Here is a 57671-nt window from a genome sequence, read left to right on the forward strand (position 1 = left end):
GGACTTTCTAACTCGAGGTCATATGCTAGCAGATGCAACAGCTATTTTGGGTTCAATTGATATTGTTTTTGGGGAGATTGATCGTTAATGTCTGTACGTCGTCTTGCCGATGCTATCCATCAACCAGCAGAATTTTCTTTTACAAAAGAGAATCAAGTATGGGTGCAAAATACCATAAAGAAATATCCTGTAGGGCGTGAACAATCTGCTGTTATTCCCTTATTGATGCGTGCTCAAGAGCAGGAAGGTTGGGTAACGCGTGCTGCAATTGAACATATTGCTGAAATACTTTCTATGGCTTATATTCGAGTTTTAGAGGTTGCAACTTTTTATACTCAATTTCAACTAAAACCAGTTGGAACAAAGGCGCATATTCAGGTTTGTGGTACCACTCCTTGTATGCTACGTGGTTCTGGAGAATTGATCAAAGTTTGTCAAAAAAAGATTCATGATAAGCCTTTTGTTACTAATCAAAGTGGTACATTGTCATGGGAAGAAGTTGAGTGTCTTGGTGCTTGTGTTAATGCTCCGATGGTTATGATTTTCAAAGATACTTATGAAGATCTTACAGCTGAACGTCTTGAAGAAATTATTGATGCATTTGAAGCAGGTAAAGGTTCTAATATAGCTGTGGGACCACAAAATAATCGTAAATCATCAGAGCCTATTAGTGGTTTAACATCTTTAGTTGATGAAAATAAAAATAAAATGAAATCATTTAAATCTTCAAAGAAAAAGAGAAATGAAGGTGTGGAAGTTGAATGAATATTTCTTTGAGTTGAATAAAACATCTTAATATGAAAGAGAAGTTTTAGGAAAAATATTAAAAAATTGAATTAGGAAAATGCTAAAAATGCATTCAGTTATAGAAAAAAAGGTGGGGTATGCTGGCTGATAAGGATCGCATTTTCACCAATATTTATGGTTTTAAAGATAAATCATTGAAAGCTGCGGTATTGCGTGGACATTGGGATGGTACCAAAGCGATTATTGAAAAAGGCCGTGATTGGATTATTGATGAAATGAAAGCTTCAGGCTTACGTGGCCGTGGGGGTGCTGGCTTTCCTACTGGTATGAAATGGTCCTTTATGCCAAAACAAAGCGATGGTCGGCCTCATTATTTGGTTGTAAATGCAGATGAGTCGGAACCAGGAACATGCAAAGACCGTGATATTTTAAGACATGATCCTCATACTTTAATTGAAGGATGTGTTATTGCCACTTTTGCAATGGAAGCAAATATTGCTTTTATTTATGTTCGTGGTGAATATATTCGTGAGCGTGAAGCGCTTCAAGCTGCAATTGATGAGTGCTATGAGGCAGGGTTGCTTGGTAAAAAGACTAAATATGGTCATGCTTGTGATATTATTGTTCACCATGGTGCTGGGGCTTACATTTGCGGTGAAGAGACAGCTCTTCTTGAGAGCCTTGAGGGAAAAAAAGGTCAACCTCGATTAAAACCTCCATTCCCTGCAAATATGGGTGTTTATGGTTGTCCAACAACCGTTAACAATGTGGAATCTATTGCAGTTGTTCCTACGATTTTACGTCGAGGTGCTTCGTGGTTTTCATCGATTGGTCGGGCAAACAATGTTGGGACAAAATTGTTTATGGTTTCTGGACATGTTAATGCGCCTTGTACATTTGAAGATGCTCTAGGTGTTTCTTTTCGTGAATTGATTGAAAAACATACAGGTGGTATTCGCGGTGGATGGAATAATCTTTTAGCCGTTATTCCAGGGGGAGCTTCTTGTCCGATTGTTCGTGGAGAAGATATGATAAATGCCATTATGGATTTCGATGGGATGCGAGATGTTGGCTCTTCTTTTGGGACGGGTGGTATGATTGTTATGGATAAATCAACCGATATCATTAAGGCAATTTGGCGTATAGCAGCTTTTTTTAAACATGAAAGTTGTGGTCAATGTACGCCGTGTCGTGAAGGGACTGGGTGGATGATGCGTCTTTTGGGTCGTATGGTTGAAGGAAGGGCACAAAAACGCGAAATTGATCTTCTATTTGAAGTTTCTAAACAAGTTGAAGGGCATACTATTTGTGCACTTGGAGATGCTGCGGCATGGCCTATACAAGGATTAATCCGTAATTTTCGTTCAGAGATTGAACGAAGAATTGATGATTATACGCGAAGTGCAGTTCAAAGTAAAAATATTGCTTTGGAAACAATAAAATAAAGAGTTTTGTTTTTAAAAATAATGAAATACAAATGAGAAGTAGGTTATTCGCGAGCTGGATTGGTGATGATAAGTATTAAAGTTGATGGTAAAGAAATTGAAGTTCCTGACTATTACACATTGCTTCAAGCTGCTGAGGCTGCGGGTGCTGAGGTTCCACGTTTTTGTTTTCACGAAGCTTTATCAATTGCTGGGAATTGTCGTATGTGTTTGGTAGAGGTCAAAGGTGGGCCTCCAAAACCACAAGCTTCTTGTGCTATGGGAGTACGTGATTTACGATCAGGGCCAAATGGTGAAATGCCTGAAATATTTGTCAATACGGAAATGGTCAAAAAAGCCCGTGAAGGCGTTATGGAGTTTCTCCTCATTAACCATCCATTAGATTGTCCTGTATGTGATCAAGGCGGTGAATGTGATCTTCAAGATCAAGCAATTTTTTATGGGCGTGATTGTTCTCGTTATACAGAAGATAAACGTGCTGTTGAAGATAAGTATATTGGACCTCTTGTAAAAACTGTGATGACACGGTGTATTCATTGCACACGTTGTGTTCGTTTTACAACAGAGATTGCAGGTGTTTCAGATCTTGGTTTAATTGGCCGTGGTGAAGATGCTGAAATCACGACATATCTTGAAAGAGCAATGACATCTGAATTGCAAGGCAATGTTATTGATCTCTGTCCAGTAGGTGCTTTAACTTCAAGACCTTATGCGTTTTGTGCGCGTCCATGGGAATTAATTAAAACAGAGTCGATTGATGTGATGGATGCTCTTGGTAGTGCTATTCGCATTGACAGCCGAGGGCGCGAAGTTATGCGAATTGTACCACGCGTTAATAAAGATATAAATGAGGAATGGATTTCAGATAAGACACGTTTTATTTGGGATGGATTGCGTACTCAAAGACTTAATAAACCGTATGTTCGAAAAGATGGAAAACTTCAGCCTGTAAGTTGGTCGGAAGCTTTTGAAAAAATTAAAACAGTTATATCTGAAACTTCAGCAAAAAAAATTGGAGCAATTGCTGGAGATCTTGTTTCTATTGAGGAAATGTACGCTCTTAAATTATTATTGCTTTCATTGGGCTCAAAGGCATTTGACTGTCGTCAAAGGGGTATGGTTCTATCTCCTGAATTAGGCCGTTCGAGTTATATTTTTAATCCTACTATTGCAGGTATCGAACGTGCTGATGCAATATTAATTGTAGGATCTAATCCGCGTGTTGAGGCTGCTGTTTTAAATGCACGTATTTTAAAACATCAACGAGTAGGAAGAATTCCAATTGCATTAATTGGAGAACAGGTCGATTTGCGTTATCCGTATTCTTATCTTGGGGCTGGTACTGATTCATTAAATAAACTTATTAGTGGAGAGAATGCATTTTTTGATGTACTAAAAAAAGCTGAGAGACCGCTTATTCTTATTGGAGAAGGTGCTATTTCAGGTAAGGAAGGTTTATCTGTTTTAAAGAGTCTTGCAAAATTAGCGGACCTTGTTGGAGCTCTTAATGAAGAATGGAATGGATTTGGCATCCTTCATACTGCTGCATCAACTGTTGGAGGACTAGATATTGGTTTTACCTATAAATTGGGAGTTGAAAATATTGTAAAAACCTGTGAGGTTCTATTTTTGCTGAGCGCTGATGAAGTAGAATTAACCAATAACAAAGCCTTCGTAATTTATATTGGAAGCCACGGTGATAATGGTGCGCATGCTGCTGATGTGATTCTACCGGCATCTACTTATACTGAAAAATCAGGGCTTTATGTTAATACAGAAGGTCGTGTTCAGATGACAAATCGAGCTGGTTTTGCTCCAGGTGAAGCAAAAGAAGATTGGGCTATTTTACGTGCTTTATCCGATGTTTTAAATAAAAAGCTTCCTTTTGATTCATTATCTCAATTGAGACAAAGTTTATTTAATGATTTTCCACATCTTTGTGCCATTGATAATATAACGCCTTCATGTATTAGTGATCTTAAAACTCTGAGTTCACAAGTAATTGTTCTGAAGCCACACAAATTTACTTCTATGATTAAAGACTTTTATTTAACAAATCCAATAGCGCGTGCTTCTGCAGTTATGGCAGAATGTTCGTCTCTTGCAAAAAGTTATGCTGCAGAAGCTATGAAGTAAGAACAAAGGGGAAAAGGAACAGTTATGTACGATTTCTTTATGGCTTGGCTATTGCCATTATTAATTATAGTGGGTAAAACACTTATTCTGTTAGTTGTTCTTTTGGTTTTAATTGCTTATTTGCTTTATGCAGACAGGAAAATTTGGGCAGCTGTCCAATTACGTCGTGGACCGAATGTTGTTGGTCCATGGGGGTTGTTACAGTCTTTTGCAGACTTGATAAAATTTGCTGTTAAAGAACCGATTATCCCTGCTGGAGCTAATAAAGGTGTTTTTCTTCTTGCTCCTTTTGTTTCAGCGGCACTTGCATTATCGGCATGGGCAGTTGTTCCAGTTAATGAAGGCTGGGAAATTGCAAGTATTAATGTTGGTTTGCTATATATACTGGCTATTTCATCTCTTGAAGTTTATGGTGTTATCATGGGAGGATGGGCCTCAAACTCGAAATATCCTTTTTTAGGAGCTCTTCGTTCAGCGGCACAAATGGTTTCTTATGAGGTTTCAATTGGTCTTGTTCTTGTTACAGTTGTTTTAGTAAGTGGTTCACTAGATCTTACAGCAATTGTTCTTAAACAGAATAGTGGTTTTGGAAAGAATATTGGCTTGCCATTCAGTAGTTTTCTTGATTGGAATTGGTTAGTTCTTTTTCCAATGTTTATTATATTTTTTATTTCTGCGCTTGCAGAGACAAATCGTCCTCCTTTTGATTTGGTAGAGGCAGAATCTGAGCTTGTTGCTGGACATATGGTTGAATATTCTTCAACTCCTTATATGCTTTTTTTTCTTGGTGAATACGTTGCAATTGTTTTAATGTGTGCATTAACAACTATTTTGTTTTTGGGTGGCTGGTTGCCTCCTTTTGATGTATGGTGGCTTAATTGGATTCCTGGTGTCATTTGGTTTGTTCTGAAGGTTTGTTTTGTATTTTTTGGATTTGCTATGGTTAAAGCATTTGTACCCCGATATCGCTATGATCAGTTAATGCGCCTTGGTTGGAAGGTATTTCTTCCTATTTCATTGGCAATGGTTGTAATGACCGCTGCTGTTCTGCAATACACTGGTTTAGCTTAAGAGGAAAGCTTATATGTCAAGTCTTATTCAAGCAGCAAAATCACTTCTTTTATTAGAATTTATAAGTGCCTTTTTTTTAGCAATGCGTCAGTTTTTTTCTCCAAAACCTACAATTAATTATCCCTATGAAAAAGGTTGTGTTTCTCCACGTTTTCGTGGTGAACATGCTTTGCGTCGCTATCCAAATGGAGAAGAACGGTGTATCGCATGTAAATTATGTGAAGCAATTTGTCCCGCACAGGCTATTACGATTGAAGCTGGGCCTCGACGTAATGATGGTACACGTAGAACTATTCGCTATGATATTGATATGGTGAAGTGTATCTATTGTGGTTTTTGTCAAGAGGCTTGTCCAGTTGATGCTATTGTGGAAGGTCCGAATTTTGAGTTTGCAACAGAAATGCGTGAAGAACTCTATTATGATAAAGAAAAGCTTTTAAATAATGGAGATCGTTGGGAGCGGGAAATTGCTCGTAATATATTAATAGATTCACCTTATCGTTAGGTGTATTATTAAATGGAAAGTAGTTGGATAATGTATCCGATAAGGATAGTCTGGTATGAAAATTCATACCTATTGATTGAGGGGAAGTCTATGCTAACAGGTCTAGCAGCGGCATTTTTCTATATTTTTGCTTTCATTATGCTTATAAGTGCGGTCATTGTTGTTGTCGCACGTAATCCTGTTCATTCAGTCTTATTTTTAATACTGGCATTTTTTAATGCCGCGGCTTTGTTTTTGCTTGCAGGAGCAGAATTTTTAGGACTTATCTTATTGATTGTCTATGTTGGTGCTGTAGCAGTTTTATTTTTATTTGTAGTTATGATGCTTGATGTTGACTTTGCTGAATTAAAAAGTGGTACACTCAAATATGCTCCTATTGGTGCTTTTATTGGTATTATAATCGCTATAGAGCTTATTTTTGTTTTTATTAGCAACAGTTTTTTTCCAGTTTCAGGAGTTCATGCTACACAACCAACGCCAGATTTAACACAGCGAACAAATACTCAAGCACTAGGAGACATTCTCTATACAGATTATGTTTTCTACTTTCAAATCTCAGGATTAATTTTATTAGTTGCAATGATTGGCGCTATTGTTCTGACACTCCGTCACAGATCAGGAGTTAAACGACAGTCGATTGCAGTTCAAGTTGCGAGAACACCAGAAAGTGCAATTGAAATTAAAAAAGTTGAATCAGGTAAAGGTATTTAGCGGAAAGATTATTATGTACATTGATATTGTTCATTATCTCACTGTTTCTGTATTGATATTTACAATTGGCATTCTTGGTATTTTTTTAAATAGAAAGAATGTAATTGTCATTCTTATGTCAATTGAGCTTATATTGCTCTCGGTCAATCTTAATTTTGTTGCGTTTTCAGCTTTTCTTCATGATTTAGTTGGGCAAGTATTTTCTTTATTTATCTTGACAGTAGCAGCTGCTGAAGCAGCAATTGGTCTAGCAATTCTTGTTGTGTTTTTTCGTAATCGTGGTTCTATTGCGGTTGAAGATGTTAATGTGATGAAGGGCTGATACGTGATGTATTATATGATCGTTTTTCTTCCGCTTTTAGGTTTTTTAATTGCTGCAATAGGTGGAAAGACTATAGCTCCTCGTGCTAGTGAGCTGGTAACATCTAGCTTTATGATGATTGTTGCTGGGTTATCATGGATATCTTTTTTAAGTATGGCTTTTAATAATGCTTCAACAGTTGATATACCGCTATTGCAATGGGTAGTTATTGATAAATTAGTGTTTAATTGGTCTTTGCATGTTGATACATTGACAGCTGTTATGCTTGTTGTAGTGAATAGTGTCTCGGCATTAGTTCATATTTATTCAATTGGTTATATGCATCATGATCCTTCAAGGCCTCGTTTTTTTGCTTATCTTTCTTTATTCACATTTATGATGTTGATGTTGGTGACAGCCAATAATCTAATTCAAATGTTTTTTGGATGGGAAGGTGTTGGCCTTGTATCTTATTTGTTGATTGGTTTTTGGTTTCAGCGGGATTCTGCTAATAAGGCAGCAATGAAAGCTTTTGTAGTTAATCGTGTTGGGGATTTTGGTTTTCTATTAGGAATATTCAATATTTTTGTTTTATTTCAGTCAGTTAATTTTGTAGATATTTTTACAAAAGCTGCAGATAATAATTTTATAAAGGGTATGACGTTTTTAGGTGGTCATTTTGGGGGACAAACAGTAATTACTATTACATGTCTTCTTTTATTTGTTGGCGCTATGGGTAAATCAGCACAATTTCTTTTACATACGTGGCTTCCTGATGCGATGGAAGGACCAACTCCAGTATCTGCGCTCATTCATGCAGCTACAATGGTAACGGCTGGTGTTTTTATGATTGCGCGTATGTCACCGATTTTTGAACTTTCTCCGAATGCTTTAACAGTAATCATTATTATTGGGGCAACGACAGCATTTTTTGCTGCAACTGTGGGAGTCGTACAAAATGATATCAAGCGCGTTATTGCTTATTCTACTTGTTCACAGCTTGGTTATATGTTTGTTGGGTTAGGGGTTGGAGCATATGGAGCAGCCATTTTCCATCTTTTTACGCACGCTTTTTTTAAAGCCTTATTATTTCTCGGAGCAGGGTCTGTAATTCATGCTGTTTCTGATGAACAAGATATGCGAAAAATGGGTGGATTATATAAACATATAAAAACAACTTATTGGATGATGTTTATAGGGACTATTGCCTTAACAGGCTTTGGAATTCCTGGAACTTTTTTTGGCACTGCAGGATTTTTTTCAAAAGATGCTATTATAGAATCTGCCTTTGCATCGCATAATATTGCGTCAGAATATGCTTTTTGGCTTCTTATTTTATCTGCTTTATTAACGAGTTTTTATTCTTGGCGGCTCATATTTATGACATTTCATGGCAAGACACGTGCAACCGTTGATGTTATGCATCATGTGCATGAATCAGCTCCAGTGATGTTAGTTCCATTATTTATTTTATCTATCGGAGCATTGTTTGCTGGTGTAATTTTCCAGCCTTATTTTTTTGGTGACTTTTATGATGCTTTTTGGAAAGGTGCATTATTTACGGGAAGTCATAATCATATTCTTCATGAAGCACACAATGTACCTGACTGGGTAAAATGGTCGCCATTTACAGCGATGATTCTTGGTTTTACCTTAGCATATTTATTTTATATTCTAGTTCCTTCAATTCCTAAAAGAATTGCTGAATTTTTACCTATATTACACCGATTTCTTTATAATAAATGGTATTTTGATGAAGTTTATAATATTTTATTTGTTCGTTCTGCCTTGGGAATTGGTAACTTTTTTTGGAAAATAGGTGACAATAAGGTTATTGATGGTTTAGGCCCAAATGGCATTGCAGCACGTATTATTAACATCACAAATAAAGTTATCCGCATGCAAACAGGATATCTTTATCATTATGCATTTGCAATGCTGATTGGCGTGGCAACACTCATCACATGGATGATGATTAGGAGCTTAAATTGATGACCGACTGGCCTATTCTTTCTACTGTTACTTTTTTGCCGCTTGTTGGTGTGTTCCTGATTTTATTAATCAAGGATGATAGTGAAGCAGCAAAACGCAATATACGTAATGTAGCGTTTTTTACGACTGTGTTTGTTTTTATTATTTCTTTAGTTATTTGGGCAGGATTTGATACTACAAACTCTGATTTTCAGATGGTTGAGAAATTCCACTGGTTAGGTAGTGATATTAGTTATCATGTAGGTATCGATGGTATTTCTGTTCTTTTTGTTGTTCTTTCAGCTTTTCTTTTACCTTTCTGTATTTTAGCAAGTTGGAATACTATTCAAGATAGATTAAAAGATTACATGATTGCTTTTCTTCTTCTCGAAGTTGCAATTATTGGAGTTTTTTGTGCTCTTGATGCAATCTTATTCTATATCTTTTTTGAAGGTAGCCTTATTCCAATGTTTATTATTATTGGTGTTTGGGGTGGGGCGCGTCGTATTTATGCAAGTATGAAATTTTTCTTATATACTTTGCTTGGCTCAGTGCTCATGCTGGTTGCTATCATGGTTATGTATTGGGAAGCAGGAACACTTGATATACCAACTTTGTTAACCTACCAGTTTAATACACATATGCAGACGTGGTTGTGGCTTGCATTTTTTGCTTCTTTTGCTGTTAAAATGCCAATGTGGCCAGTTCACACATGGTTGCCTGATGCTCATGTGGAAGCACCAACAGCAGGCTCTGTTATTTTAGCTGGCATATTACTTAAATTAGGCGGTTATGGTTTTATTCGTTTTTCATTACCAATGTTTCCTATTGCTTCAGCTGATTTTTCTTCTTTAGTTTTCACATTATCGCTAGTTGCGATTATTTACACATCTTTAGTTGCACTTGTTCAAAGTGATATAAAGAAACTGATTGCTTATTCATCGGTGGCGCATATGGGATATGTAACGATGGGTATTTTTTCTGCTAATGAACAAGGCATTCAAGGTGCTATTTATCAGATGCTATCGCATGGAATTGTTTCAGCGGCTTTATTTCTTTGTGTTGGAGTGATCTATAACCGCTTACATACACGTGAAATTTCAGCGTTTGGCGGTTTAGTAAATAACATGCCTAAATATGCTGTTGTTTTCTTGATTTTTACTATGGCAAATATTGGGTTACCTGGAAGTTCAGGATTTATCGGCGAGTTTTTAACTCTAATAGGTGTTTTCCAAGTTAATAAATTGGTTGCTGTTTTTGCTACAACTGGCGTTATTTTATCAGCAGCTTATGCACTTTATCTTTATCGGCGCATTGTTTTTGGCTCTTTAGAAAAAGAAAACTTGAAAGTTCTTCTTGATCTATCACCAATAGAGAAATTCACCCTTTATCCAATGGTTATTCTCACAATATTTTTTGGTGTTTATCCAACACCAATTTTTAAAACAACAATGTCTGCGGTAGAATCTTTGATCAACCAGCTGCACTAAATAAAAGATGAACGCTCATGCAAACTGAAATAATAACTCAATTAGTGTTAATTCTTCCTGAGATTTTAATTGCCTTGGGAGGAATAGCACTGCTCTTAATCGGCGTTTATTCTAGAGCGCATTCATATTTAACTGTTACAGGTTTAGCGATTGCTCTTCTTATTGCAACTATTATTATCATGATGATCTTTCCAAAAAGCGGTTTTTTTTGCACAGATGCGCTCATCATTGATTCTTTTAGCCGCTATATGAAAATTTTAACGCTTATTGGCGCATTATTTGCTCTCATTATGTCTGTTTCTTTTACCTGTGCTCAAAAATTTGATATATTTGAATTTCCAGTATTGGTTCTGTTTGCAACCCTTGGTATGATGTTCATGATTTCAGCAGGTAATATGCTGTCTCTTTATATGGGGTTAGAGCTACAATCTTTATCTTTATATGTTTTAGCTGCTATTAATCGTAATAATGTTAAATCTTCTGAAGCAGGATTAAAATATTTTGTTTTAGGTGCATTGTCTTCAGGATTACTTCTTTATGGTATTTCATTACTTTATGGTTTTACTGGCCAAATTAGCTTTCATGAAATTGCATTGGCTTTAAAAGGTGAGGTTTTGCAGTTAGGTGTTATTTTTGGAATTGTGTTTATTTTAGCTGGTTTGGCTTTCAAAATTTCTGCAGTTCCATTTCATATGTGGACACCTGATGTTTACGAAGGCGCGCCAACACCTATTACAGCGTTTTTTGCTGGTGCCCCTAAAATTGCAGCAATGGCGTTAATTATTCGTATAATTGTTGTTGCTTTTATTCCACTTGATAACGCTGATAACCTTATGCCTGCATGGCAGCAAATTATAGTATTTATAGCGATTGCATCAATGATATTAGGTGCATTTGCTGCAATTGGTCAAAGTAATATTAAGCGTCTAATGGCTTATTCATCGATTAGTCATATGGGATATGCTCTTGTTGGGTTAGCTGCAGGAAATGTACTTGGGGTAAAAGGTGTTATCATTTATATAACCATTTATCTTGTTATGACACTTGGTTCGTTTTCTTTCATTCTTAGTATGCGGTCGCATGATGGAAATGTTGAAAATATTTATGATCTTGCAGGATTGGCAAAAACAAATCCGTTTATGGCTATTATTATGACAATACATCTTTTTTCGTTAGCAAGTATACCACCTATGGCAGGTTTTTTTGGAAAGTGGTATACATTTTCTGCAGCTGTTCATGCAGGTCTTATTCCGCTTGCTGTCGTTGGTGTATTAGCTTCTGTGGTTAGTGCTTTTTATTATTTGCGTGTCATCAAAATTATGTGGTTTGATGATGCAAAAGCTGGCTTTATTTCTTTATCAAGCGAACTTAAGTTTTGTCTTACTTTTTCTGCATTGTTCATTTTATTTTATGTGTTTTTTGGAATTGTATTTTCTGAATTGGCAGAACAAGCAGCTGCAGCATTGTTTTAGTGAATATGGTTTATGTGTTGTCAGACTTTGCAAAAAAACAAGGGTATGATATTGAATCATATGAAAGTGTTAACTCAACAAATCTTGTTGCACAGCAAAAGGCACATTCTGGACATCACGGGTATCTTTGGATTGTTGCGAATGAACAAACACAAGGAAGAGCTAGAAGAGGAAGAATATGGAGTAGTCCAAAAGGAAATCTTTATTCTAGCCTTTTATTAATTGATGATATTATCCATCAGACTGCTGCTCAACTTAGTTTTGTTGCTGGAGTAAGTATGTTAGAGGCTGTCAAACGATTTATAAAGAATGAAAAGCAAGCTAACGACATTATTAGTTTAAAATGGCCGAATGATATTTTACTTAAAGGAGCTAAAAGCTGTGGGATTTTACTTGAACTTTTCAAACTAACTCCGCAAAAATATGCATTAGTTATTGGTATTGGTATGAATGTAGAATACCATTATGAAGATGCGCCGTATCCAACCTCAAGTATAAAGAATATTGGTTTAAATATTGATAAAGAACAATTGTTTACCGCTCTGACGCAATATTTTGCTGAAAATTATCTTCTTTGGAAACAACCCTATGGATGTGATACAATTCGTAAAAAATGGCTTTTATATTGTTCTCATCTTGGACAACACATTACAGTAAATAGCGATGAAAGGATCATTGAAGGTATTTTTGATAGTCTTGATTGTGATTTTAACTGTATTGTAAAACAAAAAAATGGTCAGCGGGCAATCATAACATCTGGAGATGTTCATTTCGGTTTAGCTGCTTCTGCTGATGTAGATTGTAATTGACTTATAAAGTTTTATTTCAGCATGAGTTATCTTAATAATTTAGGAGACATTTATGACTGTTGCCAATAAGAATGAATTGGTTTTTTTACCTTTAGGAGGAGTTGGAGAAATAGGAATGAATCTAGCTGCCTATGGATTCGGTCCTAAAGATTGTCGTGAATGGTTACTTGTTGATATGGGAGTTAGTTTTGCAGGTCCTGAATTACCTGGAGTAGATCTTATTTTGCCAGATATTCGTTTTTTAGAAAATGAAAAACATAATGTCTGTGGTCTTATTTTAACACATGCTCATGAAGATCATTATGGTGCTGTTCTTGATTTATGGCCAAAGCTTAAAATTCCAATTTATTGCACTTGTTTTACAGCTGGATTATTAGAGAGTAAAAGACAGTCAGATTTTGAATTTCATGAAATTCCAGTTAATATTTTTCAATCTGGCGATTGCTTTCAGGTTGGACCATTTTCAATCGAAGCTATTTCTGTTAATCATTCGATTCCAGAAGCAGTTTCTTTAGCTATTACAACATCTTTAGGAAATGTGATTCATACTGGGGATTGGAAAGTTGATCATACGCCTTCACTTGGGCCTATAACAGATGAAGAACGGTTTCGGACTTTGGGGAATAAAGGTGTATTAGCCTTATTATGTGATTCCACTAATGCACTTCAAAATGGTATATCACCATCGGAACAACAAGTTCAGGAAAGTATTTCTGAAATTATTTTGAAAGTTAAAGGTCGAATTGCTATTACAACTTTTGCCTCTAATATTGGCCGTATACGCTCAATTGCTCTTGCTGCAGAATCTGTTGGACGTCAAGTTCTTTTGGTAGGACGTTCTTTAAAGCGTAGTGTTATGGTCGCACAAGAGCTTGGTTATATGGATGATATAGCACCATTTATAACAGAAGAAGATTATAGCCATATTCCACCCCAAAATATTGTTTTGGTAGTAACTGGTAGTCAAGGTGAACCACGTGCTGCATTAGCAAAACTCTCACGAAATGAAATGAAAAATATCGCTCTCTCTCCTGGTGATACAATTATTTATTCATCACGTAATATTCCAGGTAATGAAAAAGCTATTATTGATATACAAAATCGTTTTATTGATCAGGGTATTAACATTATTACCAATCGAGATGCTCTTGTACATGTTTCAGGTCATCCCCGTCGTTCAGAACTTTTACAAATGTATGATTGGACAAAACCACAGATCCTTATTCCTGTACATGGTGAAGCGATACATCTTACAGCTCAAGAAACTTTAGCACAACAAGTTGGCATAAAAACTGTTGCTAGAATTAGAAATGGTGATATATTTCGTCTTGCACCAGAACCAGTAGAAATTATTGATCAAGTCGCTGTTGGTCGTATTTATAAAGATGGTTTTCTGCTTGGTAATGAAGATGAATTAGGAATTCGTGAGCGTTGCAAGTTAAGTTATGTTGGTCATGTTTCTGTTTCTCTTCACATGAATAGTAAGCATGATTTAATTGATGATATTGGTCTTATAATGTTTGGTCTTCCTAAAAGCGATAGGGCAGGGGAATTATTAGAAGATATTCTTCTAAATGTTATTGAAAATGCCATTAATAATATTCCGCGTGCAAAAAGAAAAGATAATGAACTTATCCGAGAAGCTGCGAGGCGTGCAGTAAGAGCAGCTGTTAATAAGATTTGGGGGAAAAAGCCTATTTGTGTAGTTTTTTTACATCGTTCAAAATAAAAGTATTTTAATATTCGATTATTTTTTATAAAAAGAAGATAAAACTATTTCAATTAGCTCATTGTACAAATACAGACTTCACACTTTTTATGTAAGTGCAGTTAAAGAAAAGATAGAAGATAATATTTCAATATTATTATCATATTTGCAAGCCTTCAGAATATAGCTATAAATGCCACTTGTAAATTGCTGTAATTTGATAAGTCTAATTAGGAGTAATAGTTTTAATGCGTCTTTCTCAATATTTTCTGCCTATTTTAAAAGAGAGTCCTAAGGAAGCAGAAGTTATTTCACATCGATTTATGTTGCGAGCTGGTATGGTACGTCAACAAACATCAGGAATTTATTCTTGGTTACCATTAGGTAAAAAAGTTCTTGACAAGATTTGTAAGATTATTCGTGAAGAACAAGAACGAGCTGGAGCTTTAGAAATATTGATGCCAACGATTCAATCTGCTGATCTTTGGCGTGAAAGTGAGCGTTATAATGATTATGGTCTTGAAATGTTACGCATTAGAGATCGTCAAGATCGTGATTTACTCTATGGTCCGACTAATGAAGAGATGGTAACAGATATTTTCCGTTCATACGTTCGTTCTTATAAAGATCTTCCACTAAATCTCTATCATATTCAATGGAAATTTCGTGATGAAATTCGTCCACGTTTTGGTGTGATGCGCGCACGCGAATTCTTGATGAAAGATGCTTATTCTTTTGACCTTGATTATGCGAGTGCAAAAATATCCTATAATCGTATGTTTGTTGCTTATTTACGCACTTTTTCTCGTGTTGGCTTAAAAGCAATTCCTATGCGTGCTGATACAGGTCCAATTGGCGGTGAGCTTAGTCATGAATTTATTATTTTAGCCAAAACAGGTGAAAGTTCTATATTTTGTGACAAAAGATTTCTTGAATTTACAGTTCCATCTGTTTCAATTGATTTTACCGATAAGGATGTTTTAGCTGATATTGTTAGACAATGGACATCTTTATATGCTGCAACAGAAGAAATGCATAATGAAGAAGAGTGGAGTAAAGTCTCTGACAGTAATAAGCTCTCAGCGCGTGGTATTGAGGTAGGACATATTTTTCATTTTGGTACAAAATACTCTGCTCCAATGGGGGCAAAAGTTATGGGACAAGATGGAAAAGAGCACTTTGTTTCTATGGGATCTTATGGGATTGGACCTTCGCGTCTTGTAGCGGCAGTCATTGAGTCTTCTCATGATGAACATGGTATTATTTGGCCAAAATCAATCGCACCATTTGATTTTGGTATCATCAATATGAAACCAGATGATGAAAAATGTAGTTATATATGTGAAACTCTTTATCAGGGGCTTATACGTAGTGGTTTTGATCCACTGTTAGATGATACGAGTGAGCGTCCTGGATCGAAATTTGCAACAATGGATTTGATTGGTTTGCCGGTACAAATGATTATTGGTCCTAAAAAGGCTACACAAAATGAAGTTGAAATTAAAGATCGAAAAACAGGTCTTAGAGAAGTTTTAACGGTTGAAGCTGTGCTAAACCGATTTTCGGTAATTTGATGGGCAATATCATGACTGTTTTGAGGAATAAAAGATTTTCATCTTATGAATGGATGATTGCTTTCCGTTATATGATTCCTAATAAAAAACATATGTTTACATCTATTATTTCAATTATTTCTTTAATTGGAATTATGTTAGGAGTTTTTGCTTTAGTTGTTGTTATGGCAGTTATGAATGGTTTTCGGACAGAACTCCTCAATCGTATTTTAGGAATGAATGGGCATCTTATTGTACAAACCATTGATTCCAATTTTACTGATTATAATACTCTTATTTCTTCTCTGGAATCTATCAAGGATATAAAATTAGTTCTTCCGATTATTGAAGGACAAGCTCTTGTCCAGGGTAATGTCGAAAGAGGAACTGGTGCTTTAGTTCGTGGTGTACGTCAAAAAGATTTGATGAAACTGAAAACAGTCGCTCAAAATATTATCTCAGGTACACTCGCTCAATTTGATAAAGAAGAAGGCATTGCAATTGGAAGTGGTTTGGCAGAAAAATTGGGTCTTACAGTTGGAAGTCATCTGCGCATCATTACACCAGATGGTGATGATACGCCCTTTGGAGTTACGCCACGTGTCAAAGCTTATAAAGTCGTTGCTATCTTTGAAGTTGGCATGTCAGAATATGATTCAATATTTGTTTTTATGCCTCTTCATGAAGCACAAATTTTCTTTAATTTAGAGGAAAAAATTCAATCTTTAGAGTTATTTCTTAATGATCCTGATGCTATTGATCAAGTAAAACCGGTGATAGAAAAAACAGTTAATCAACAAATTCATTTAATTGATTGGCGTACGCAAAATCAGTCTTTTTTTTCAGCATTACAAGTTGAACGAAATGTTATGTTTTTTATTCTCTCTCTTATTATTCTCGTTGCGGCTTTGAATATTATTTCAGGCTTAATAATGCTTGTAAAAGATAAAAGCCATGATATTGCAATTCTGCGTACAATGGGAGCGGATCAAAGTGCGATTATGCATATATTTATTACCACTGGCATGGCAATTGGACTTATTGGAACGATACTGGGTTTAATTTTAGGAATTATAGTTACTATAAATATTAATCATATTCAGGACTTTATATCTTGGCTGTTTAATGTCGATGTTTTTAATCCTCAGCTTTATTTTTTAGCAAAGTTGCCCGCTCGAATTGAGTGGGGACAGATTGCTATGGTAGTTATGATGTCTTTGTTTTTATCTTTTCTTGCGACTCTTATTCCAGCATGGCGTGCTGCTAAATTAGATCCTATACAAGCGTTAAGGTATGAATGATGTCTACTGTTTTAGAACTTGTTGAGATTGAGAAACATTTTGTTGATAATAACAAACCTTTAGTTATTTTGAATAAAGCCAATTTTGTTCTAAAACGTGGAGAAATTGTAGCACTTGTAGCACCATCTGGTTCTGGAAAATCAACATTTCTTCATATCGCAGGATTATTAGAAAGACCAACAGCTGGCGATATTTTGTTACGAGGTATTTCTTGTGCAAAACGTTCTGATGGTGAACGCACAGCAATCAGACGAAATGATATTGGTTTTGTCTATCAATTTCATCATTTACTACCAGAATTTACAGCTTTAGAAAATGTTATGATTCCTCAAATGATTGCAGGATTGAAAAAATCTATTGCAGAAGATCGTGCCTTTAAATTATTAAGCTATCTTCGCGTTGCTCACCGCGCTAAACACCGTCCATCAGAACTATCGGGGGGGAGCAACAACGTGTTGCAATTGCGCGTGCTATAGCAAATGCGCCTTCTGTACTTTTAGCTGATGAGCCTACAGGAAACCTTGATCCTACAACTTCAGCATATGTATTTCAAGCTCTATCAGTACTTGTGCGCCAATCTGGTCTTGCTGCCCTTGTTGCCACACACAATTATGGTTTAGCCAAACAGATGCATCGTCGAATTACAATTAAAGAAAAAAAAATTATTGAACTTCCTTAATATTGAGATACAAATTTATTCTAAAAAAATAACAGTGTAGTGTATGTTTATTTTTGTCTGTTAGGAGATTTTTATGACAAATTTAGCCATTGATGAAAATCGATTGGATTCACGTCGTCGCCGATTGATTTTTCGTGCATGGCACCGAGGTATTCGTGAAGTAGACTTGATTTTGGGCCAATATGTTGATGCACATATTGCCAAGATGAGTGATCAAACAGTTTCTGAACTTGAATATATTATGTCTTTTGAAGATCGTGATTTATTAGGGTGGATTACAAGAGAAGTTTCTATACCACCTGAGGTAGATAGTGCACTTTTTCGCGATATTATAAATTATTGCTCTCGTATAAATTTTAATTAAATCAAAATGGCTATATTAAAAAAAATTGTTATTCCTCCAAATACGCCTAGTGGTATGATTTTTGATGGTGTTGTTGATGGATTTGAAGCTTTTGCACTTGCTAAATTAAGTGCAGAAATTGCTCAAGATAAACTACTTGTTTATGTTGTTCGTGATGGAACAAAAATGGCTTATTTACAGCAAGCTTTAAATTTCATTGAACCTAATTTATCTGTTTTTCAGTTTCCGGCATGGGATTGTTTACCTTATGATCGCGTATCACCTGGGATAGCTATTACTGCACGTCGTCTTTCAGCTTTGGCTCATATGTCAGATCTGCGTAAAAATCCACGGTTTTCAATCATATTAACAACAGCTAATACAGTTATTCAAAAACTACCACCTTGTGCAATGATTGATGATCAAATTATCCATGTGCGTATTGGTCAATGTATGGATATGACATATTTAATTCATTATTTAGAACATAATGGTTTTGAACGTGTTGCAACTGTACGTGATATTGGTGAATTTGCTGTAAGGGGAGGAATTATTGATATTTTTTCTTCTAGTTATACGGAACCTTTTCGTCTTGATTTTTTTGGCCAAACTTTAGAAACCATTCGCGTATTTGATCCAGAGACGCAACGAACAATAGCGAATAAAACAGAATTATTTTTACAGCCGATGAGTGAAATTACTCTCACTCCTGAGTTTATTAGCCGATTTAAAAGCAATTATATTCGTTTTTTTGGGGTACCCAAAAAAAGTGACATGCTTTATGAGGCTATTTCTCAAGGGAAGCGTTTTTCAGGTATGGAGCATTGGCTCCCATTATTTTATGAAAATCTCAATAGTTTTTTTGATCACTGTGGTAATCTACCTGTTGTTTTTGAGCATCTCATAGAAGAAGCTCTCATTGAACGATATCGTCTTATTGTAGATTATTATAATGCGCGCAAAGAACGCGAAAATAATCAAGAGAATGATGTTTCTTATCATCCAATAGAGCCTAATCTTCTTTATTGGACACCCGAACAAGTTTTAACATGTGTAGAGCAGTGTGGTTTGCGTATTGATTTTACACCTTTTAATATTTCACGAACACTGAAACAGACAGTTATTCATACAAATGCTACACAGGGCTATGATTTTATAAAAGAACGTAATGCTCCAGATAAAAATGTTTTTTCAAGTGTAGTTGATCACATTACTTCATTGCGATCTTCTGGTAAGAAAGTACTTTTGGCTTTTTGGAGTGAAGGATCTATGGATCGTTTACTGCAAGTTCTTGATGAACACGGTTTACAAAAAGTAGAAATTGCAAAATCATTACAAACCGTAAAAGCAACACCGCGTGATCGGATTTTAGCTGCTGTTTTAATGATAGAGCATGGCTTTGAAATTGAAGATTTTGTTGTCATAGCGGAACAAGATATCCTTGGTGATCGATTAGTAAGATCACCAAAAAAGCGTAAAAGTAATGCGCATTTTATTTCTGAAATTGCTTCCTTAAATTCTGGTGATATCGTTGTACATGTTGATCATGGTATTGGACAGTTTATTGGTCTCAAAACTATCATGACAACAGGGATTTTACGTGATTGTTTAGAAATCAATTATGCTGGAGGCGATCGGCTATTTTTACCCATTGAGAATATTGAACTTTTATCTCGTTATGGATCAGAAAGTACAAATGTCACGTTGGATAAATTAGGAAGTGTTGGATGGCAAACACGTAAAGCACGCCTTAAAAAACATTTATTAAAAATTGCTGGTCAATTGATCTGTATAGCTGCAGAACGTGCGACGCGTTCAGCACCTACTCTAACTCCACCAGTAGGGCTCTTTGATGAATTTGTTGCATGCTTTCCTTATGAGGAAACAGATGATCAAATGGATGCCATTAATGCTGTTTTAGATGACTTAGCATCAGGAAAACCAATGGATCGTTTAATCTGTGGTGATGTAGGTTTTGGCAAAACAGAAGTTGCTATTCGCAGTGCTTTTGTTGCAGCATTAAATGGTTATCAAGTTGCTGTTGTTGTGCCTACAACTTTACTTTCACGACAACATTACAAAACTTTTCTTGCTCGTTTTCAAGGGCTACCGGTTAAGATTGCTCATTTGTCAAGGCTTGTAAAAGCGAGAGAATTGGCGCAAATTAAAAAAGGTATTTCAGAGGGTACGATCGACATTGTTATTGGAACACATGCATTACTCAATGATTCAGTGAGTTTTTCACGATTAGGACTTCTTATCATTGATGAAGAACAGCACTTTGGAGTAAAACATAAAGAGCGTCTAAAAGAATTAAAAAGTGATATTCATGTTCTTACACTTTCAGCGACTCCTATACCAAGAACATTAAGTCTTGCTTTATCGGGGCTACGTGAACTTTCATTAATTACAACTCCACCTATCGATAGAATGGCTGTACGTACTTTTATTTCACCTTTTGATTTGATGGTTATACGCGAAACATTATTACGTGAATATTATCGAGGTGGACAGAGTTTTTATGTGTGCCCGCGTATTTCTGATCTTTCTTATGTAGAAGAATATCTCAAAACGCATGTGCCTGAAATTAAATTTGTTATAGCACATGGACAAATGCCAGCTGGACAACTTGATGATATTATGAATGCGTTTTATGATGGGCAATATGATGTATTACTTTCAACTACCATCATTGAATCAGGTCTCGATATTCCAACAGCCAATACATTAATTGTACATCGTGCTGAAATGTTTGGTCTTTCTGCACTCTATCAGTTGCGTGGTAGAGTAGGGCGTTCAAAACAACGTGCTTATGCACTTTTTACTTTCCCTTCTGGTAAAGTTTTACTTCCTGCAGCAGATCGTCGTCTTAAAGTTTTGCAGTCCCTTGATACATTAGGTGCAGGTTTTCAACTGGCTAGTCATGATATGGACATTCGAGGTTCAGGTAATTTATTAGGTGAAGAACAATCAGGACACATCAAAGAAGTTGGGTTTGAACTCTACCAAAAAATGCTTGAAGAAGCCGTTGCTGAATTAAAAGATGGCCAACATGAGAGAGATAATCAGTGGTCACCTCAAATTTCTCTTGGTACAGCAGTGATCATACCAGAAAATTTTGTACCTGATTTATCATTGCGTATGAGGCTTTATCGTCGTTTAACAGAACTTGATAATATAGAACAAATTGATGAATTTGGAGCTGAATTAATTGATCGCTTTGGTCCTTTGCCACTTGAGGTTCAACACCTACTTAAAGTTTTTTACATCAAAATATTATGTCGAAAAGCACATGTGGAAAAAATAGATGCTGGACCAAAGGGGATTGTTATACAATTTCGCAATAATTACTTTGAAAATGGTATTGCTCTTGTTCAATGGGTTGAGAAACAAGGATCAATGGCAAAAATTCGACCAGATCAAAGCATTGTTTTTATTCGTGATTGGACTAAAGTAAATGAAAGACTTGTTGGTGTAGCAAATATTATGACACAGCTTGCAGAAATGGCAACAAAATGTTCTGCTTAATTTAAATTAAAAATTTTTTTATACTCATTTTACTTTACATATTATTCTAATAATATATTTATTATTTATATTGATGCGTATAATATTGTAATAATTTCCTTAAATAATTTAAAAAGAAATAAATATAATATGATTATTACAAAAAAATTATTAATTATAGCTCTTTTGTTACTCAGTATAATATTTAGAGTAAAGTATGCTTATGCTGAGGCTATTTTAAGTGAAGAATCGCTAAAACAATCCCTAAAGCAATCCCTTTCTGGTTTAACTCTTGATGAGAGATTCAAATATCTTATAGAGCAACAGAAAATTATTCAGAATGAAAATGATTCTCTTCAAAAAGAAAATGACTTTTTTACGAATATAATTCGTGAAAAGAGAGCTAAAAATTCTCCTATACCTGAACATATTTTTGATGACAAAAATAAAGTTTTAAATAAAATAACTAACCTTTTATCAGAAAGTATGGTGATTTTTCATGAAATAGAGATTGTGCACTCACTGTTAGAAAAGCGTGTTATAGCAAAAGAATATGTAACAGGAGAATATGAAGAAAAACAGATTAAAGCACTAAAATATTGGAACAAATTTCAGTCAGAAAAGATGACACAGGCGTTTTCTTATTTGGAGCTGTATCAGGCTGCCCTTGTGTGCAAAACACAAGAAGATGTATTAAAAAAAAGTGATATAGGGCCTGTATTGCGTGAAAATTTCTCTTGGAAAGACGAAGACTTTAGTTGGGCAAAAGATGCGATCGCTTTAAGTCCCGCATTAAAAAATGAATTCAGGACTCTATATGAAGGTTTTCTTTCCTCTGATTTTAAAGAAGAAGTGCTGAGTACTATAAAAAAGTTCACTACAGGTGATGAATCTTGGTATTTTCAACACCTAAAAGAAATTCCTTCAGAGTGTAAAGCTTACAAAGAGATACACAATATAATGCTTCCAAACAAGAAAAAAAGTATTATACATCGCATATACTTTTATATTGATACTTTTATTTTGCAATATTTTTCATAGGCCGTTTTCATTTATATTTTTTTACTCACGCCACCAAGTTTGAAGGCGATAGCCATATAATGATGTATAAGTAGGATGTTTAAGATATGACCATCTTGCTACCCATTGTTCAGGTAAATGATAAAGCGGTATATAATAACTGCCAGAAATCAAAATTCTATCTAAAGCACGTACAGCTGCAATAAATTCAGCATCTGAGCGTGCATCAAGTATTGCTGTTATCATAGCATCTATAGCAGGATCAGAAGTTCCTGCAAAATTAAAACTTCCTTTCAAATTTCGAGAAATAGAAGCCCACCGATTTATTTGTTCATTGCCTGGCGACAGAGAATTTTTTAATTTGCCAATAATCATATCATAATCAAATGTTCCTAAGCGATTTTGATACTGACTATCATCAACAGTTCTTATCTCAACATCAATACCAAGCCGCGATAAAGTACTCTGAAATGCAAGGGCGACTTTCTCTTCTTCAAATGTTTGAGTCATAATCTCAAATTTAAAAGGTAAACCATCAGGAGTAATAGCTTTATTGTTTTTTCTAGTAAAACCTGCTTCTTGTAGAAGCGTCCAGGCTTTTTGAGCAGATTGACGCTCCATGCCTGATCCATCTGTTTTAGGAATATGCCAATGTCCGTTCATGACTTCAGGAAGAACAGCATCAGGGTAAGGTGCTAAAAGTTCTTTTTCTTTTTCACTTGCTGGTTTTCCAACAGATGAAAGAACAGACCCATCCCAATAACCTTCTGTTCTGGCATAGATATTATTAAAAAGGCGATTATTAATCCATTCAAAATCAAAAAGCATTGAAAGTGCTTGTCGTACTTTTCTATCTTTAAAAATAGAACGGCGTGTATTAAAAACAAAACCAATAAGATCGACAGGTGTACCTTTCGAAAAATTTTCTTTTATAACTCGCCCTTCGCGAACAGCTGGAAAATTGTAAGAAAGCCGCCAGCGATTTGGATTGGTTTCAATGAAAATATCAATGAGGCCTTTTTTAAAAGCTTCAAAGTGTGCAGTATCATTGCGGAAATACTCTATTTGAATGGTATCAAAATTATTTAGTCCTTTATTAACAGGAAGATCTTTGCCCCAATAGTCAGGATTGCGTTTGTAAATAATTCGTTCACCTGGATCAACATGCTCAATAATATAAGGGCCACTTCCAGGAATTTTAACTAAACCGTTTTTTTCAAAATCATCAACATTAATAGCGTGTTTTGGCAATATTGGCATTACACTTGCCAAAAGAAGTGGAAATTCACGATCTTTAGAGTTTGGAAAACGCATTTTAATGCCATGAGAACCAATTTTTTCTATAGATTCTATGCGTTTCATATATCGATCAAAAGGTGGTCTTCCTTTATCTTTAAGCAGATTAACTGTGAATAAAACATCTTCGACTGTTATAGATTTTCCATCTGAAAAACGAGCTTTTGGATTAAGAAAGAAAGTAATTTCAGTACGTTCATCATTTAATTCAACTTTTTCCGCAAGAAGACTATATAGCGTAAAGGCCTCATCACGGGAACGTACCATCATTGTTTCATAGACAAGACCAGAAAATTGTTCATTAGCCACAAGACCTTGTGCAGTTGTACGAAAACTACGAATGACGAATGGATTTAGTCCATTAAATGTTCCAACAACTCCATAGGTAATTTTTCCTTTTTTATTTGCATTAGGATTAGCATAAGGAAAATAGTCAAAATTATCAGATAGTTTTGGTAATCCATGCATAGCAATACCATGTGCTATAGCATTATGACAACAAAAGAACATTACAAAAGTAAGAAAAAATTTAAGATAATGAGCGCTATAGCACGACATAGAATTTTATTTTCATTATAATTTAGCGATGATTCTTTAATATATTTCAAAGATTAGGATATTTTGTGTATTACTGTGAAAAAAAAGCCAATAAGATAAAAAATATGCTATATATAGTATATAAAAAGTTAATTAGTTATTCAATGAGCTTTACTTATTCTATATTTTAGTTTTTTCTTTGTGCTAAAGTAAGAAAATAGAGAAATACCATTCTATAATTTAATTATACTTTATTGAAAATTATATTTAATGTCCTATCTGGAAGTTATTATATTTTAGAAATTGTTCTGAAAGCGTATTGAAAGGATTAACTTAATCATGTCGCATAAAAATACTTACTTTTCTGTTTCAGTATTAGCTGGAGCTGTTGCTTTTTTTCTTACCATCCATACTCCAGCAAATGCACAGAGTTTATCCCAAGGATGGTATAAAGTTTGCAATAAACAGCATGATGTTGATATTTGTAATACGATGAATACAGTTGTAGCAGATACTGGTCAGCCTTTAACAGCTATTAATTTAGTTGAAATAAAAGGCAAACAAAATGAACGACGCATAGGCCTTCAAATACCTACAGGGCGTTTGTTACCAGAAGGCGTTCATATTCAAATTGGAAATGATTTCTCTAAAAAATTCCTTATGTTGTTTGTAATTCAACTAGCTGTATTGCCAACGATGCTTTAGATGATAAGCTTATTTCTGCTATGAAATCTGGTTCAAAAATGGTTATAACTACTGTTAATGTGCGTGGAGCAGCTAATCCTGTAGAATTTTCTCTTAAGGGTTTTACTGCAGCATATACAGGCCCTGGTATGGATGAAAAAGCTTTCCAAGAAGAACAAGTAAAATTGCAGAAAGCTATTCAATCAAAGCAAAAAGAGATTGAAGATCGTATGAGAGCTGAACAAGAAAAAGCAAAAAAAACAGCCAACTAAAGAAGAAATTTTAAGTTATCTTTTAATATTTATCTGTTTAAACCGCTATAAAATATTTTATAGCGGTTTTTAATTAATTATTTTTTTGAGAAAAAACCTTTACGTTTCCACCAACCTACACGCTCAGTTTTTTTATTAGTTTCAACTTCTGATGATGTCACAACAGGCTCAGTGGGTGTTGTTACAACTGAAGAAGAAATATGTTCAACAGTTTTTTCAATTACAGGTTCTTGTTCTGTCATTTCAGTTGTTTGCACAGATTTCTTAGTTGCTATTTTCTTTCGTATTTTCAGTGCTAACTTTTTTGTATTTGTAGAAATCACTTCATTTGCGATTTCATTTATTTCTTTTATTTTAGTTTTTCGATTAGACTTGGTAACTAATTTTTCCTCAACAAGTTCTGGTTTTGGTATTGTTACGTTTTTGTCATTTGTAAGGACTTGTTTATTTTGTAAAATTTCTGAAGTTTTTACATTACGCTTCTTAGATTTAATAGCAGTATGGGCCTCTCTAGTTTTATTTTTCTGTATACCGTTTAAATCGTTTTTATAATAGCTATCTTTACTAAATCCAACAGTTTCAGCAGCTGGAACATTATAATGCTGGCGATGTTCTGCTTTAATTTCTTCTAAAGCTTTCTTAGCAAAATCTCCAACAGGTTCTGCATAGGAGATACGAAACTGAGAGTTATTACTCTGATTAGACCGACCTCCACGACGTCCACGACGACGCCCGCGGCGACGAGTATCTTCAGCATTGGGAGTATCATTTTTATGAGTAGCAGGAAAAATACTACCATTATTAGATTCCATCTGTTGATTTTTATGCTGACGTTGTTTGTTGTTGTCAACGATTTTGCTTTTTATTAAGATAGAATTTTCAGTTTCTTTTGTATCATTATCTTCAATAACTGTTGAAGAAAGGGGGGCCTCTTTTGCTATTGAGCCTTTAGAAATAGTGAAATGTTGTGTTCCAACACTATCATCGGCTTCAATGTTAATACTGAGCCCAAAACGTGTTTCTAAATTAACAAGAATATGGCGTTTATGATTTAGTACATAGAGTGCTATTGTTACAGGAGTGCGTACAATAATATTATATTGCGAATTGTGGAGAAGATATTCTTCAATCGAACGCATCACATGTAAAGCGATCGATGATTCAGAGCGTATATTTCCAGTTCCAGCACAATGCGGGCAAGGTTGTGTAGTGCTTTCTAGAACGGATACACGAATCCGTTGACGACTCATTTCCATAAGGCCGAAATGTGAGATATGACCAACCTGAATACGAGCGCGATCGTGTTTTAAACAATCTTTTAACTTTTTTTCAACAAGCTTAATATTACGATTTTCTAGCATATCAATGAAATCAATTACAATTAAACCCGCAAGATCACGCAACCGCAATTGGCGTGCTACCTCTTCTGCAGCTTCAAGATTAGTTTGTAATGCTGTTTTTTCAATAGAATGCTCTTTAGTAGAACGACCAGAATTTACATCAATAGCGACAAGTGCTTCTGTTTGGTTAATAACCAAATAACCTCCAGATTTTAAACTAACCTGCGGGTGCAACATTTTATCAAGCTGAATTTCGATATCATTATGTGTAAAAATAGGAGTAGGATTACGATAAGGTTGAACAACTTTCGCATGACTTGGTATAAGCATGCGCATAAAATCTTTAGCTTCACGATATCCTTGATCTCCCGAAACAAGAATTTCATTAATATTTTTATTATAAAGATCACGAATAGAACGCTTTATAAGGTTACTTTCTTCGTGAATTAAACACGGGGCCGTTGATTTAAGTGTTAATGTACGAATAGTATCCCATAGACGCATGAGATATTCATAATCACGCTTAATTTCAGCTTTTGTTCTATTTGCTCCAGCTGTTCGTAAAATAACTCCCATGCCTTTTGGAACGTCTAGTTCTTTTACAATATCTTTAAGACGTTTGCGATCTTGTATATTGGTAATCTTTCGTGAAATACCGCCACCTCGAGCTGTATTAGGCATTAAAACAGAATAGCGACCCGCTAGAGATAAATAAGTCGTGAGTGCTGCGCCTTTATTACCACGCTCCTCTTTAATTACTTGAACTAATAAAATTTGACGACGTTTAATGACTTCTTGAATTTTATATTTACGCCCCTGTTTACGGGGATAGGCAGGTAATTCTTCAAGTACATCTTCTGCTCCAACCATTTCTATGTCATTATTAGAAAAGCCAAGTATTTCTTCAACATCATCAGCTATAACATCATTTTCAATATTCGTTGCTATAACATTATTACTTTTATTTTTTTTAAGGATTTTTTATTTGAAGTTGTTTCCTCAATGGGAGCATCTTCATAATTTTCGTTAATAGCGGCTTTCTCCTCTTCAAGGAGAGCAAGTCGATCAGCAATAGGAATTTGGTAATAATCGGGATGAATTTCTGCGAAGGTTAAAAAACCATGGCGATTACCACCATACTCAATAAAAGCAGCTTGAAGTGATGGTTCTATACGCGTAATACGCGCTAAATAAATATTACCTTTAAGTTGTTTTTTGTGTTCTGACTCAAAGTCAAGTTCTTCAATTTTATTACCATGAACGACAACAACACGTGTTTCCTCTGGATGAGAGGCATCGATAAGCATTTTGTTTGACATAAGCTAAAATCCTGAAGGCGACATGTGTAACTTTATTAAAAAAAACAGTATAACTATTTGCAAAAATAAAGGACTGTCTGCCATAAAAAAGGGGGGCCGATATAACAAAACAGACTGCTATACGTAAACACATTATAGCATTTACTGTCATTACTCTTGTCTGTTTTATATGACTCATATTTTGAAGTCTCCGGCAAAACAATTTCGAAAACAGTTCGGATAACCAAACCAATGAATCTTAAATTACGTAATCCTACTGTATTGAGGAATAAAGACTTTTTACTTATAAAAAGCGCAAACGCATAATATGTGATAAACCTTTTAAAGACAACTTAACATGGATTATCAATAATTTTCTAATACCAGATGGTTACATTACCTAAGAATCTTAATATGCCCTTTTATGTTGATATTATGCTTTTGGCAAGTAATAATGTAACTTCTGAATATATAATACAATATAATAACTGTCTTGAGTTTGATTTTTTTGACATTTGTGGCTAAAAGATTCAACGCTTAAATTGAAAAATATAAATATATACTTTAAAATCAATAGCGAATACAAAAAAGCATTTCATTTATGATTAGACGATTTTTTAATAAAAAGCCAAAAATTGGTGGTTATGGGAATGTTTTTTTGCATTTTGCATGCTATTTACTATTTTTTTTAATGTTTCAGCCTCACATTAAAGCCGCACATGCATTAAAATTTATTAATTTGCAAACCGTTAATATTAACTCATCTACACGTATTATTGCAGTTTTTAATGCTAAACCAAATTTTCATTTAGAGATTTTAAACAAACCCACACGTTTGGTGATTAATTTACCTATAGTTGATTTTTCAACGCAAAATAAATCTCCAAGCAAAAAAAATATTTTATCGGATATGCTATTAGATGTACATTATGATTTTTCTGATACGCAGGCTTCACGTATTATTTTTACGAGTAAAACTACTTTTTCTATAAAAAATAGTAGGGTGGAAAAATTAAATAATGGCTTATGGCAAATATTAATTGATATTACTCAAAGTTCACAAAAAGATTTTAACGAAGCACTGAAAAATCAACAAAAAATTCATCATGGTATAAAAACACGAATAAATCCAGAAAATCATTTTCGCGTTGTTCTTGATCCTGGTCATGGGGGAGTTGATAGTGGCGCACGAGGTATTACTGGAATTTTAGAAAAAAATATAACACTTATTTTTGCTCGTGCATTACGAGATGAATTAGAAAAAGACTCCAATATTCATGTTATCTTAACACGTGATTCTGACGAATTTTTAAGATTAAGCGAAAGAGTCAAAAAAACACAAGATTTTAATGCTGATCTTTTTATATCCATTCATGCAGATAGTATTAAGATTCGTTCTCTTCGTGGTGCTACAGTATATACTCTTTCTGAGAAAGCTTCTGATACAATTGCAAAGTCTTTAGCTGATCATGAAAACAAAGTAGATTTTCTTGATGGATTAATAGCAGAAGAAATACCTGAGGTCACAGATATTTTAATTGATCTTACTCGACGTGAAACTCAAATGTTCTCGATTGATTTCGCTGATCGTGTTATTTTAAACTTATTAAAAAGTAAAATCAATTTGATAAATAATCCTCATCGATATGCTGATTTTTTAGTTTTAAAAGCTTCAGATATTCCTTCTATTTTAATAGAAATAGGTTACTTATCTAATAAAGAGGATGAAAAATTATTAAATGATTCTCAATGGAGAGAAAAAATGGTTATTGCTATTGCAAATTCCATTCGCCAATTTGCGGCAGATCGACAGAAAACTATACAGTCTCTTTAAATATATGGAGAGATAGAGTAAACAACATTATTATCTTAATATGAAAAGTAAATAATAGTCTTACATTTGTCTCACTATTAGTGAAAATAACATTTCATTAGTGATAAATAAAGTATATTCTGTCTAATAAATTCTAAAGAAAGTGATACCCATTTCAATGATAATTTTTTTTAGATATTTTTTGAGTTTTTCTAAAGTTATTGGACTTTGTGGAGTTATGATGTGGGTAATAATAACTCCTAATCAAGCTAAAGGGCTTCCTGATTATGAAGTTCTTTCATTATATGAACCACCTGTGATGAGTCGTGTTCACGCTGCAAATGGCCGTCTTATGGCCGAATTTGCTACCAAACATCGCCTTTATTTACCTATCAAATCAATACCAAAAATTCTTACAGAAGCTTTTATTTCAGCTGAAGATAAAAATTTTTATCATCATTTTGGCTTAGATCCTGCAGGGCTCTCTAGAGCTTTAATCAAAAACATTATGAATATTGGTTCTGGCCAACGTCCAGAAGGAGCTTCAACTATTACACAGCAGGTTGCTAAAAACTTCTTTTTAAGTTCGGACGCAACACTTGAGCGTAAATTAAAAGAAGCCATCTTAGCAATGCGTATTGAGAAAACTTATTCAAAAGACCATATTCTTGAACTTTATCTCAATGAAATTTATCTTGGTCGAGGTACTTATGGTGTTGCAGCAGCTTCGTTGACCTATTTCAATAAACCTGTGAGTGAGCTTACTTTAGAAGAATGTGCTTATTTGGCTGCTCTTCCTAAAGGTCCAGCAAATTATGATCCATTCAAACATATACAACGCGCCGTTGATCGGAGAAATTGGGTTATAGATAGAATGGTTGCAAATGGATATATAACATCAGAACGGGGTAAGAAAGCTAAAGAAACGCCTTTGAAAGCAGTCATGCGTGGTCGTGATAGCTATGTTTTTGCTGCTGATTATTTTACTGAAGAAATACGCCGTCATTTAATGAATCTTTATGGAGCTACAACACTTTATGAGGGTGGGCTTTCAGTTCGTGCAACACTTGATCCAAATTTTCAGCTTATTGCGCAACGTTCTTTGAGAAATGGTTTAATTAGATTTGATCATTCGCAAGGATGGCGTGGACCTTATAAACATATCAATATCAAAGATGATTGGGATATTATGCTCAGAGATATTCCTGGATTAAGTGATATACCTGAGTGGCGTTTAGCAGTTGTTCTTTCTGCAGAGATGAATACAGTAGAGATTGGTTTACAACCACAGCGTCAAAATTCAGGTTTACTATCACAAAAAAAAGAAATTGCGACATTATCCGAAGCTGAATCAAAATGGGCTTTGAATATTATTGACAAAAATGGTCATCGGAAAACTGTTCAGAATTTATCAAATGTTTTGCAAGTTGGAGATGTTATTTTTGTTGAAAGAGTATCAAATAAGAATGATACTTATCGTTTACAACAAATTCCTAAAATTGAAGGGGCTATTGTTGCTATGGAACCTCATACAGGACGGGTTCTTGCAATGGTAGGAGGATTTTCTTTTTCTGAATCTCAATTTAATCGAGCAACGCAAGCTTATCGCCAAACGGGTTCTGCTTTTAAACCCTTTGTTTATTCTGCAGCGCTTGATAATGGATATACACCAGCATCAGTCATTTTAGACGGTCCCGTTGAAATACGTCAAACTAATGGGCAAATTTGGCGACCTAAAAATTATGGTGGTACATTTGCAGGACCTTCTACATTACGTTATGGAATTGAGCACTCTCGTAATCTTATGACTGTACGGCTTGCCAATGATATGGGCATGTCTCTTGTTGCTGAATATGCAGAACGTTTTGGTCTTACAGATAAAATGCAACCTTATCTTCCCATGGCTTTAGGAGCTGGAGAAACAACACTTTTACGGATGGTAACAGCTTATTCAATTATTGCTAATGGTGGACGTTCTATTGAACCTTCTCTTATAGATCGAATTCAAGATCGTTACGGCAGAACTATTTACCGTCATGATAATCGTCTATGTGAAAGTTGTAATGTTCAATCGTGGGATAATCAAAGCGAACCAACATTAATCGATGAACGAGATCAAGTTCTTGACTCTATGACAGCTTATCAAATTACATCGATGATGGAGGGGGCTGTTCAACGTGGTACAGCTGCGCGTTTACGTTATCTTAATCGGCATATCGCTGGTAAAACCGGTACAACCAATAATTCTAAAGATATATGGTTCATAGGATTTACACCTGACCTTGTTGTTGGTGTTTTCATGGGATATGATCAGCCGGCTTCATTGGGGCATAACGGAACAGGAAGTTCATTAGGAATACCAATTTTTAGTGAATTTATACAAGCTGCTTTGCAAGGTAAACCAGATGTGCCATTTAAAGTACCAGAAGATATGATTTTAATACCAATTAATCGCAAAACAGGTATGTTTGCTCAAGCAGGAGATAATGATGTTATTATAGAAGCATTTAAACCAGGAACTGGCCCTGCTGATATATATCAAGTGATTGGTGGAACAGACTTTTTTCAAGAAGGAATTCCAACAGTCACTACTTCTCCACAAGTTAATAAAGCTCTTCAAGATGGTGGCGGTGGATTATATTAATTGAAAAGAAATTCTTCTGATAGGATAAACAAATATAAATAATATTTTCCAAGTTATTCATAATTGAGATTTAATAAATAACTTTGTAAAATTATTAGAATAAAAATTCAAAAAAATTATTATTTAAAATAATGGCTCAGGTATTAAATTATGCGAGTAGAAATAGAAACATTAGTTAATGAAATTCAGCAGGCGATTAGTTTGCTAAGGAGGCATCTTTAACTGGGATCAGTCATTAAAACGTCTTGAGTATCTCAATCAAAAAGCAGAAGATCCATCGCTTTGGAATGATGCACAAAAAGCACAAGATATGATGCGTGAACGTCAAAATCTTGAAGATTCGATGAATAGCACTCAGTTATTCACACAAATGCTTGAAGAATGTATTGAGCTAATAGCAATGGGTGAAGAAGAAAATGACGTGGAAATTATTACTGAAGCTGAAAATACAATACGTCAACTTAAAAGCGAAATAGACAAGAAACAAATTGAGACGCTCCTTTCGGGAGAAGCAGATTCAAACGATACTTATTTAGAAGTTCATGCTGGAGCAGGGGGAACAGAAAGCCAAGATTGGGCTTCTATGCTTTTGCGTATGTACACTCGTTGGGCTGAACAACACAAAATGAAAGTTGAAATATTAGAAACTCATGATGGTGAAGAAGCAGGTATAAAATCAGCTACTATTCTTGTAAAAGGGTATAATGCTTATGGTTTGCTAAAAACTGAATCAGGTGTTCATCGTTTAGTTCGTATTTCGCCGTATGATTCAAATGCAAGACGGCATACTTCCTTTGCAAGTATTTGGGTTTACCCGGTTGTTGATGAAAATATCGAAGTTGATCTATCAGAATCAGATGTTCGTATTGACACATATCGTGCATCAGGGGCCGGAGGGCAACATGTTAATACAACAGATTCCGCAGTACGTATTACGCATATAAAAACTGGTATTGTTGTTCAATGTCAAACGGAGCGTTCCCAACATAAAAATAAGGCAACAGCGTGGTCGATGTTACGTGCACGCCTTTATGAAGAAGAATTAAAAAAACGAGAGGAAGCAACTAACGCGGTTGAGGCGTCTAAAACAGAAATTGGCTGGGGACATCAAATTAGATCTTATGTTCTTCAACCCTATCAGCTTGTTAAAGATTTACGTACAGGAGTTGAAAATGCTGATCCACAAACTGTACTCAATGGTGATCTAGATACATTCATAGAAGCAGCACTTGCTCAACGTGTTCATGGAAAAAAACAAGAACTGAAAGATATTAATTAATTGTAGCATTATTGTACAACACGCAGAGCACGTGCAGCAGCTAAAACATTTTCAGCATGTCCAGATACACAAACTTTACGCCATTCTTCAGCGATTTTTCCAGCTGAATCAATTAGAAAAGTACTCCGTTCAACACCCATATATTTACATCCATACATGCTTTTTTCAACCCAAACACCATAAGCATCAAGTGTAGTTTTTTCTTCATCTGAAACAAGGATAATATCAAGTTTATGCTTTGCTTTGAATTTATCATGTTTAGCAATATTATCTGGAGATATACCAATAATTGCGACTCCGATTTCATCAAACTTCTCTTTCAATCGGGTAAAATCAATTGCTTCATTTGTGCATCCACTCGTGTCATCTTTTGGATAAAAATATAAAACAACTGATTTTCCTTTAAAATCGGAAAGGCATAATTGACCTCCACCATCACGCGGCAAATTAAAATCAGGAGCGGTATCGCCTTTCATTAACTTTGTCATTACATTATCTCTATCTGTTACATAAAGCCATTTTATAAGATGTGAACATTAGGATGAATTGCTCAAAAAAATTTCTCTATCATAATATAGTGTACTAATATAATCAAAAAATGAATTAGAGATATTCATCTTAAAATATAAACTTTTTCATTTATCAATCTAGAAAATTATCTCATATAACTAAAATAGTTATAAATATTATATTGGCTTAACTAAAACATGTTTTTTCTTACCAAAAGACAGCTTAATTACTTCATCTGCATTGACATCTTTTTCAACAATAAGGTGTGTTTCATTTTCAATAATTTGGTCATTTACACGTATACCACCACCTTGAACATATCGACGTGCTTCACTATTTGATGTAGCGAGCCCTGCTTGTACTAAGAGAGTAAGCAATCCAATGCCTACTTTTAACTCTGTAGCATTGATTTTAATACTTGGAAGATTTTCTCCAAATGTTTTTTCTTCAAAGGTTTTACGTGCTGTTTCTAACGCTTCATTTGCGAGAGTACGGCCATGTAGCATTGCTGTAATTTCCGTTGCAAGAATCTTTTTCGCTTCATTAATTTCAGTACCTTTTAATGCAGAAAGTTTGGCAATTTCAGTCATTGGTAATGTAGTATAAAGCTTCAAAAATCGTGTAACATCAAGATCTTCTGTATTACGCCAATATTGCCAAAATTGATAAGGAGAAAGCATATCTGCATTGAGCCATATAGCACCATTGAGTGACTTACCCATTTTCGCCCCAGAAGAAGTTGTAAGCAATGGTGAAGTTAATGCGTATAATTGCGGTGTTCCTAAGCGATGTCCTAATTCAATACCATTTACAATATTACCCCATTGATCGGAACCACCCATTTGTACCCGTAAGCCATAGCGTTTATTAAGCTCTACAAAATCATAAGCTTGCAAAATCATATAATTGAACTCAAGAAATGATAAAGAGTGTTCCCGTTCGAGTCTCAGTCGTACAGAATCAAATGATAACATGCGATTAACTGAAAAATATTTCCCCACATTGCGCAAAAACTCTAGATAGCTCAAATTGCATAGCCATTCAGCATTATTCACAATACATGCATCAGTTTTGTTATCACCGAATGTTAAGTAGCTCGTAAATATTTTTTTAATGCTCATGATATTTTGAGCAATATCATTGTGTGTTAAAAGACGCCGAGCTTCATCTTTAAAGGAAGGATCACCAATTAAGCCTGTTCCACCACCCATCAATACAATAGGGCGATGACCGGTTTTTTGGAACCAATGAAGCATCATGATTTGAAGAAGACTTCCAGCATGTAGGCTTGAAGCTGTAGGATCAAACCCAATATAAGCAGTTACAGTTTCCTTTAAAAAAAGGTCATCTAAGCCTTTTTCATCTGAAATTTGATGGATGAATCCCCGTTCGCTTATAATACGCAAAAACTCAGATTTAAAAGCATACATGGATCTCATTCCCTATAACTATATATTACTTATATATTATGCACTTAATACAATTTTTATATCAAATAATACACAATCCACAAGAAACGGGAAATTTCAGCGAATGTGTAATGACAGACTGATAAAAGGAGAAAATATATAAATGATATATATTTTTATTCTTTTGAATCCTTATCAAAGTCTTATATTTTAATGCACAATGTAATTGCTCGCTTCTAATAAAAGGCAATATACGAGCTTTTATAAAAAAATTACAATAATCACAATTATGAGATTTACAAATAGTTATAATAATTAAAATTTATGATACTGGACTTAAAATGAATTTATAATCTTAACTTTAGGATATCAATAATACTAATTTATTGAATAAATTATATTTTTTTAGTTTTTATATTGAAATGAGTAAAAATCTCAACAAAAATTTTTCGTAAGACTTTATAAAAAATAAATAACAATACGTGATATTTTTATAAAATATGTAATCTATCATAACCAGTTCTAAAAGATTATAATAAGCACTTGGCTTTTATTTATACATAGGAGGAAGAGCCTTTCTGCTATGTGTTTATCGAATAAATTTTAGCATTACAAATTTTGTGTAAAGGTCATTTAATGAAGTTTATAAAAAGTAATCTTTCTTATATATGGATTACTGATTGAGGATTTAGACTAAATCTTTTATCTTTATAAATAGTAATAAAAGCAGCTTATTGATACAATAATGCATTAAGTTGATCATCTCAAAATAGAGGAGAGTGCAGTGAATGTTGATGAGATCAAAAAACTTGATAGTTATTTTAAAACCAAATTTCAAAATTCGTCCTTACAAATAAAGGCTCGGCCTAAAAAAAATGATTCTTGCGAAGTTTATATTGGAGATGAATTTCTAGGTGTCATTTATCGCGATGAAGATGACGGTGAAGTATCTTACAATTTTTCTATGGCTATATTAAGTATCGACTTAGATAATTAATACATAATTGTGATTAAATGAAATTTCTCTCTAAGTGAATTTTATATAAGCTTCAGCTCTTTAAAACTTGTATAATTATTACGGGCAATAATAATGTGATCATGAATAGTAATTTCTAATGCATTTGCAGCATCTTTTAATCTATATGTCATTGATATATCTGCTTTAGAAGGTGAAGCATTACCTGAAGGATGGTTATGAATTAAGATCAATCCTGATGCCGATAATTCCAAAGCTCGAGAAATTACTTCACGAGGATAAACGGGAGTATGATCAATAGTTCCAGTTTGTTGTACTTCATCAGAAATCAAACCGTTCCTTTTATCAAGAAATAACACACGGAATTGTTCACGCGTTTCATGAGCCATCACAGCTTTACAATAAGCTAATACTTTATCCCATGAAGAAAAAATATCACGTTTATATAATTGTGCACGCGCTAAGCGTCCTGCTACATCTGAAATAATTTTTAGATCAACAGCAGTAGCCGGACCACATCCTTCAATTTCTTGAAGACGATGAATATCAGCTTTTAATACATCAGCTAATGAACCAAAACTCGCTAATAAATTTTTAGCTATCGGTTTTATATCGGCTCGAAGGATAGTGCGAGAAAGCAATAGTTCAAGATATTCATAATCTTCAATTGCATTACCCTTCGTCTTTAAATAGCGTTTACGAAGACGCTCACGATGTCCTTGATAATGTTTATTTATCTTTGAATTTTTCTTAATTTTTTTATTATTCGTTTGTGATACTGGGTGAGATGGAACACTTGATGTTAGTTCAAAGAGACTGTTTTTGGCGCTTACATTTTTATAGGTCTTTTTTGCCATGGTATTTCTATATTTATTTAATTATTTGAATTTAAAGTATAAAAAATATTTTTAGGAGACTCAGTGAATATTTCACATCCCTCACTTGTTACGCCAATTGTATGTTCGTATTGTGCTGTCAGAGAACGGTCGCGGGTAACTGCAGTCCAACCATCGGATAAAACCTTAATTTCTGGTTTGCCAAGATTAATCATAGGTTCAATAGTAAAGATCATGCCTTGTTTAAGCTCTACGCCTTCACCTAGTTTTCCATAATGTAAAATATTTGGCGCATCATGAAAAAGTTGGCCAATTCCATGTCCACAAAAATCTCTTACAACGGAGCAGCGTTCAGATTCTGCATAATGTTGAATGGCAGCACCAATATCACCTGTAGTTGCTCCAGGTTTTACTACAGCTATTCCTCTCATAAGGCTTTCATGCGTTACTTGTATTAAGCGTTCTGCAGCACGCTTGATTTGTCCAACGGGATACATACGACTCGAATCTCCATGCCAACCATTAAGAATAAATGTGACGTCAACATTGACAATATCACCTTCTTGCAAGGGTTTTTCATTTGGTATGCCATGGCAAACAACATGATTAATGGATGTACAACATGCATGCTCATATCCGTGATAATTCAAATCAGCGGGTAAAACACCCTGCTCAGCCCCAAAAACAAAAACAAAGTTATCAATTTCTCGTGTTGTAATACCAGGCTTAATAATATCGGTGAGAGCATCCAGACATTCTGCGGCAATACGACCAATTTTACGCATTTGAGAAAAAGCGTAATCATCGAAAATACGGATTTGTCCATTAAATCTTAAGGGAGCTTTATTATATTCAACATAACTAACCATTTTTTTCTATTTTCTATCTTTACTTGATGAATCGGAAAAATACCCTCAACACTTACGTGACATTTTATAGCATAAAATTCTACCCCTGATTTTAATGCTAAATCAAATTTACATCCATAAATGGGATCAAGGTCATGACAAACTGTAAAAGCTGAACAATCTTCTCGTTGAATTACATAGAGCATAGCAGCTCGTTTTCCTTGTTGCACAATTTTTATGAGTTCTTCAAGATGACGTGCACCACGTTTCGTTATGGTATCGGGAAATTCTGCTAAACCTTTTTGTCGTATGAAATGGACATTTTTTACTTCTAAATAACATTCAGATAAATCATTATTACGTAAGAGAAAATCAATACGTGATTGCCCATAGCATTGTTCGCTTAAAATTGTTTTATAATCACTAAATTCAGGCAATAACCCATTTTGAATTGCTTCCAGAGCAAGTTTATTTGCTAAAGTTGCATTAATACCAACTAAGTTATTATCTGCCTCAACAATTTCTAATCGATATGGGTATTTCCGTTTTGGGGTATCACTATATGAAAGCCAAACATTAGAATCAGAAGTTGTTAATCCAAGCATCGAACCAGTATTAGGAACAGAAACCGTAAAGATGTGTTGATCACTTTTTTGACATCAGCAAGGAAGCGTTTATAACGACAAATGAGTTTTGCAGGATGAAGTTTAGAAACAAAGAGCATACAGCCTTTATTAAAGTGTATGATCTTTTAATTCAACTCAGATAATAATTGAAGAATTATACTAATGTTATCTTAGTGTTTAAATAACGCCTTTGTAATTAAGGTATTATTGTTATAAATATTTTAGTTATTTTTCTTTAAAAATTCATTATTTCTATTGATTATTCAATCAATAGAATAGCATCATTTGCAAAAATAAATTAGTTATGGTTACCTTCAATAAGGTTATTTCATGAAATATTTATTTAAAAATAATGAAGGCATAATTTATGGAAACTGGTGAAGTGAATGGCTGGAACAAATAGAAAAGGTCAAAATGTAATGAATGGCCCAATTATTGTTTTAGTTGAGCCACAATTATCAGAAAATATTGGGATGGTAGCAAGAGCAATGGCTAATTTTGGTTTATCGAAGCTTCGACTTGTTAAACCACGAGAAATATTTCCAAATGAAAAAGCTAGAGCGACAGCCAGCAAAGCAGATCATATCATTAATGATACACTAATATTTGATACATTATGCGATGCAATTGCAGATTTAAATTATGTTTACGCTACAACAGCACGTGAAAGATGTGGTTTTAAAACTGTTAAAAGTGCCGTGGAAGCTGCAAATATTTTGCGTTATTATGAGAATAATGGCCATAAGACAGGTATTTTATTTGGAAGAGAAAGGTGGGGATTGGAAAATAATGAAATTAGCCTTGCTGACGAGATCATTACTTTTCCAGTTAATCCTGCTTTCGCATCACTTAATATAGCTCAAGCTGTTTTATTAATAGCTTACGAATGGATGAAATCAGGTTTGGAAGATTCGAATGATACAGCTTTTCATGCAGTAGAGCTCAAACCAGCTGATAAAGCAACACTGCATGGTTTTTTGTCACAGTTGGAAGATGCTCTGGATGTTCGTGGATATTTTAGACCTCAAGAACGTAAAGAAGTAATGGTTACCAATATACGCTCTGTTTTTACACGCGCAAATTTTAGTGAGTCTGAAATTCAGCTCCTACGAGGTGTTATATCTTCACTGGATCATTTTTCTCCTAAATTTCCACGAGGGAGTGGAGCCCCCGAAGGGCGTGACCGCAAAAAATTAAAACAAATGTGAATACCTAATGAGTAAACAATCTCTTCTTTTTTTTGATAGTGGTATTGGTGGATTAACGATATTAAGAGAAGTACGCCTTTTTGTCTCCGAATACCAATTTATCTATATTGCTGATAATGCAGGATTTCCCTATGGAATTTGGGAAGAAGAGATTTTAAAACGCCGTATTTTAAAGATTTTTACATATCTTTTAGAACTTTATAATCCTGCTTTATGTGTGATTGCGTGTAATACAGCTTCTACATTAATGATAAAAGATTTACGACGAGCATTTCCAAATATTCGTTTTGTAGGAACTGTCCCTGCAATTAAATTAGCAGCTGAACAAACAAAATCTGGTGTTATTTCAATATTAGCAACTCCTAGCACAGTTAGATGTGCATATACACATGAATTAATCAATTCTTTTGCTGATCAATGTCATGTACAGCTTGTCGGAAGTGAAAAGCTGGCAGGATTTGCCGAAAATTATTTACATGGTTATCCTGTCAATCATGAAGAATTACGCCATGAAATTTTGCCATGTTTTATTGAAAAAAATAGTAAACTAACTGATACTATTGTATTAGCCTGCACGCATTACCCTTTTCTGATTAACTTATTTCGTGAACAAGCTTTATGGCCCGTTGATTGGATCGATTCAGCTAAAGCTATAGCTAAACATATAAGATCATTATTACCAATCAATGTCCAAAACAAGAATATGAAGAAACATACAGATTTCGCTTTGTTTACATCACAAAATATAAGTCCTGCAACTGAGAATTTATTGCAAAAATTTCACTTAAAAGTAATGAAGGGAGTTGACTTTAAATTGTAAGATAAGTAGAAATCAAAGTGTTTTTTCTGAGAACAATCACTAATTAACGTGTCCCGTGGGTGATTTTGCAATTAATGCATGAGTTATCCTGTCAGTTTTCTTTTTTGAAAACAGAGGAGGGTGCGTTTCCTTAAGATTTAATTTTTTATTTAAAGGAAATGCGATGAGTAAACGCGAAACAACAAAACATAAAATTGACCGCCGTATGGGAGAAAATATCTGGGGGCGTCCAAAATCTCCAGTGAATCGTCGTGAATATGGTCCTGGGCAACATGGTCAACGTCGTAAAGGAAAACTTTCTGATTATGGGGTTCAATTGCGCGCTAAGCAAAAACTAAAAGGATTTTACGGTGATATTTCAGAAAAGCAATTTCGTAAAACTTATGAAGAGGCCGCTCGTCGCCGTGGTGACACGGGTGAAAATCTTATAGGTCTTCTAGAGTCACGTTTGGATGCTGTTGTTTATCGTGCAAAGTTTGTGCCTACCATTTTTGCTTCTCGTCAATTTATTAATCATGGTCATGTTAATGTAAATGGTCGTCGTACAAATATTCAGTCATACCGTTGTAAACCAGGTGATGTGATTGAAGTTCGTGAAAAATCAAAACAGCTTGTCTTAGTTTTGGAATCTATACAATTAGCTGAGCGTGATGTACCTGAATATATTGATGTAGATCATAACAAGATGAAAGCAACCTTTACCCGTATACCCGCTTTTGCAGATGTTCCGTATGCTGTTCATATGGAACCGAATTTGGTTGTTGAGTTTTACTCTCGTTAGGCTTTAATATAGAGATCATTGTTTTAATTTTCGCTATATATTAAAAATTGTTATGCTATTTTTTATTTATTAGCAGCAGCGATGTTTTCAATACTATAAGCTAAGTGTGATTTATTCTTATTTTCTATAGCAATGCGTTTTAGTGTTTTTTATTTGTATAATTCAAACGTACAAATTGATTAACATAGACTTAGACTATGTTATGTCTACTACTGCATTATGATTTATCATTGGAGGATTAAGCCATTATACTATACATAGTTATGATATTATAAATTAAACCTTAATCAAATTTTGTGTAATGAAAAAAAATATGGATACAAGCGATCCTTCGGAAGAAAAAACTGATGATTGTCATCCGATGTTCCGGGTTGCACCTTCAACTGTACAATTTAATAAATTACGTAAACGGCTTTTGCGCCATATACGGCAGGCGTTAGATGATTTTGCTATGCTTTTTTCAGGAAAAAAATGGCTTATTGCGTTATCAGGTGGAAAAGATTCTTATGGTTTACTAGCACTTTTACTTGATCTAAAATGGCGAGGTCTTCTACCTGTTGACATTTTAGCTTGTAATCTTGATCAAGGTCAGCCAGGTTTTCCAAAGCATATTCTTCCTGATTTTTTAAATTATTATCAGATTCCATTCCGCATTGAGTATCAAGATACTTACTCAATTGTTACAGATAAATTAGCACAAACACAAACATATTGTTCACTTTGTTCTCGGTTACGACGTGGACATTTGTATCGTATTGCACGTGAAGAGGGATGTTCTGCTTTGGTGCTTGGGCATCACCGTGATGATGTTTTAGAAACATTCCTCATGAATTTATTCCATGGTGGACGATTAGCAGCTATGCCTGGAAAACTTATAAATGACGAGAGAGATCTTTTTGTTTTACGTCCTCTTATCTATGCTGCTGAAGAAGATATGGAGAAATTTTCCCAAGCGATGCAATTCCCTATCATTCCTTGTAATTTTTGTGGGAGTCAAGATGGTTTACAGCGCAATGCAATGAAAAAAATGCTTAATGATATTGAAAGAAAAATGCCCGGGCGTAAAGACACCATGATTCGCGCCTTGACCAATGTTCGTCCTAGTCATTTGCTTGATAAAAAACTTTTTTCTTTTAAAAATTTACTATAATTATAAGCTACTAATAAAATAAGTTTAAATTGTTAATATTTTTAAATTACGTTGCCATAAAGATCATAAGAATCTGATTGCTCGATTTTAACAGTAACAAACTCACCTATACGCAGTGGTTTTCGAGATGATATATGCACAACGCCATCTATTTCTGGAGAATCATATTTACTACGGCCTTTAGCGATTTTACCTTGTGTTTCATCGATCAGAACTTGAAGTCTTTTTCCAATTTTTTTCTTTAAAAGATGTGCGGAAATTTTTTGTTGTTTTGTCATAAAACGATGCCAACGCTTTTCTTTCACTTCTTCTGCAATATTTTCTAATCCAAGATTATTTGCTACAGCACCTTTTACTGATTCATATTTGAAACAGCCAGCACGTTCAATTTTTGCTTCTTCTAACCATTCAAGAAGCATATTAAAATCTTCATTAGTTTCTCCTGGAAAGCCAACAATAAATGTTGAACGTAACGTTAAATCTGGACAAATTTCTCGCCATCTTTCAATTCTACGGCTTATTTTTTCGACATGAGCAGGACGTTTCATATTACGTAAAACATTTGGTGATGCATGCTGAAAAGGAATATCTAGATAAGGAAGAATTTTTCCTGCAGCCATGAGCTCGATAGCTTCATCAATATGAGGGTAAGGATATACATAGTGCATTCTCACCCAAATCCCCATTTCTCCTAATTCGCGACAAAGATCTAAAAATTTTGTTTTTATAACGCGATTTTGCCAAACACTTTCAGCGTATTTAAGATCAATCCCGTACGCGCCAGTATCTTGAGAAATCACCAAAAGCTCTTTTACACCTGCTAGTACAAGTTTTTCTGCTTCGCGAAGAACATCGCTTATAGGACGTGAGATGAGATTACCACGCAGAGTAGGGATAATACAAAAGCTACACCGATTAGAACATCCTTCAGAAATTTTTAAATAAGCGTAATGGCGAGGTGTTAAACGAATACCTTGCAGAGGTACTAAATCTAAAAAAGGATCATGAACTGGAGGTATTACTGTATGAACTGCTCGTATAACACTTTCATAATCTTGTGGTCCAGTAATAGCTAATACATTAGGATGTGCTTGAAGAATAATATTAGGCTCAGCACCAAGGCATCCCGTTACAATAACTTTTCCATTATTTTTGATAGCTTCATCGATATTGGCTAATGATTCCTTTCGAGCAGAATCAATAAAACCACAGGTATTAACAATAACTAAATCAGCTCCTTTATGTTTATTTGAGATTTCGTAACCTTCAGAACGAAGGCGTGTAATAATGCGCTCAGAATCTACAAGTGCTTTTGGACAACCGAGAGAAACAAAACTAATACGAGGCGCTACCATAATAATTCCTGCAAATTCTCTAATGAAGATCTCATTTGATTCATTATTTCTGCTATTTTAGCCAAAAAAGAAATTAAATATTTAAAGGCTTTAGAATTTTTTATAAAGTTATTTAAAACTTTTTTATGATAATTTTATAATATAAATTTATAATCTTTTTCCCGTTAGTGATAAATATTTTCCTTATTAATTAATTAATTACAATGAAATTTACTTTAGAATATTTTGATATGATAAATAATACATATTTAAGCTATTTTCCTAGCAATTAATATAATATTATAATTTATCTTCTAAATTAAAAGAGAATGAAAAAAGTTTATAAGAAATAAATAGAATTTTAATAAATAAAATTAGAAAATAATATTTTTTTAATAAAGTATTGACCAAATGAAGAGTCAATCGTATGTTCGGTCCAATTTCCATAAGCAAGGTTAACTTGTTTGGGGAGCGCGTAGCTCAGCTGGTAGAGCAACTGACTTTTAATCAGTAGGTCCAGGGTTCGAATCCCTGCGCGCTCACCATATTTAAATAAAATCAACAGGTTATCTAAAAGTTAGGGATTTTTGGTTCCATTGATTTTATTATGTTTTTTCTATTTCATCCCGAACCTTTTTGAAGTTTTTTATTGATTCTATTGCTAGGTGTTTTCTATCCGCTATTTGGGTATAGAGGGAAGGCATGTTATGTCTGGATACCCGTATTGCTGCCCTGGTACGTTATGCCTCAACAGCTAAAACAACAGCGCTTCAGTGCTTACCAGAAAAAAGAAAACTGGTTACGCTTGTTGCATTCTTCTGCTGTATGGAGGTGACGGTGTAGGATGATGCACTTAAATGACTTGAAACACACTCTGGGGTCTGTTCAATGAAGCGATCCAGGTAAATAAACGGAACCACCAATGAACACTTAAAGATCTGGATCGTGCAGCAGAAATACTGGCAAAAGCATGTCGGATGATCCTTGACGACAAGTTACCTGATACTGATATTCGTGATAATATCTTCAATACCATTTCCGAATATGTACTGAAACATGCTGTAAATAATGTGACATCACTTGTTCAATCTGCTAATAACGTTTAACTTTTAATGAGTAAGAAATGGGAAGCTCTGCGTCCAATAATCTGCTGCTCTCTGGGATTATCATCAGCGCCTAGTGCCACTCTGTCGGCTCATCGCAACAGAACTGGATTCAACATATCGTGATGTGCAGGACCGACTACCGGAAAACTCGACAGTCAGATTTGCAGAGAATGGCGATAAAACTGAGCTGATCTTGAGTCTTCTGAATGCCATTGAAGAAACAGCATCACTGATCGTATTGTGGCAGCGAATGGCCGATATGTTGCCACGCGTTGATTTGCCTGAACTTATACTGAAAATCGATGCCCGAATCCATTTCGCCGGTACCTTTACCTATTCATCAGAGCAAAGCTCCCGCGTCTCGGACTGAATATCAGCATCTGTGCAATGCTGATGGCTGAAGCCTGTAACACCGGTCCGGAGCCATTTATTACGTAATGATGTCGCGGCACTAGAGCGTGACCGCCTGACCTGGACAGACAGCAATTATATCAGAGACGAAACGATTCGAGAAGCAAACGCCATTCTGGTCGCAGCACAAAATAGCGTTCCACTGGTAAATATCTGGGGTGATGGTGAGATGGCGTCAATAAAAAGAACAAAAAACGAGATTGATTCGTAATAGATTTTAGAAAAAAATATGAGATCCTATTCCCTAACCTTTATTTAAGAATCCTGCACCTTAAAAAAACACATGTAAAATCAGTATGTTATAGCACGATAAAAGTGCTATGGCGGAGGGGGTGGGATTCGAACCCACGGTACAGTTCCCTGCACGCCGGTTTTCAAGACCGGTGCCTTAAACCACTCGACCACCCCTCCAAAGTAAATACAACCTTGTTCAAAGAGCAATATACTTTTTACAAGGTTCTTTTAAAAGGTCAATGACCTAAATTTATTTCTAAACATTTTAATTAAATTGTTTTAAATATTTTTATCAAAATGAATAAGCATCATCAATATAATAATACTTTTGAATCTTAATTGTAAATTTGGATATTAGAAAACAGGAAAGGGGAGGAGAGTTGTTAATATTTTATAACATTTGCTACGAGAAAATACAGAAAACGCATAATGCCTTAATAAATATCAATTAACATGTTTGTAATATATAATGAGATAACTTATTAAAATAAAAATCTATAATGATGAAATAAAATGATAATATAAAGAAAAGAATTAATTCATATATAATATAAATAATTAAATTTTTATCATCACAAAACTTTAAAAAAATAATTATTGAAAAGTATTACAATTATCTAAAAACTTAAAAATAATACTAATAATGATACCTATTACTGATCCTATTGTAACACCAATTATTATTCCGGCGGGAAGTGTTAGGCGTATACCTATTGCGATAATTGGACCAAATCCTGGAAGAGAAATATAGCCATAATTCGCAAGAATTGCTGCAACTGCTCCTGATAAACTACCATTGAGGGCTCCAATCAATGCTAAATCTTTAATATAATAATAAATTCTTTTCAAAAAACTTCTTCCATAATTTTCTGAATTAATATCACTATAAGCTTTTAAATTAATCATATTTTTTTCTTTCATTTTGAATGCTTATTGTTCCAGAATAATCAATAGATATAAGAAAATAACAGTTTTTAAATTCTGCTAAAGCACGCCAAACACCTTTATCATCTAAACGTAACCGTTTAATATTTCTAAAACCATTTTTTGTAAGATAATTTCTGATTTGTGAAGCGGTAAAAGAGTTTTTTCCTACTTTGCTTGTTTTTTGAAAGACAATATATTTGGATGTTAGATAACAGGGATCGTAGTAAATGTTTATTGGTAAAGCGATAACAGTGGGTGAGATACAAACAATTACCATAAAAAGAATAGTTAATCTCAAACTTTTATTTAATTTCATTGTTTATGTACCATTGATGGGAAAAATTTCCTCAAATATTCACATTTATCTAACTTAACCCTTTTATTCTTAATGAGTTCCCTAATATTTTATTTTCAATACTATTTTATAGAAAATAGTAAGATTGTTTTCGTTTTAACAAATTGTATGAGCGTTTATTTTAATGCGCGCGCATTTATATATTAGTTTTTATTTATGAAAAAAACTTTTTAAAGATTTTCTAGCTCTTAAAGCTTATATTAATAATGAGAAAAAATTAAAGATTTTCATTTTTATATGGTTAGACTTGTATTTAGAAGAGTAAAATATATTTCTTCATTACTCAATAATCTAATTATTAATTGACTTGGTTGTGAACATATTCATAATTGTTTTAGAGCCATAACCATAATCCATTCCTTCTCTCATAAATAAATGACGTAATGGTGAGCAATTACGTAATAATTCAAGCCCAGCACTGCGTAAAATATGAACAGGTAACATATTGGAGAGTAAGGCATAGCTAAGTGTATGAACGAAACCACTTCGAATAAATATATCAGATTTACGATGTTGATTATAATTCGCAGTAATTTCTTTTAAAGCAGCAGTAGATACTCCATCGGGTATGAGATCAACCAAAGTTTGAATATCACGTACCCCTAAATTAAATCCCTGTGCACCAATGGGAGGAAAAACATGAGCTGCTTCACCAACTAAAATTATTCTATTAGCAGCAAAAAGATCAGGAATAAGACCTAAAAGAGGCCATGTTTGAATCTTAGTTTCTATTTTTATTTCACCAAGAATTGCTTGCATTTGATTTTCAATCATTGTTGCAACCTCTTCTAATTCCATATTCAAAAGCTCTTTAGCACGAGAAGGGCTACCAATCCATACAAGACTAGATTTATTACCTGGTAAAGGAACTTGCGTAAAAAGACCATCTTTTGTATAAAATTCAGTTGATATATTTTGATGAGGTAAATTATGTAAAAAATTAAAAACAAGTGCTATTTGTGGGTAATTCCATTGTTTGATATTAATTCCAGCCGCTGCTCTTGTCGGAGAAGAACGTCCATCAGCAGCAACAACAAGTGGTGCTTTAATAACTTCTTCGTCTTCAAGAATAATGCAAATATGATCTTTTTGATGACTAAAATCTTTTACTAAAGAAAAAAACCTTGTAATATTTGGTGTATGTTTAATAGTATTGGTTAAAGCGTCATTTAATTTTAAATTAGGTATATTATAACCGAAAGCTTTTTCACCAATTTCAACGGAGTGAAAGTTTACAGTAGGGGCTCGTATAATCTGAGATGTTATATCAATAATTCTAATTGAAGATAAAGCTGCTGCATGACATTTAAGAGTATCCCAAATATTGAGGGTTTGCAGCATATGAATTGTAGGCATCATAAGAGCAGTTGTTCGTAATTCATCTCTTTTAGCAGGTGGACCAATCAAAGATACAGAATGCCCTTTGCGAGCAAGATTAAGTGCTGCCAACATACCGATTTGGCCAGCACCAATGACGGCAATATTTTGATGCATATTTTTTTTAGATATCAAGATTGTTTAAGCCTTTTTAATATTAATTGTTATAACATCTTCACATAAATTATATCTTATTATATTACCTAAATAAATATAAAGTAGTTATCTTGTACTCTTTTTAGATATCAGTCATAAAATAAACAGAGATAGCATTTTAAAAAATGAATAAAGGCTCTAATTAGGATAGAAAACCTTGAAACCTAAGACTAAAATCAATAGGGATAGCTTATATCCAAAAATAATAACAGTATTGCAAGTAAAAGCATTTTCTGTTCATTTATTAACAGCCTCAGGCTCATTTTTGGCGTTTCTCTCTCTAATATCTGCATCCGAAAAAGAATGGGTCTCTATGTTTTTCTGGCTTGGACTTGCTCTTTTTATTGATGGTATTGATGGGCCAATTGCACGTAAATTAGACATAAAATGTGTACTTCCAACCTGGTCTGGTGAAATACTAGACAATATTATTGATTACATAACTTATGTTTTAATTCCGGCATTTGCGCTTTATCAAAGTGGTTTTATGAATCCTAGACTATCATTTATATTAAGCGCCGTTATCATCATTTCATCAGCTATTTATTACGCAGATACTGGAATGAAAACTGAAGAAAATTTTTTTAAAGGATTTCCTGTAGTTTGGAATATGATAGTGTTTATGCTTTTTGTACTAAGACCGGGGGAATATGTTACTTTCATTATTATTTCTTTATCGGCAATTATATCTTTTTTACCTATTTATTTTATCCATCCAGTGAGAGTTATCCGATTACGTGTGCTTAATTTTCTAATTTTTCTTATATGGTGCTGTTTTGGTATAGCTGCACTTTTTCACCAGCTAAATGCTCCAAATTGGATTAAAATTGGAATTTCAATCTCTGGTTTTTACATTTATTGCATTGGTGCTGTTATGCAATTTTTTCCAAAATTAGGTGTAAAAAATAAGAAAAAATAAGAAAGCAATTATTCTTATATTAATTTTAATGAATTAAAGTTCCATAATATATATTATGCGATAATTTATAAAATATCCGTCTTATAGTACATTTGTTTCAAAAGTAAGTCCTTGATACGCTGGCTCAACATGTGCTGGGACATAATTTACAACATCATTATAATCAAGCGAGTTATCCATATGTGTTAATATAGCCCGTTTTGGTTTCAAATATTTTATCCAATATAATGCTTGATCAACTGAAAAATGGCTTGGATGAGGCTTAAATTGAAGAGCATCAATAATTAAAACATCTAAATTCATAAGGCCTGATAGTGTTTCTTCAGGAAATTCGCTAACATCTGTGCAATAAGCAACATTACCAATACGAAAACCCAAAGAATGAGTGGGGCCATGAATTTGTAAATGTGCCTTTAAAATAATGTCTCCACCCTCCCCTTGGATTCTAAACTCACTTTTTTCACATATAAGATTTTCTTTTAAGATAGGTAAATAATGTGATCCTTTTGGCGTTTGAAAACAATAACCAAAAGCTTTATTAAGGTGTTTTAACGTAAAAGCATCTGCATAAATATCTATTAAACATTTTTGTGCAAGAGCATAGCTGCGTAAATCATCAATACCGTGAGTATGATCTGCATGGAAATGCGTATAAACAGCAGCATTAAGATGACTAACACGCGCATTAATCATTTGTGAACGAAAATCTGGACCAGTATCAATAATGGCTGTTGTTTTCATTCCTAATTTATGAATTCGTTCAACTAATAAAGAAGTTCTATAGCGTTTATTTTTAGAATTATTTGAATCACAAGCTCCCCAATAACCATTAGGACGTGGTACTCCTGGTGATGAACCGCAACCCAATATTGTAAAACGATATCGATGACACATTTTTTGCTCTATTTCATTTTACTAAACAAACGAAAAGCATTCTGCGTTGTTATTTGTATTGTTTCTTCAATGCTTAAATTAATAGTTTTAGCAAGAACAGTAGCTGTATGATACAAAAAAGATGGCTCATTTGTTTTACCACGATAAGGAACAGGTGCTAAAAACGGAGCATCTGTTTCAATCAATAAGCGCTTATGAGGAACAATCTTTGCTATTTCACGAATTTCAGAAGCATTCTTGAAAGTAAGAATACCTGAAAAAGATATATAGCCACCAAGTTCAATACCGGCATGAGCAAGCTGCATTCCAGAAGAATAACAATGAAGAATAAATGGAAAACATTTTTCTTTTATTTTCTCACGTAATATTTGTTCCATATCTAAATCAGCATTACGCGAATGAATCACAAGAGGTAATTGTGTTTCTTGAGAAGCAATAATATGCTTTATAAAATTTTTCTTTTGCTCTTGAGGCGAAGAATAATTGTAATGATAATCAAGTCCAGATTCACCAAATGCAACGATTTTAGGATGCCTTGATAAATGAATAAGATTTTCAACTTGAATATTTTGTTCTTCATGTACATAGTTAGGATGAGTTCCAACAGAACAAAAGACTTGATCATAAGTTTGTGTAATTTCTAAAAGCTTATCGAGCTTATGAGAATGTGTCGAAATTGTTATCATGCGTCCAACATTAGCAGCTAGAGCTCGCTGGATAATTCCACTCAAGTCTTGTGAAAAATCCTCAAAATCAAGATGGCAGTGCGTATCAATTAACATTGTTAATATCAGCTTTCTTTAGAAATATAACGAGGGAAAATTGGTACTGGTGGTGGAAGTACTGTCTCCTCTTTAATTTTTAAATCACTAATATGATGCAATAATCGATCCTCTTCAGCAATTGCAAGACTATCAAGAAGTTTAGTTGCTGATTGTGGAATGAAAGGTAAAAGCATGATCCCTATTCGCCGCAAAACCTCTAAAGTTGTATAGAGAACTGTAAAAAACCTTTCTGGATTATTTTTACGCAAACTCCAAGGCTCTTCATTAGAAAAATAACGATTGGCATCTGCTACAACTGAAAAAATAGCCGAAAGTGCTGAATGTGGGGCCTGATTTGACATAGTTTGGCGGACAACTTCAAGCACTTGAAGAGATTGTTTCAACAGTTGTTCATCTTGAATTAGAAATGCAGCTGGCGTAGGAACTTTCATATTACAATTTTTTTCAACCATAGATAAAGAACGTTGCGCTAAATTACCAAGATCATTAGCAAGATCAGCATTAATGCGATTTACAAAATTATCATGATTGCAACTACCATCTTGTCCAAATGGTACTTCACGAAGAAAAAAATAACGTACTTGATCAAGTCCATAACGATCAACCATTTCAAAAGGATCAACTACATTTCCAATAGACTTTGACATTTTAGCACCGCGATTAAGTAAAAATCCGTGTGCGAAAATTCGTTTAGGTAATTCAATTTCAGCAGACATTAAAAATGCTGGCCAATAAATTGCATGAAAACGAGTAATGTCTTTACCAATAATATGGACATCTGCAGGCCAAAAATTACGTTTTTCCGAAGTCTCATTGAAAAAATCAATTCCAGTAAGATAATTTGTTAGTGCATCAACCCAAACGTACATTACATGTTTTGGATTTCCCGGAACACGAATGCCCCAATCAAAAGTTGTTCGTGAAATGGAAATGTCTTTCAGGCCTGATTTAACAAAACTTATAATTTCATTGCGTCGCTCATTAGGCCCAATAAAATCAGGATATTTTTCATAATGTTGAAGAAGTGCTTTTTCATAACGTGAAAGTCTGAAAAAATAACTTTCTTCTTCATTCCATTCAACTGGAGATCCTAACTCTTTCTCACGACGAACTCCTTCTTGATCAACTTCGGTATCTTTCTCTTCATAGTAAGATTCTTGACGAACTGAATACCAACCAGCATAACAACCAAGATAAATATCACCTTTAGCTTCCATTTTTTTCCAAAGTTCTTGACAAGCTTTATGATGCCGTTCTTCCGTTGTGCGAATAAAATCATTATTAGAGCAATTAAGCACTGCAAGCATTTTTTGAAAAACAGCACTGTTGCGATCTGCAAGTTGTTGAGGTGTTATATTTAACATTTCTGCTGTTTGTTGCATCTTTAGACCATGTTCATCCGTACCAGATAGAAAAAATACATTTTTTCCATCAGCTTTTTGAAAACGAGCCAAAGTATCACTTACAATTGCGTTATAGGCATGTCCAATATGCGGAGCACTATTGGGATAAAAAATTGGAGTCGTTATATAGTATATGTCACGCATAATTATACTCATTTTGTAAAATATAACCAAAGAATATAGTGACATAATGTTTGTTCATAACATTGTCACGGAAAAAACTTATTTTCATAAACAATCTCATGAATTTTAAAAAGAAGATTAATCACAAATTGCTTTTTATCAAGATTAAATGATTGCATTTCTATCATTGCTTGAAAAATATTTTGCCACATTTGCGCATACTTTTTTGATAAATGAATAGCTCCCTCTTCTACTAACTTAAGAGCTTTTTTGTGAATTATATCAAGAATTTCATTACAAAACTGTTGAAATTGTATCTCCGCATCAGATGATGAAAGCGCTTGAGCAAAATTATGCACAATAACAGGATTACAAATAGATTGCTCTAAGAGCTGATTAATAGTTTGAATAACTTCAAGCCCATCATAACAAAGAAGTAATGCTGCTTTTCGAAGACTTCCCCGAGATTTGTGAATAATTGTTTCAATATTTTGCGGATTAGTTAATACCTGATTGGAAAAAAAATGTGAAATAGCTTTTTGCATTTCATCCTTATGTAAAGGTCTTAGGGAGATTTTTTGACAACGTGAACGAATTGTTGGAAGCAATTTGCCTAAAGAATGCGAAATAATAATAAATAAAGTTTTTGTTGGAGGCTCTTCAAGCATTTTAAGAATAGCGTTTGTAGCATTTTTATTCATATCATCTGCAGAATCAATAATGATAATGCGCCATAAGCTATCTTGAAACGTTTGATTTAAAAAATGCTTGATATCGCGGATATCATCAACTGTGATACCTGTTTTGAACTTTTTTGTTTTTGTATTAAAACGACGTGAGACATGTATAATACTGGGATGACTACCCTGCTTAATTTGGCGCCATATAATTGAATCTTGTTCTGGTTGTAAAAATTTATCTTTTTGAGAATTTAAAATATTCCAAGCAAAGTGAAATGCTAACGTTGCTTTTCCTATCCCACGTTCTCCTTCAAATAATAGCGCATGATGCAGCCGCCCTTCTCTAAGCATTTGTTCTAAAAAATGACGAGCCTCTTCATGGCCAATGAGAATATTATTCTGTGAAGGTGATAAAATGCCGTCAATATCATCATATTGACATAAAAAATTTATACCATTCATGGAAAAGCCGGTAGTAACTGATGACAAATATCTTTTATCTGATCCGCAATTACTTCAACTGCGCATGTACCATCAATAACTTGAAATCTATGGGGTTCATGTTTCGCTAATTCAAGAAAAGCTTGGCGTCTTTGCTCTTGAATAGCGAGATCATCTTTTTCAAAATAATCAATTTTTTCTATTTTTCTTCTTCGTAAGTTTACACGCTCTATACCAAGTTTTGCGGGTATATCTAATAAAAACGTTAAATCAGGTTTTATTCCCTTCATACCAATATGTTCTAAAATAGAAAAAATATGTGCATCCACTCTATTATTTATCCCTTGATAAACACGTGTAGAATCAATAAATCGATCACATAAAACAATTTTTCCAGCTTGCAAAGAAGGCATAATGATTTCAGAAACATGATCGGCACGTGCTGCTGTAAATAAAAACGTTTCAATAAATGACCCATATTGTGCTACACTACCTGATAATAAAATATAGCGTATTGCTTCTGCGCCTGCTGTTCCTCCAGGTTCACGTGTTATAATAACATCATAACCTTTTCTACCTAAATATTGAGCAAGCAAAGAAATTTGTGTTGTTTTTCCTACACCTTCTCCTCCTTCAAATGTAATAAAGTAGCCTGACATGTATGAATCTCTTAATTCCTTATTTTTGTGCATGTTTGCTCATTATAAATATTTTCGTAACCATCCAATTGTTATTTCATGAAATGCATCTTTTACTTTTACAAAAAAATTTCCTTTTTGAACATCTGCTCCAGCCCAAATTAATTTTTCAACAAGAAGTTGTTTATCTGAAAAAATTTGAATAATACCAACTTTTTGTCCTGTAGTGACGGGAGCTTTTAATGGGCCATGATACTGAATTATTGCGTTAACATCATTAAAATTTTTTTGCTTTAAAAGCATAAAACTTATCGGCTCTTTAACATTAAGCGGAACAGAATTTTGTGCTCCACCATAAACAGAAGCATAACCAACCACCTCATCTCTTGTAAAAACTGTTTTAAGATCAAAAGCTGTCATAGCCCATTCAAGAATGCGCTTTACTTCTTTTGTACGCTCTTGTTTATTTTGCAGACCGTTAATTGCAAGAAAAATACGTTGCTGATTATTATAAGCAGAAATAACAGTTGAAAAACCTACTTCTTCACTATAACCAAAACCTAGCCCCTCTATTTTTACATCATTTTCTTGAAAAATAAGGGAATTTTTATTGCGCTGAGTGATCTTATTCCAAGTAAAATTAGGCTCACGATAAAGAGCATAATAATCAGGATATTCACGAGCAATATGGCGTACTAATGTAATTATATCACGTAAGGTTGTAAATTGTCCTTTTTCAGGCAGCCCTGTTGCATTAACAAAATGGCTGTGTAGCAATCCAAGCGTTTTAGCTCTTTTATTCATCAATTTTGCAAAATTAGCCTCATTACCGGCTATTCCTTCAGCCAGAATAATAGCTGCATCATTTCCATTAACAATAACAAGGCCATGCAAAAGATCAAAAATACTAATTTCCGTTTTTTCCTTTGCAAACATAGTGGTTGTACCGGAAGGCGCCCCTCCTTTTCGCCAAGCATTTTCACTAACTTTAAATTTTTGTGTTTTATTTAAAAATCCTTTTTTGAGTTGATAAAAAACCACTTCAGCTGTCATTAATTTTGCTAATGAAGCAGGAAAAAAAACAATATCACTTTGTTTTTCAAAAAGTATTGTATCTGTATTGTCATCCAATATCAGCAATTGCAATGCAGATGTTTGAAACTTTTTTGTTTGTCCTTGTTCATTGAATATTAATATCCAAGTTAAGGAAAATAAAACCTTCAATAACAGATACATGCTGATTCTCCCTCTCTTTTAGAATCAACATAAGGCGGTTTATTACATAAGAAAAGGTTTCTTCTCTTTTTAAATTAAAGCGTTTACAGATTATAAAAATGCTTTAAACACCATTTAATTTACTACGTCTGTTTTTAATAGAAGCAACGTGATAGAATGATGTAGGCTTATCAATCAAAACTGGACCAATTTCCGGCAATCTTATTGAAATAGTTTCATTTTTTTCCTTCTGATTACTCGCATTATAATCATTCGCATTAAAAGTAAACAATGTAATATCTTTTTGTGCCGCTGCGGTATCTAAGATATCTGAAGTATCTGAAAATGCCATAATCATAGGTGGATTATAATTGCCAGGATTATAAGAAGCCATTAAATATTCACTATCATAATTATTAATAGGCGCTTCAGAAATATATTCCACTTTAACATCCGCTATGCCTTGATTTAAATAACCGAGCATTATTGCAGCTTGTTTTGATAGATCAATAATTCTATTCTTCATGTAAGGACCACGATCATTTACTCTAACGATGATAGAGGACCCATTTTTCAAATTAGTAACACGAGCATAGCTAGGTAATGGCATAGTAGGATGTGCTGCAGTTAAAAGATTCATATCATAGACTTCACCATTTGCAGTTGGGCGTCCATGAAAATATGAACCATACCACGATGCCTGCCCAACACGCTGATACGTTGGGTCAGATTCTGGATAGTACCACTTTCCTTTTATTTGGTAAGGCTTACCAATAACAACTCCTTTTGCAACTTTGTTTTTTAATTTATTCTGTTTCTGTCCATTTAAAATTCTTTCAGGCACAGAAATAGCTTTAGCCTTTACAACTTTATTATTATCAACATTTTTTGTTGAAAGCTGCATTATTGGATTTGCACAAGCTGTTAACAATTGAGTGAAAACTACTATAAAAATAAATCGAAATATTAATTTAACAGTGAAAATAAATTTTTCTTTGCTATCTAAAAGCATTTATCAACCCGCTTATTTCTATTTTACATTATGTACACAAACAAAACTCTGCATATGAGTTAAGGGAATTAATGCTATGAAAATTCTTATTCCCAAGTGAGTATATATGGTATTATTAAAGTTTACTTTTTATCAAGAGGTTAACAGAACGTTAAAAATATTTATTATTGTATTAGAATAATAAATACTATTTTAAAAAGATAAAATAGTCATTAAAATTTAATAAAATCAATTTATTATAATAGAATTTTGAACAAACTAATCATGATATAATTTATAAAATAAACAGTATATATTTATGTGAATAACTTATAAGTAGTTCTTAATTAAGAGTGCAGACAGACATACTTAACGAATCGGCTTGACAATTTCTTGTTAATTTATACATAGAGTCTATTGAAAAACATTATTGATTAAGCGCACAAGAATTCGAGTTGTGGAATTATATGCTATAATGAAATCCATTTACTCATGTTTTTAAAAGCCTGAACTATTTAAGGAAGAATTTTTGATGCGTCTCTAAAATGAGCAATATCGATAACAAACATTAAAGATATTAATATTA

At 34.0% G+C, this 57671-nt stretch carries 46 protein-coding genes, 2 tRNA genes and 4 pseudogenes (1 of these 52 cut by a window edge); 33 read left to right on the forward strand and 19 right to left on the reverse strand.

What is annotated here, in order from left to right:
* The 19 genes and pseudogenes from Bra60_RS02820 to Bra60_RS02910 form a co-directional block, all read left to right on the forward strand.
* On the forward strand, positions 1-88 hold the end of the coding sequence (locus Bra60_RS02820; protein WP_035005859.1) for an NADH-quinone oxidoreductase subunit D. It extends 1103 nt beyond the left edge of the window; the window shows 88 of its 1191 coding nt (coding positions 1104-1191); its start codon lies off the left edge, out of view; it ends in the stop codon at positions 86-88.
* Positions 88-765 carry an NADH-quinone oxidoreductase subunit NuoE gene (gene nuoE / locus Bra60_RS02825; protein ID WP_035005857.1) on the forward strand — a complete coding sequence of 226 codons (678 nt, stop codon included), beginning with the start codon at positions 88-90 and terminating at the stop codon, positions 763-765. Before Bra60_RS02820 ends, nuoE begins: the two co-directional genes overlap by 1 nt.
* Positions 766-884: 119 nt before the next feature.
* On the forward strand, positions 885-2192 hold the full coding sequence (gene nuoF, locus Bra60_RS02830; RefSeq protein WP_078688541.1) for an NADH-quinone oxidoreductase subunit NuoF: 1308 nt from the start codon (positions 885-887) through the stop codon (positions 2190-2192).
* A gap of 66 nt (positions 2193-2258) precedes the next feature.
* The gene (nuoG, locus tag Bra60_RS02835; protein ID WP_078688542.1) at positions 2259-4328 is read left to right on the forward strand and encodes an NADH-quinone oxidoreductase subunit NuoG; all 2070 of its coding nucleotides are present in this window, start codon (positions 2259-2261) and stop codon (positions 4326-4328) included.
* Positions 4329-4352: 24 nt separating this feature from the next.
* Positions 4353-5399 (forward strand): NADH-quinone oxidoreductase subunit NuoH, encoded by a 1047-nt coding sequence (gene nuoH, locus Bra60_RS02840; RefSeq protein ID WP_078673739.1) that lies wholly within the window; start codon positions 4353-4355, stop codon positions 5397-5399.
* A 13-nt stretch (positions 5400-5412) separates the two neighbouring features.
* Positions 5413-5904 carry an NADH-quinone oxidoreductase subunit NuoI gene (gene nuoI, locus Bra60_RS02845; protein ID WP_078673740.1) on the forward strand — a complete coding sequence of 164 codons (492 nt, stop codon included), beginning with the start codon at positions 5413-5415 and terminating at the stop codon, positions 5902-5904.
* Positions 5905-5994: 90 nt separating this feature from the next.
* Positions 5995-6615, forward strand: coding sequence for an NADH-quinone oxidoreductase subunit J (locus tag Bra60_RS02850; protein ID WP_078688543.1), 621 nt, complete (start codon positions 5995-5997; stop codon positions 6613-6615).
* Positions 6616-6628: 13 nt separating this feature from the next.
* Entirely contained in the window at positions 6629-6937 is a 309-nt protein-coding gene (nuoK, locus tag Bra60_RS02855; protein WP_035005845.1) for an NADH-quinone oxidoreductase subunit NuoK, read from the forward strand.
* A 6-nt stretch (positions 6938-6943) separates the two neighbouring features.
* Entirely contained in the window at positions 6944-8908 is a 1965-nt protein-coding gene (nuoL, locus tag Bra60_RS02860; protein WP_035005844.1) for an NADH-quinone oxidoreductase subunit L, read from the forward strand.
* The gene (locus Bra60_RS02865; protein WP_078688545.1) at positions 8908-10377 is read left to right on the forward strand and encodes an NADH-quinone oxidoreductase subunit M; all 1470 of its coding nucleotides are present in this window, start codon (positions 8908-8910) and stop codon (positions 10375-10377) included. Before nuoL ends, Bra60_RS02865 begins: the two co-directional genes overlap by 1 nt.
* A gap of 17 nt (positions 10378-10394) precedes the next feature.
* Positions 10395-11849 (forward strand): NADH-quinone oxidoreductase subunit NuoN, encoded by a 1455-nt coding sequence (nuoN, locus tag Bra60_RS02870; RefSeq protein ID WP_078698052.1) that lies wholly within the window; start codon positions 10395-10397, stop codon positions 11847-11849.
* On the forward strand, positions 11849-12658 hold the full coding sequence (locus Bra60_RS02875; RefSeq protein ID WP_078698053.1) for a biotin--[acetyl-CoA-carboxylase] ligase: 810 nt from the start codon (positions 11849-11851) through the stop codon (positions 12656-12658). The genes nuoN and Bra60_RS02875 overlap by 1 nt, the downstream gene beginning before the upstream one ends.
* Before the next feature lie 52 nt (positions 12659-12710).
* A complete protein-coding gene (locus Bra60_RS02880) occupies positions 12711-14387 on the forward strand; it encodes a ribonuclease J (RefSeq protein WP_078688548.1) in 1677 nt (558 codons plus the stop codon).
* 227 nt (positions 14388-14614) lie between these two features.
* Positions 14615-15940, forward strand: coding sequence for a proline--tRNA ligase (gene proS / locus Bra60_RS02885; RefSeq protein WP_078688549.1), 1326 nt, complete (start codon positions 14615-14617; stop codon positions 15938-15940).
* 11 nt (positions 15941-15951) lie between these two features.
* The gene (locus Bra60_RS02890) at positions 15952-17220 is read left to right on the forward strand and encodes a lipoprotein-releasing ABC transporter permease subunit (RefSeq protein ID WP_078698054.1); all 1269 of its coding nucleotides are present in this window, start codon (positions 15952-15954) and stop codon (positions 17218-17220) included.
* Positions 17220-17899 (forward strand): annotated as a pseudogene (locus tag Bra60_RS02895) (ABC transporter ATP-binding protein). Before Bra60_RS02890 ends, Bra60_RS02895 begins: the two are co-directional and overlap by 1 nt.
* A 73-nt stretch (positions 17900-17972) precedes the next feature.
* A complete protein-coding gene (locus tag Bra60_RS02900; protein ID WP_078673742.1) occupies positions 17973-18263 on the forward strand; it encodes an FAD assembly factor SdhE in 291 nt (96 codons plus the stop codon).
* A gap of 6 nt (positions 18264-18269) precedes the next feature.
* The gene (gene mfd, locus Bra60_RS02905; protein ID WP_078698055.1) at positions 18270-21770 is read left to right on the forward strand and encodes a transcription-repair coupling factor; all 3501 of its coding nucleotides are present in this window, start codon (positions 18270-18272) and stop codon (positions 21768-21770) included.
* 129 nt (positions 21771-21899) lie between these two features.
* Positions 21900-22790, forward strand: coding sequence for a hypothetical protein (locus tag Bra60_RS02910; protein WP_078698056.1), 891 nt, complete (start codon positions 21900-21902; stop codon positions 22788-22790).
* Positions 22791-22811: 21 nt separating this feature from the next.
* On the opposite strand, the gene Bra60_RS02915 is transcribed toward Bra60_RS02910, so the two are convergent.
* Positions 22812-24575, reverse strand: coding sequence for an extracellular solute-binding protein (locus Bra60_RS02915; protein WP_236823971.1), 1764 nt, complete (start codon positions 24573-24575; stop codon positions 22812-22814).
* Between the two features lie 366 nt (positions 24576-24941).
* On the opposite strand from Bra60_RS02915, the pseudogene Bra60_RS02920 reads away from it, so the two are divergent.
* A pseudogene (locus Bra60_RS02920) lies at positions 24942-25558 on the forward strand (invasion associated locus B family protein).
* A gap of 77 nt (positions 25559-25635) precedes the next feature.
* Here the strand turns inward: Bra60_RS02920 and Bra60_RS02925 are convergent.
* Positions 25636-28217: pseudogene (locus tag Bra60_RS02925) on the reverse strand (Rne/Rng family ribonuclease).
* Positions 28218-28797: 580 nt separating this feature from the next.
* Between Bra60_RS02925 and Bra60_RS02935 the strand changes: the two are divergent.
* The 3 genes from Bra60_RS02935 to prfB all read left to right on the forward strand — a co-directional run bounded on the left by Bra60_RS02935 (position 28798) and on the right by prfB (position 33932).
* On the forward strand, positions 28798-30030 hold the full coding sequence (locus tag Bra60_RS02935; RefSeq protein WP_078698058.1) for an N-acetylmuramoyl-L-alanine amidase family protein: 1233 nt from the start codon (positions 28798-28800) through the stop codon (positions 30028-30030).
* A 157-nt stretch (positions 30031-30187) separates the two neighbouring features.
* Positions 30188-32653: a penicillin-binding protein 1A gene (locus Bra60_RS02940; protein WP_078688558.1), complete on the forward strand. Its 2466-nt coding sequence runs from the start codon at positions 30188-30190 to the stop codon at positions 32651-32653.
* Positions 32654-32803: 150 nt separating this feature from the next.
* Positions 32804-33932, forward strand: a protein-coding gene (prfB, locus tag Bra60_RS02945) for a peptide chain release factor 2 (protein WP_153300876.1) whose coding sequence is annotated in 2 segments (ribosomal slippage) — positions 32804-32872 and positions 32874-33932 — 1128 coding nt in all. Because the reading frame shifts where the segments join, the coding sequence is not laid out codon by codon here.
* A gap of 8 nt (positions 33933-33940) precedes the next feature.
* On the opposite strand, the gene Bra60_RS02950 is transcribed toward prfB, so the two are convergent.
* Both Bra60_RS02950 and tyrS read right to left on the reverse strand, forming a co-directional pair.
* Positions 33941-34420, reverse strand: a complete 480-nt coding sequence (locus Bra60_RS02950) for a peroxiredoxin (protein ID WP_078688560.1) — start codon at positions 34418-34420, stop codon at positions 33941-33943.
* Positions 34421-34618: 198 nt separating this feature from the next.
* Positions 34619-35872, reverse strand: a complete 1254-nt coding sequence (gene tyrS / locus Bra60_RS02955) for a tyrosine--tRNA ligase (RefSeq protein ID WP_078688561.1) — start codon at positions 35870-35872, stop codon at positions 34619-34621.
* Between the two features lie 763 nt (positions 35873-36635).
* Here tyrS and Bra60_RS02960 point away from each other — a divergent pair.
* The gene (locus tag Bra60_RS02960; RefSeq protein WP_078673752.1) at positions 36636-36848 is read left to right on the forward strand and encodes a DUF3126 family protein; all 213 of its coding nucleotides are present in this window, start codon (positions 36636-36638) and stop codon (positions 36846-36848) included.
* A 41-nt stretch (positions 36849-36889) separates the two neighbouring features.
* On the opposite strand, the gene radC is transcribed toward Bra60_RS02960, so the two are convergent.
* The 3 genes and pseudogenes from radC to sfsA all read right to left on the reverse strand — a co-directional run bounded on the left by radC (position 36890) and on the right by sfsA (position 39235).
* Entirely contained in the window at positions 36890-37684 is a 795-nt protein-coding gene (gene radC / locus Bra60_RS02965) for a RadC family protein (RefSeq protein WP_078673753.1), read from the reverse strand.
* 17 nt (positions 37685-37701) lie between these two features.
* On the reverse strand, positions 37702-38532 hold the full coding sequence (gene map, locus Bra60_RS02970) for a type I methionyl aminopeptidase (RefSeq protein WP_078689041.1): 831 nt from the start codon (positions 38530-38532) through the stop codon (positions 37702-37704).
* A pseudogene (sfsA, locus tag Bra60_RS02975) lies at positions 38496-39235 on the reverse strand (DNA/RNA nuclease SfsA). The gene map and the pseudogene sfsA overlap by 37 nt, the downstream one beginning before the upstream one ends.
* A 288-nt stretch (positions 39236-39523) precedes the next feature.
* Between sfsA and Bra60_RS02980 the strand changes: the two are divergent.
* From Bra60_RS02980 to ttcA, 4 genes are all read left to right on the forward strand, one after another.
* Complete coding sequence (locus tag Bra60_RS02980; protein ID WP_078698059.1) at positions 39524-40345, forward strand: RNA methyltransferase; 822 nt, start codon at positions 39524-39526, stop codon at positions 40343-40345.
* A 7-nt stretch (positions 40346-40352) separates the two neighbouring features.
* A complete protein-coding gene (gene murI / locus Bra60_RS02985) occupies positions 40353-41165 on the forward strand; it encodes a glutamate racemase (RefSeq protein WP_078688563.1) in 813 nt (270 codons plus the stop codon).
* 163 nt (positions 41166-41328) lie between these two features.
* Complete coding sequence (rpsD, locus tag Bra60_RS02990) at positions 41329-41946, forward strand: 30S ribosomal protein S4 (protein WP_078673756.1); 618 nt, start codon at positions 41329-41331, stop codon at positions 41944-41946.
* A 301-nt stretch (positions 41947-42247) separates the two neighbouring features.
* Positions 42248-43096 carry a tRNA 2-thiocytidine(32) synthetase TtcA gene (gene ttcA, locus Bra60_RS02995; protein WP_078688564.1) on the forward strand — a complete coding sequence of 283 codons (849 nt, stop codon included), beginning with the start codon at positions 42248-42250 and terminating at the stop codon, positions 43094-43096.
* 41 nt (positions 43097-43137) lie between these two features.
* On the opposite strand, the gene rimO is transcribed toward ttcA, so the two are convergent.
* On the reverse strand, positions 43138-44451 hold the full coding sequence (gene rimO / locus Bra60_RS03000; protein ID WP_078692360.1) for a 30S ribosomal protein S12 methylthiotransferase RimO: 1314 nt from the start codon (positions 44449-44451) through the stop codon (positions 43138-43140).
* Positions 44452-44899: 448 nt separating this feature from the next.
* Between rimO and Bra60_RS03005 the strand changes: the two genes are divergently transcribed.
* The 4 genes from Bra60_RS03005 to Bra60_RS07735 all read left to right on the forward strand — a co-directional run bounded on the left by Bra60_RS03005 (position 44900) and on the right by Bra60_RS07735 (position 46158).
* Positions 44900-44975 (forward strand) — tRNA-Lys (locus Bra60_RS03005).
* A gap of 157 nt (positions 44976-45132) precedes the next feature.
* Entirely contained in the window at positions 45133-45273 is a 141-nt protein-coding gene (locus tag Bra60_RS07130) for a hypothetical protein (protein WP_153300877.1), read from the forward strand.
* A gap of 134 nt (positions 45274-45407) precedes the next feature.
* Entirely contained in the window at positions 45408-45536 is a 129-nt protein-coding gene (locus tag Bra60_RS07680; protein ID WP_256363462.1) for a hypothetical protein, read from the forward strand.
* Positions 45537-45933: 397 nt separating this feature from the next.
* On the forward strand, positions 45934-46158 hold the full coding sequence (locus Bra60_RS07735; protein WP_078674095.1) for a Tn3 family transposase: 225 nt from the start codon (positions 45934-45936) through the stop codon (positions 46156-46158).
* Between the two features lie 110 nt (positions 46159-46268).
* Here the strand turns inward: Bra60_RS07735 and Bra60_RS03015 are convergent.
* The 4 genes from Bra60_RS03015 to Bra60_RS03030 form a co-directional block, all read right to left on the reverse strand.
* Positions 46269-46358: transfer RNA gene (locus Bra60_RS03015), tRNA-Ser, on the reverse strand.
* A 417-nt stretch (positions 46359-46775) separates the two neighbouring features.
* Positions 46776-47102: a hypothetical protein gene (locus tag Bra60_RS03020; protein WP_078698060.1), complete on the reverse strand. Its 327-nt coding sequence runs from the start codon at positions 47100-47102 to the stop codon at positions 46776-46778.
* Positions 47080-47424 carry a hypothetical protein gene (locus Bra60_RS03025; protein ID WP_035005797.1) on the reverse strand — a complete coding sequence of 115 codons (345 nt, stop codon included), beginning with the start codon at positions 47422-47424 and terminating at the stop codon, positions 47080-47082. The genes Bra60_RS03020 and Bra60_RS03025 overlap by 23 nt, the downstream gene beginning before the upstream one ends.
* A gap of 330 nt (positions 47425-47754) precedes the next feature.
* Positions 47755-48975 carry a UbiH/UbiF family hydroxylase gene (locus Bra60_RS03030; RefSeq protein WP_153300878.1) on the reverse strand — a complete coding sequence of 407 codons (1221 nt, stop codon included), beginning with the start codon at positions 48973-48975 and terminating at the stop codon, positions 47755-47757.
* Between the two features lie 178 nt (positions 48976-49153).
* On the opposite strand from Bra60_RS03030, the gene pcsA reads away from it, so the two are divergent.
* Positions 49154-49915 (forward strand): phosphatidylcholine synthase, encoded by a 762-nt coding sequence (pcsA, locus tag Bra60_RS03035; protein WP_078688567.1) that lies wholly within the window; start codon positions 49154-49156, stop codon positions 49913-49915.
* Positions 49916-49996: 81 nt separating this feature from the next.
* Here pcsA and Bra60_RS03040 read toward each other — a convergent pair whose 3' ends face one another.
* From Bra60_RS03040 to Bra60_RS03070, 7 genes are all read right to left on the reverse strand, one after another.
* Entirely contained in the window at positions 49997-50809 is an 813-nt protein-coding gene (locus Bra60_RS03040; RefSeq protein WP_078688568.1) for an MBL fold metallo-hydrolase, read from the reverse strand.
* 8 nt (positions 50810-50817) lie between these two features.
* The gene (locus Bra60_RS03045; RefSeq protein WP_078688569.1) at positions 50818-51591 is read right to left on the reverse strand and encodes a TatD family hydrolase; all 774 of its coding nucleotides are present in this window, start codon (positions 51589-51591) and stop codon (positions 50818-50820) included.
* An 8-nt stretch (positions 51592-51599) separates the two neighbouring features.
* Positions 51600-53141: a methionine--tRNA ligase gene (gene metG / locus Bra60_RS03050; protein ID WP_153300879.1), complete on the reverse strand. Its 1542-nt coding sequence runs from the start codon at positions 53139-53141 to the stop codon at positions 51600-51602.
* 65 nt (positions 53142-53206) lie between these two features.
* Complete coding sequence (locus Bra60_RS03055) at positions 53207-54262, reverse strand: DNA polymerase III subunit delta' (protein ID WP_078698061.1); 1056 nt, start codon at positions 54260-54262, stop codon at positions 53207-53209.
* Positions 54259-54900 (reverse strand): dTMP kinase, encoded by a 642-nt coding sequence (tmk, locus tag Bra60_RS03060; protein ID WP_078688571.1) that lies wholly within the window; start codon positions 54898-54900, stop codon positions 54259-54261. The genes Bra60_RS03055 and tmk overlap by 4 nt, the downstream gene beginning before the upstream one ends.
* A gap of 42 nt (positions 54901-54942) precedes the next feature.
* Positions 54943-56115, reverse strand: coding sequence for a D-alanyl-D-alanine carboxypeptidase family protein (locus Bra60_RS03065; protein ID WP_078688572.1), 1173 nt, complete (start codon positions 56113-56115; stop codon positions 54943-54945).
* 103 nt (positions 56116-56218) lie between these two features.
* The gene (locus Bra60_RS03070; RefSeq protein WP_078698062.1) at positions 56219-57106 is read right to left on the reverse strand and encodes a septal ring lytic transglycosylase RlpA family protein; all 888 of its coding nucleotides are present in this window, start codon (positions 57104-57106) and stop codon (positions 56219-56221) included.
* Between the last annotated feature and the right edge of the window lie 565 nt (positions 57107-57671).

Source organism: Bartonella sp. Raccoon60 (assembly GCF_002022585.1).
Classification (GTDB): domain Bacteria; phylum Pseudomonadota; class Alphaproteobacteria; order Rhizobiales; family Rhizobiaceae; genus Bartonella; species Bartonella rochalimae.

Bases quoted from the DNA above. Each gene is read 5' to 3' on its own strand.
- nuoE (WP_035005857.1), top strand. From the start codon at position 88: ATGTCTGTACGTCGTCTTGCCGATGCTATCCATCAACCAGCAGAATTT.
- nuoF (WP_078688541.1), top strand. From the start codon at position 885: ATGCTGGCTGATAAGGATCGCATTTTCACCAATATTTATGGTTTTAAA.
- nuoG (WP_078688542.1), top strand. From the start codon at position 2,259: ATGATAAGTATTAAAGTTGATGGTAAAGAAATTGAAGTTCCTGACTAT.
- nuoH (WP_078673739.1), top strand. From the start codon at position 4,353: ATGTACGATTTCTTTATGGCTTGGCTATTGCCATTATTAATTATAGTG.
- nuoI (WP_078673740.1), top strand. From the start codon at position 5,413: ATGTCAAGTCTTATTCAAGCAGCAAAATCACTTCTTTTATTAGAATTT.
- Bra60_RS02850 (WP_078688543.1), top strand. From the start codon at position 5,995: ATGCTAACAGGTCTAGCAGCGGCATTTTTCTATATTTTTGCTTTCATT.
- nuoK (WP_035005845.1), top strand. From the start codon at position 6,629: ATGTACATTGATATTGTTCATTATCTCACTGTTTCTGTATTGATATTT.
- nuoL (WP_035005844.1), top strand. From the start codon at position 6,944: ATGTATTATATGATCGTTTTTCTTCCGCTTTTAGGTTTTTTAATTGCT.
- Bra60_RS02865 (WP_078688545.1), top strand. From the start codon at position 8,908: ATGACCGACTGGCCTATTCTTTCTACTGTTACTTTTTTGCCGCTTGTT.
- nuoN (WP_078698052.1), top strand. From the start codon at position 10,395: ATGCAAACTGAAATAATAACTCAATTAGTGTTAATTCTTCCTGAGATT.
- Bra60_RS02880 (WP_078688548.1), top strand. From the start codon at position 12,711: ATGACTGTTGCCAATAAGAATGAATTGGTTTTTTTACCTTTAGGAGGA.
- proS (WP_078688549.1), top strand. From the start codon at position 14,615: ATGCGTCTTTCTCAATATTTTCTGCCTATTTTAAAAGAGAGTCCTAAG.
- Bra60_RS02890 (WP_078698054.1), top strand. From the start codon at position 15,952: ATGACTGTTTTGAGGAATAAAAGATTTTCATCTTATGAATGGATGATT.
- Bra60_RS02900 (WP_078673742.1), top strand. From the start codon at position 17,973: ATGACAAATTTAGCCATTGATGAAAATCGATTGGATTCACGTCGTCGC.
- mfd (WP_078698055.1), top strand. From the start codon at position 18,270: ATGGCTATATTAAAAAAAATTGTTATTCCTCCAAATACGCCTAGTGGT.
- Bra60_RS02910 (WP_078698056.1), top strand. From the start codon at position 21,900: ATGATTATTACAAAAAAATTATTAATTATAGCTCTTTTGTTACTCAGT.
- Bra60_RS02915 (WP_236823971.1), bottom strand. From the start codon at position 24,575: ATGTTCTTTTGTTGTCATAATGCTATAGCACATGGTATTGCTATGCAT.
- Bra60_RS02935 (WP_078698058.1), top strand. From the start codon at position 28,798: ATGATTAGACGATTTTTTAATAAAAAGCCAAAAATTGGTGGTTATGGG.
- Bra60_RS02940 (WP_078688558.1), top strand. From the start codon at position 30,188: ATGATAATTTTTTTTAGATATTTTTTGAGTTTTTCTAAAGTTATTGGA.
- Bra60_RS02950 (WP_078688560.1), bottom strand. From the start codon at position 34,420: ATGACAAAGTTAATGAAAGGCGATACCGCTCCTGATTTTAATTTGCCG.
- tyrS (WP_078688561.1), bottom strand. From the start codon at position 35,872: ATGTATGCTTTTAAATCTGAGTTTTTGCGTATTATAAGCGAACGGGGA.
- radC (WP_078673753.1), bottom strand. From the start codon at position 37,684: ATGGCAAAAAAGACCTATAAAAATGTAAGCGCCAAAAACAGTCTCTTT.
- map (WP_078689041.1), bottom strand. From the start codon at position 38,532: ATGGTTAGTTATGTTGAATATAATAAAGCTCCCTTAAGATTTAATGGA.
- Bra60_RS02980 (WP_078698059.1), top strand. From the start codon at position 39,524: ATGGCTGGAACAAATAGAAAAGGTCAAAATGTAATGAATGGCCCAATT.
- murI (WP_078688563.1), top strand. From the start codon at position 40,353: ATGAGTAAACAATCTCTTCTTTTTTTTGATAGTGGTATTGGTGGATTA.
- rpsD (WP_078673756.1), top strand. From the start codon at position 41,329: ATGAGTAAACGCGAAACAACAAAACATAAAATTGACCGCCGTATGGGA.
- ttcA (WP_078688564.1), top strand. From the start codon at position 42,248: ATGAAAAAAAATATGGATACAAGCGATCCTTCGGAAGAAAAAACTGAT.
- rimO (WP_078692360.1), bottom strand. From the start codon at position 44,451: ATGGTAGCGCCTCGTATTAGTTTTGTTTCTCTCGGTTGTCCAAAAGCA.
- Bra60_RS07130 (WP_153300877.1), top strand. From the start codon at position 45,133: ATGTTATGTCTGGATACCCGTATTGCTGCCCTGGTACGTTATGCCTCA.
- Bra60_RS07680 (WP_256363462.1), top strand. From the start codon at position 45,408: ATGATCCTTGACGACAAGTTACCTGATACTGATATTCGTGATAATATC.
- Bra60_RS03020 (WP_078698060.1), bottom strand. From the start codon at position 47,102: ATGAAAGAAAAAAATATGATTAATTTAAAAGCTTATAGTGATATTAAT.
- Bra60_RS03025 (WP_035005797.1), bottom strand. From the start codon at position 47,424: ATGAAATTAAATAAAAGTTTGAGATTAACTATTCTTTTTATGGTAATT.
- Bra60_RS03040 (WP_078688568.1), bottom strand. From the start codon at position 50,809: ATGTGTCATCGATATCGTTTTACAATATTGGGTTGCGGTTCATCACCA.
- Bra60_RS03045 (WP_078688569.1), bottom strand. From the start codon at position 51,591: ATGTTAATTGATACGCACTGCCATCTTGATTTTGAGGATTTTTCACAA.
- metG (WP_153300879.1), bottom strand. From the start codon at position 53,141: ATGCGTGACATATACTATATAACGACTCCAATTTTTTATCCCAATAGT.
- Bra60_RS03055 (WP_078698061.1), bottom strand. From the start codon at position 54,262: ATGAATGGTATAAATTTTTTATGTCAATATGATGATATTGACGGCATT.
- tmk (WP_078688571.1), bottom strand. From the start codon at position 54,900: ATGTCAGGCTACTTTATTACATTTGAAGGAGGAGAAGGTGTAGGAAAA.
- Bra60_RS03065 (WP_078688572.1), bottom strand. From the start codon at position 56,115: ATGTATCTGTTATTGAAGGTTTTATTTTCCTTAACTTGGATATTAATA.
- Bra60_RS03070 (WP_078698062.1), bottom strand. From the start codon at position 57,106: ATGCTTTTAGATAGCAAAGAAAAATTTATTTTCACTGTTAAATTAATA.